The organism is Pseudomonas songnenensis (genome assembly GCF_003696315.1).
GTDB lineage: Bacteria > Pseudomonadota > Gammaproteobacteria > Pseudomonadales > Pseudomonadaceae > Stutzerimonas > Stutzerimonas songnenensis.
Genome location: NZ_RFFN01000008.1, coordinates 114,953 through 172,269 on the forward strand (window position 1 = coordinate 114,953; position 57,317 = coordinate 172,269).

The 57,317-nt window shown below is 61.5% G+C and carries 50 protein-coding genes and 2 pseudogenes (1 of these 52 cut by a window edge); 31 read left to right on the top strand and 21 right to left on the bottom strand.

All coding sequences use genetic code 11. The features are described 5' to 3' along the window. Positions 1 to 90 carry the final stretch of a helix-turn-helix domain-containing protein gene (locus EA798_RS18125; protein ID WP_122099843.1) on the top strand. It extends 777 nt beyond the left edge of the window, so the window shows 90 of its 867 coding nt (coding positions 778-867); its start codon lies off the left edge, out of view; its stop codon occupies positions 88 to 90. Between the two features lie 99 nt (positions 91 to 189). Here the strand turns inward: EA798_RS18125 and EA798_RS18130 are convergent, their stop codons facing one another. Next, positions 190 to 1,968 carry a PQQ-dependent methanol/ethanol family dehydrogenase gene (locus EA798_RS18130; protein ID WP_106158599.1) on the bottom strand — a complete coding sequence of 593 codons (1,779 nt, stop codon included), beginning with the start codon at positions 1,966 to 1,968 and terminating at the stop codon, positions 190 to 192. A 278-nt stretch (positions 1,969 to 2,246) separates the two neighbouring features. Here EA798_RS18130 and EA798_RS18135 point away from each other — a divergent pair, with 278 nt between their 5' ends. Next, positions 2,247 to 3,485: a substrate-binding protein gene (locus EA798_RS18135; RefSeq protein WP_106158598.1), complete on the top strand. Its 1,239-nt coding sequence runs from the start codon at positions 2,247 to 2,249 to the stop codon at positions 3,483 to 3,485. Positions 3,486 to 3,490: 5 nt separating this feature from the next. Here the strand turns inward: EA798_RS18135 and EA798_RS18140 are convergent, their stop codons facing one another. From EA798_RS18140 to pedF, 4 genes are read right to left on the bottom strand one after another with little or no spacing between them, the layout of a single operon-like run. Further along, complete coding sequence (locus EA798_RS18140; RefSeq protein ID WP_106158597.1) at positions 3,491 to 4,420, bottom strand: quinoprotein relay system zinc metallohydrolase 1; 930 nt, start codon at positions 4,418 to 4,420, stop codon at positions 3,491 to 3,493. A 47-nt stretch (positions 4,421 to 4,467) separates the two neighbouring features. Beyond that, positions 4,468 to 5,214: a quinoprotein dehydrogenase-associated SoxYZ-like carrier gene (locus EA798_RS18145; RefSeq protein ID WP_122099844.1), complete on the bottom strand. Its 747-nt coding sequence runs from the start codon at positions 5,212 to 5,214 to the stop codon at positions 4,468 to 4,470. Positions 5,215 to 5,264: 50 nt separating this feature from the next. After that, entirely contained in the window at positions 5,265 to 6,179 is a 915-nt protein-coding gene (locus EA798_RS18150) for a substrate-binding periplasmic protein (RefSeq protein ID WP_122099845.1), read from the bottom strand. Next, positions 6,179 to 6,616: a cytochrome c-550 PedF gene (gene pedF, locus EA798_RS18155; RefSeq protein ID WP_015276878.1), complete on the bottom strand. Its 438-nt coding sequence runs from the start codon at positions 6,614 to 6,616 to the stop codon at positions 6,179 to 6,181. Before pedF ends, EA798_RS18150 begins: the two co-directional genes overlap by 1 nt. A 308-nt stretch (positions 6,617 to 6,924) precedes the next feature. Here pedF and exaA point away from each other — a divergent pair, with 308 nt between their 5' ends. From exaA to EA798_RS18175, 5 genes and pseudogenes are all read left to right on the top strand, one after another. Beyond that, positions 6,925 to 8,796 (top strand): quinoprotein ethanol dehydrogenase, encoded by a 1,872-nt coding sequence (gene exaA, locus EA798_RS18160; protein WP_122099846.1) that lies wholly within the window; start codon positions 6,925 to 6,927, stop codon positions 8,794 to 8,796. Between the two features lie 159 nt (positions 8,797 to 8,955). Then, entirely contained in the window at positions 8,956 to 9,609 is a 654-nt protein-coding gene (locus EA798_RS18165; RefSeq protein WP_122099847.1) for a pentapeptide repeat-containing protein, read from the top strand. 223 nt (positions 9,610 to 9,832) lie between these two features. Beyond that, positions 9,833 to 10,510: pseudogene (locus EA798_RS21025) on the top strand (PAS domain-containing protein); the annotation flags it as partial. A gap of 105 nt (positions 10,511 to 10,615) precedes the next feature. Further along, positions 10,616 to 11,056: pseudogene (locus EA798_RS21030) on the top strand (methyl-accepting chemotaxis protein); the annotation flags it as partial. Between the two features lie 115 nt (positions 11,057 to 11,171). After that, complete coding sequence (locus tag EA798_RS18175) at positions 11,172 to 12,326, top strand: DUF2703 domain-containing protein (protein ID WP_122099849.1); 1,155 nt, start codon at positions 11,172 to 11,174, stop codon at positions 12,324 to 12,326. A gap of 14 nt (positions 12,327 to 12,340) precedes the next feature. Here the strand turns inward: EA798_RS18175 and EA798_RS18180 are convergent, their stop codons facing one another. From EA798_RS18180 to EA798_RS18195, 4 genes are all read right to left on the bottom strand, one after another. Then, entirely contained in the window at positions 12,341 to 13,504 is a 1,164-nt protein-coding gene (locus EA798_RS18180) for an MFS transporter (protein WP_122099850.1), read from the bottom strand. 430 nt (positions 13,505 to 13,934) lie between these two features. Continuing rightward, positions 13,935 to 14,594 (bottom strand): response regulator transcription factor, encoded by a 660-nt coding sequence (locus EA798_RS18185; protein ID WP_122099851.1) that lies wholly within the window; start codon positions 14,592 to 14,594, stop codon positions 13,935 to 13,937. After that, positions 14,591 to 15,850, bottom strand: a complete 1,260-nt coding sequence (locus tag EA798_RS18190; RefSeq protein ID WP_122099852.1) for a HAMP domain-containing sensor histidine kinase — start codon at positions 15,848 to 15,850, stop codon at positions 14,591 to 14,593. Before EA798_RS18190 ends, EA798_RS18185 begins: the two co-directional genes overlap by 4 nt. A gap of 44 nt (positions 15,851 to 15,894) precedes the next feature. After that, entirely contained in the window at positions 15,895 to 16,332 is a 438-nt protein-coding gene (locus EA798_RS18195) for a cupredoxin domain-containing protein (protein ID WP_122099853.1), read from the bottom strand. A 392-nt stretch (positions 16,333 to 16,724) separates the two neighbouring features. Between EA798_RS18195 and EA798_RS18200 the strand changes: the two genes are divergently transcribed. The 8 genes from EA798_RS18200 to EA798_RS18235 all read left to right on the top strand — a co-directional run bounded on the left by EA798_RS18200 (position 16,725) and on the right by EA798_RS18235 (position 24,743). Beyond that, the gene (locus tag EA798_RS18200; protein ID WP_122099854.1) at positions 16,725 to 18,896 is read left to right on the top strand and encodes a methyl-accepting chemotaxis protein; all 2,172 of its coding nucleotides are present in this window, start codon (positions 16,725 to 16,727) and stop codon (positions 18,894 to 18,896) included. 138 nt (positions 18,897 to 19,034) lie between these two features. Then, the gene (locus tag EA798_RS18205; protein ID WP_122099855.1) at positions 19,035 to 20,222 is read left to right on the top strand and encodes an ABC transporter substrate-binding protein; all 1,188 of its coding nucleotides are present in this window, start codon (positions 19,035 to 19,037) and stop codon (positions 20,220 to 20,222) included. Beyond that, complete coding sequence (locus tag EA798_RS18210) at positions 20,219 to 20,716, top strand: tetratricopeptide repeat protein (protein ID WP_122099856.1); 498 nt, start codon at positions 20,219 to 20,221, stop codon at positions 20,714 to 20,716. Before EA798_RS18205 ends, EA798_RS18210 begins: the two co-directional genes overlap by 4 nt. Before the next feature lie 17 nt (positions 20,717 to 20,733). Continuing rightward, positions 20,734 to 21,705, top strand: coding sequence for a YVTN family beta-propeller repeat protein (locus EA798_RS18215; protein WP_106158583.1), 972 nt, complete (start codon positions 20,734 to 20,736; stop codon positions 21,703 to 21,705). Continuing rightward, entirely contained in the window at positions 21,702 to 22,571 is an 870-nt protein-coding gene (locus EA798_RS18220) for an ABC transporter ATP-binding protein (RefSeq protein ID WP_122099857.1), read from the top strand. The genes EA798_RS18215 and EA798_RS18220 overlap by 4 nt, the downstream gene beginning before the upstream one ends. Next, positions 22,568 to 23,359 carry an ABC transporter permease gene (locus tag EA798_RS18225; RefSeq protein ID WP_122099858.1) on the top strand — a complete coding sequence of 264 codons (792 nt, stop codon included), beginning with the start codon at positions 22,568 to 22,570 and terminating at the stop codon, positions 23,357 to 23,359. Before EA798_RS18220 ends, EA798_RS18225 begins: the two co-directional genes overlap by 4 nt. Before the next feature lie 102 nt (positions 23,360 to 23,461). Continuing rightward, complete coding sequence (locus EA798_RS18230) at positions 23,462 to 24,025, top strand: PQQ-dependent catabolism-associated CXXCW motif protein (RefSeq protein ID WP_122099859.1); 564 nt, start codon at positions 23,462 to 23,464, stop codon at positions 24,023 to 24,025. A gap of 52 nt (positions 24,026 to 24,077) precedes the next feature. Beyond that, positions 24,078 to 24,743 carry a response regulator transcription factor gene (locus EA798_RS18235; protein ID WP_015276861.1) on the top strand — a complete coding sequence of 222 codons (666 nt, stop codon included), beginning with the start codon at positions 24,078 to 24,080 and terminating at the stop codon, positions 24,741 to 24,743. A gap of 28 nt (positions 24,744 to 24,771) precedes the next feature. On the opposite strand, the gene cysG is transcribed toward EA798_RS18235, so the two are convergent. From cysG to ftsK, 6 genes are all read right to left on the bottom strand, one after another. Continuing rightward, complete coding sequence (gene cysG, locus EA798_RS18240; protein WP_122099860.1) at positions 24,772 to 26,166, bottom strand: siroheme synthase CysG; 1,395 nt, start codon at positions 26,164 to 26,166, stop codon at positions 24,772 to 24,774. A gap of 120 nt (positions 26,167 to 26,286) precedes the next feature. Beyond that, positions 26,287 to 27,567, bottom strand: coding sequence for a serine--tRNA ligase (gene serS, locus EA798_RS18245; protein WP_106158578.1), 1,281 nt, complete (start codon positions 27,565 to 27,567; stop codon positions 26,287 to 26,289). Between the two features lie 72 nt (positions 27,568 to 27,639). Further along, positions 27,640 to 28,014, bottom strand: a complete 375-nt coding sequence (crcB, locus tag EA798_RS18250; RefSeq protein ID WP_106158577.1) for a fluoride efflux transporter CrcB — start codon at positions 28,012 to 28,014, stop codon at positions 27,640 to 27,642. Beyond that, on the bottom strand, positions 28,011 to 29,336 hold the full coding sequence (locus tag EA798_RS18255; RefSeq protein ID WP_122099861.1) for a replication-associated recombination protein A: 1,326 nt from the start codon (positions 29,334 to 29,336) through the stop codon (positions 28,011 to 28,013). The genes crcB and EA798_RS18255 overlap by 4 nt, the downstream gene beginning before the upstream one ends. A 71-nt stretch (positions 29,337 to 29,407) precedes the next feature. Further along, entirely contained in the window at positions 29,408 to 30,034 is a 627-nt protein-coding gene (gene lolA / locus EA798_RS18260; RefSeq protein WP_122099862.1) for an outer membrane lipoprotein periplasmic chaperone LolA, read from the bottom strand. 17 nt (positions 30,035 to 30,051) lie between these two features. Continuing rightward, a complete protein-coding gene (ftsK, locus tag EA798_RS18265; RefSeq protein ID WP_162557744.1) occupies positions 30,052 to 32,457 on the bottom strand; it encodes a DNA translocase FtsK in 2,406 nt (801 codons plus the stop codon). Positions 32,458 to 32,666: 209 nt separating this feature from the next. Here ftsK and trxB point away from each other — a divergent pair, with 209 nt between their 5' ends. From trxB to infA, 4 genes are all read left to right on the top strand, one after another. After that, positions 32,667 to 33,614, top strand: coding sequence for a thioredoxin-disulfide reductase (trxB, locus tag EA798_RS18270; protein WP_122099863.1), 948 nt, complete (start codon positions 32,667 to 32,669; stop codon positions 33,612 to 33,614). Between the two features lie 51 nt (positions 33,615 to 33,665). Then, the gene (gene aat / locus EA798_RS18275; protein WP_122099864.1) at positions 33,666 to 34,346 is read left to right on the top strand and encodes a leucyl/phenylalanyl-tRNA--protein transferase; all 681 of its coding nucleotides are present in this window, start codon (positions 33,666 to 33,668) and stop codon (positions 34,344 to 34,346) included. Between the two features lie 52 nt (positions 34,347 to 34,398). Next, positions 34,399 to 35,106 (top strand): arginyltransferase, encoded by a 708-nt coding sequence (locus EA798_RS18280; RefSeq protein ID WP_122099865.1) that lies wholly within the window; start codon positions 34,399 to 34,401, stop codon positions 35,104 to 35,106. A gap of 100 nt (positions 35,107 to 35,206) precedes the next feature. Next, positions 35,207 to 35,425: a translation initiation factor IF-1 gene (infA, locus tag EA798_RS18285; RefSeq protein WP_002553999.1), complete on the top strand. Its 219-nt coding sequence runs from the start codon at positions 35,207 to 35,209 to the stop codon at positions 35,423 to 35,425. A 125-nt stretch (positions 35,426 to 35,550) separates the two neighbouring features. On the opposite strand, the gene clpA is transcribed toward infA, so the two are convergent. After that, positions 35,551 to 37,821, bottom strand: coding sequence for an ATP-dependent Clp protease ATP-binding subunit ClpA (clpA, locus tag EA798_RS18290; RefSeq protein WP_106158570.1), 2,271 nt, complete (start codon positions 37,819 to 37,821; stop codon positions 35,551 to 35,553). Positions 37,822 to 37,850: 29 nt separating this feature from the next. After that, positions 37,851 to 38,213 carry an ATP-dependent Clp protease adapter ClpS gene (gene clpS, locus EA798_RS18295; RefSeq protein WP_038665664.1) on the bottom strand — a complete coding sequence of 121 codons (363 nt, stop codon included), beginning with the start codon at positions 38,211 to 38,213 and terminating at the stop codon, positions 37,851 to 37,853. 218 nt (positions 38,214 to 38,431) lie between these two features. Here clpS and cspD point away from each other — a divergent pair, with 218 nt between their 5' ends. After that, on the top strand, positions 38,432 to 38,692 hold the full coding sequence (gene cspD / locus EA798_RS18300; protein ID WP_106158569.1) for a cold shock domain-containing protein CspD: 261 nt from the start codon (positions 38,432 to 38,434) through the stop codon (positions 38,690 to 38,692). A 59-nt stretch (positions 38,693 to 38,751) separates the two neighbouring features. Here the strand turns inward: cspD and icd are convergent, their stop codons facing one another. After that, the gene (gene icd, locus EA798_RS18305) at positions 38,752 to 40,008 is read right to left on the bottom strand and encodes an NADP-dependent isocitrate dehydrogenase (RefSeq protein ID WP_106158568.1); all 1,257 of its coding nucleotides are present in this window, start codon (positions 40,006 to 40,008) and stop codon (positions 38,752 to 38,754) included. 360 nt (positions 40,009 to 40,368) lie between these two features. Here icd and EA798_RS18310 point away from each other — a divergent pair, with 360 nt between their 5' ends. The 11 genes from EA798_RS18310 to EA798_RS18360 all read left to right on the top strand — a co-directional run bounded on the left by EA798_RS18310 (position 40,369) and on the right by EA798_RS18360 (position 53,796). Continuing rightward, entirely contained in the window at positions 40,369 to 42,597 is a 2,229-nt protein-coding gene (locus EA798_RS18310) for an NADP-dependent isocitrate dehydrogenase (RefSeq protein WP_106158567.1), read from the top strand. 102 nt (positions 42,598 to 42,699) lie between these two features. Next, the gene (locus EA798_RS18315) at positions 42,700 to 43,140 is read left to right on the top strand and encodes an NUDIX hydrolase (RefSeq protein ID WP_106158566.1); all 441 of its coding nucleotides are present in this window, start codon (positions 42,700 to 42,702) and stop codon (positions 43,138 to 43,140) included. A gap of 68 nt (positions 43,141 to 43,208) precedes the next feature. Next, on the top strand, positions 43,209 to 44,336 hold the full coding sequence (gene mnmA, locus EA798_RS18320; RefSeq protein WP_122099866.1) for a tRNA 2-thiouridine(34) synthase MnmA: 1,128 nt from the start codon (positions 43,209 to 43,211) through the stop codon (positions 44,334 to 44,336). After that, positions 44,333 to 44,971: a high frequency lysogenization protein HflD gene (gene hflD / locus EA798_RS18325; RefSeq protein ID WP_122099867.1), complete on the top strand. Its 639-nt coding sequence runs from the start codon at positions 44,333 to 44,335 to the stop codon at positions 44,969 to 44,971. Before mnmA ends, hflD begins: the two co-directional genes overlap by 4 nt. Before the next feature lie 87 nt (positions 44,972 to 45,058). Next, positions 45,059 to 46,429, top strand: a complete 1,371-nt coding sequence (purB, locus tag EA798_RS18330; RefSeq protein ID WP_122099868.1) for an adenylosuccinate lyase — start codon at positions 45,059 to 45,061, stop codon at positions 46,427 to 46,429. A 76-nt stretch (positions 46,430 to 46,505) separates the two neighbouring features. After that, on the top strand, positions 46,506 to 47,672 hold the full coding sequence (locus EA798_RS18335) for a ribosomal protein uL16 3-hydroxylase (protein ID WP_122099869.1): 1,167 nt from the start codon (positions 46,506 to 46,508) through the stop codon (positions 47,670 to 47,672). Beyond that, positions 47,665 to 48,090: a GNAT family N-acetyltransferase gene (locus EA798_RS18340; RefSeq protein WP_106158561.1), complete on the top strand. Its 426-nt coding sequence runs from the start codon at positions 47,665 to 47,667 to the stop codon at positions 48,088 to 48,090. Before EA798_RS18335 ends, EA798_RS18340 begins: the two co-directional genes overlap by 8 nt. A 6-nt stretch (positions 48,091 to 48,096) precedes the next feature. Then, positions 48,097 to 48,726 (top strand): DUF7931 domain-containing protein, encoded by a 630-nt coding sequence (locus tag EA798_RS18345; protein ID WP_122099870.1) that lies wholly within the window; start codon positions 48,097 to 48,099, stop codon positions 48,724 to 48,726. After that, entirely contained in the window at positions 48,723 to 49,532 is an 810-nt protein-coding gene (locus EA798_RS18350) for a secretin N-terminal domain-containing protein (RefSeq protein ID WP_122099871.1), read from the top strand. The genes EA798_RS18345 and EA798_RS18350 overlap by 4 nt, the downstream gene beginning before the upstream one ends. Positions 49,533 to 50,015: 483 nt before the next feature. Then, on the top strand, positions 50,016 to 51,611 hold the full coding sequence (locus EA798_RS18355) for an isocitrate lyase (RefSeq protein WP_122099872.1): 1,596 nt from the start codon (positions 50,016 to 50,018) through the stop codon (positions 51,609 to 51,611). Between the two features lie 190 nt (positions 51,612 to 51,801). Next, positions 51,802 to 53,796 carry a PhoX family protein gene (locus EA798_RS18360; RefSeq protein WP_122099873.1) on the top strand — a complete coding sequence of 665 codons (1,995 nt, stop codon included), beginning with the start codon at positions 51,802 to 51,804 and terminating at the stop codon, positions 53,794 to 53,796. Positions 53,797 to 53,812: 16 nt separating this feature from the next. On the opposite strand, the gene EA798_RS18365 is transcribed toward EA798_RS18360, so the two are convergent. The 3 genes from EA798_RS18365 to queD all read right to left on the bottom strand — a co-directional run bounded on the left by EA798_RS18365 (position 53,813) and on the right by queD (position 56,896). Next, a complete protein-coding gene (locus EA798_RS18365; protein ID WP_106158556.1) occupies positions 53,813 to 54,907 on the bottom strand; it encodes an AI-2E family transporter in 1,095 nt (364 codons plus the stop codon). 112 nt (positions 54,908 to 55,019) lie between these two features. Beyond that, the gene (locus tag EA798_RS18370) at positions 55,020 to 56,336 is read right to left on the bottom strand and encodes a Na+/H+ antiporter family protein (RefSeq protein WP_106158555.1); all 1,317 of its coding nucleotides are present in this window, start codon (positions 56,334 to 56,336) and stop codon (positions 55,020 to 55,022) included. A gap of 203 nt (positions 56,337 to 56,539) precedes the next feature. After that, positions 56,540 to 56,896, bottom strand: coding sequence for a 6-carboxytetrahydropterin synthase QueD (gene queD, locus EA798_RS18375; protein ID WP_106158852.1), 357 nt, complete (start codon positions 56,894 to 56,896; stop codon positions 56,540 to 56,542). Between the last annotated feature and the right edge of the window lie 421 nt (positions 56,897 to 57,317).

The window sequence follows — 57,317 nt, forward strand, 5'->3', positions numbered from 1 at the left end:
CTGGAGGTGGGCTACTCGAGCCCGAGTCATTTTTCCCAGGTGTTTCGCCGCGAAGTCGGCGTCACGCCGAGCGCCTATCGCCAGGCCTGAAAGGCACGCCTGCTGCGAAACGAAAAAACCCCGGCCACGACGACCGGGGTTCTTCGTTTGTGGAGCCCGGCGGTTGCCGGGCTCCGTGACACAGGCCGATCAGCGCTTGGCGATCTGATCCTTAGGCAGCTTGAAGGTCCAGACCATACCGCCCTGGTTGAACTCCTTCACCCGCTTGGCAACCTCGCCGCCCCACAGTGGAACCGCGCCACCCCAGCCGGAGAGAACGGAGACGTACTGCTCGCCGTCCATTTCCCAGGTAACCGGAGAGCCGATCACGCCCGAGCCGGTGTTGAACTCGTAGAGCTTCTTGCCGGTCTTGGCATCGAAGGCCATCAGGTAGCCTTCCGGGTTGCCGGTGAACACCAGGTTGCCCTTGGTCGCCAGCACACCGCCCCACAGCGGCGCGTAGTTCTTGTAGCGCCAGACTTCCTTGCCGGTCTTCGGATCGATGGCGCGCAGCACGCCGATGTAATCGTCGTTGAGCGGATGGATGGTGAAACCGGCACCCAGGTAGGCCGCGCCCTTCTTGTAGGCGGTGCCTTCGTTCCAGATGTCCATGCTCCACTCGTTGGACGGCACATAGAACAGTCCGGTGTCCTGGCTGTAGGCCATCGGCATCCAGTTCTTGCCACCGAGGAACGACGGCGCCACCGTGACGGTCTTGCCCTGCGCGCCAGCGTCGTTGGGCGAGCCCGGACGATTGGCGTCGTCGTAGATTGGCCGGCCGTTCTTGTCCAGGCCTTTGGCCCAGGTGATCTTGTCGACGAACGGGAAGCCACGGATGAACTTGCCGTTGGTGCGATCGAGTACGTAGAAGAAGCCGTTGCGGTCGGCGGTACCGGCAGCCTTGATGGTCTTGCCGCCTTCCTGATAGTCGAAGGACACCAGTTCGTTCACACCGTCGAAGTCCCAGCCGTCATGCGGTGTGGTCTGGAAATGCCACTTGATCGAGCCGTCGTTCGGGTCCAGCGCCAGACGCGAGGAGGAATACAGGTTGTCGCCAGGGCGCAGGTGCGAGTTCCACGGTGCCGGGTTGCCGGTACCGAACAGCAGCGAATCGGTGTCCGGATCGTAGTAGCCGCCCAGCCACGGAGCCGCACCGCCGGTCTTCCACAGGTCGCCCGGCCAGGTCTTGCCCGCTTCGCCGCCGGAGATGCCACTTTCGACCTTCTTGCCGTCCTTCCACACGTAGCCCATGTGGCCTTCGACCGTCGGACGGGTCCACAGCAGTTCGCCGTTCTTCGGGTTGTACGCTTCGATCTTGCCGACCACGCCGAATTCGCCACCGGACACACCGGTAATCAGCTTGCCCTTGACCACCAGCGGGGCTGCGGTCAGCGAATAACCGGCCTTGTAATCGGCGACGGTTTTCTTCCAGACGACCTTGCCGGTGTCCTTGTTCAGCGCAACCAGCTTGGCGTCCAGCGTGCCGAAGATCACCAGATCGTCATACAGCGCCACGCCACGGTTGATCACGTCACAGCACGGCATGATGCCGTCGGGAAGGCGCGCATCGTACTGCCACAGTTCCTTGCCGGTACGGGCATCGACCGCGTACACGCGGGAGTAGGAACCGGTGATGTACATCACACCGTCCTTGATCAGCGGCTGCGCTTCCTGGCCGCGCTGCTTTTCACCACCCAGAGAGAAGCCCCAAACCGGTCGCAACTGATTGATGTTATTGGTGTTCAACGCGTCCAGGGTGCTGTAGCGCTGGCCCTGCAAGCCCATACCGTTGGTCACGATCTGGTCGGTGGACTTGGCGTCGTTGAGGATTTCCTGGTCGGTTACGGCCCAGGCGTGCAGGCTGGACATCGCCACCGCGGCGCATAGCGCCGTCAAGGCGAAGGGCTTGCGAAGACCGGTGTGCTTCATTGCGGCTACCTCTGCGGGTTCATTGTTATGCCGGGAAATTTTCCCGGTCTGGGGTTGATTCTTGGTTTGCCCCGCTTCGGCAACAATTGCCCGCAGTACCGATTTTCCTACTCCCTTGGTAGCAATACGCCGCCGTGGACGGCGCAACCCGCGGTTTTTCAGGGCCGTACGGGTCACGAGCGGCACCGAAGTCGCAACGATCCGGCCGGAAAAGACTATTTCGCTGTGCTGGCCCAGCCCCTAAAACGAACGTCCCCTCGCTCAGAAGGATACGAGCCATGCTTCGCCATTCCCTGGCTATCGCCCTTGCCTTGCTTACTGCCCTGACCGCACATGCAGCCGAACCAATCCGCATCGGGCTCAACTACCCGAGTACCGGCAACTACAAATCCGAAGGCCTGGAACTGAGCCGCGGTGCGCTGCTGGCGGTCGATGAAATCAATGGTCGTGGTGGTTTGCTTGGCCGGCAGCTGCAGCTGGTCAGCCTGAATTCCGCCGCCCGCCCCGAAAAAGCCCAAGCCAATATCGAACGCTTCGCCATCCAGGGCGCGGCGATGGTGTTCGGCGGCGCCAATAGCGAGGAAGCCCTTGCCGCTGGCCAGCGAGCACGCGAGCTCGGGCTGCTCTATTTCCCCACGCTCGGCTACGCCAACGAAATCACCGGGCGCGACGGACATCGCCATCTGTTTCGAGAATCCAACAGCGCCTGGATGAGCGCCCGCGTGCTCGGCGAATACCTCAGCTGGCACATGCCCAACCGCCGTTATCACTACGTCAGCCTGGACGACGCATGGGGCCGCAGCATGGAGCAGGCGTTACGCGAAGCGACCAAGAGCCGCGACCGCGCGCGCCATGGCTACTCGAAGATCGCCGAGCGCGGTGCAAGGCGCGGCGACTACCTGGCCGCTCTGCAGAAAGCCGCCGCCAGTAACGCCGATGTACTGGTGATCGTCCTGCTTGGGGAGGATCTGGTGCAGACCATGCGTCTGGCGCACACCCTGGAGCTCGGCAAACGCATGCAGATCATCGTGCCCAACCTGACCCAAAGCATCGTCGAGCAGGCCGGACCGCTGGTGATGGAGCACGTCATCGGCACTGAAGCCTGGACCTGGCGGGTGCCCAAGCTGGTCGGCAGCACGGAAGGTCAGGCGTTTGCCGATCGATTCATCGCCCAGCATCAGGCGTATCCGGGCAGCACCGCAGCCTCAGCCTATGGCATCGTCCGACAGTGGGCGGACGCTGCCCAACGCACCGGCAGTATCAATGCCGAAGCGGTGATCGCGGCCCTGGAAAACCACCGCTACCAGCTACTCAAGGACGAGCAGTACTGGCGCGACTTCGACCACCAGAACGTGCAGAGCATCTATGCGGTGCGGGTCAGGAATCGCAGTGAAATCATGCAGGACCGCTTCAAGCAGGACTACTTCACCATCATTCATCGCATGGACGGCGAAGCGGCTGCCCCGAGCCTGGATGACTGGCAGCAGGAGCGTGGAGATCAGCTGGAGCTGCAGTAACGCCGTTACTGGTCGACGCGCTGCAGCGCGTCGACCTCGTAGCGCGGATACAGGTGGCTGACGCTACGGATCAACTCGTAACGGGTCAGGCTGATGCCGGCGAAACGCTCGGGGATCGGGCTCTGGATCACCTCGTTCATGTCCGCCCCGCTACGCGCAGCATCGCGCAGCAGGCCGTCCAGCCAACCGAGGTAATCACGCATCTGCCGGAACGGCTCGGCATCGTCGGCAACCGGGCCGTGACCGGCTACCAGCCGTTTCCACGGCAACGCCTCGAGTGTCGTCAGATCGTCCAGCCAGACATCCAGGCCCGGGCTGTTCGGCGTCGTCAGGGCGCGCTGGAAGAAGAGAATGTCGCCGGCGAAGAGCACGCCACTGCGCTCGTCGAGAATGGCCAGATCGGCGCCGGTATGCCCGCGCAGTGCCAGCAAGCGCAGGGATCGCCCGGCCACCTCCAGGGTACCGGGCGCAACGGTTTGGTTCGGCAGTACCACTTCGGTGCCGCGCATCCAGTCGCCAACCAGACGATACATGTTCTCGGCCATGGCATTGCCCTGCTCGCGCAGCAGCTCGGTGGTGCCGGCCAGCGCCGCGATCGGCACATCAGCAAAAGCCTGGTTGCCCAGTACGTGATCGGGATGATGGTGAGTGAGCAGAACCTTGGTCACCGGAAGATCGGTGACGCGGGAGATGGCCGCGCGCATCGCCTCGCCATAGAGTCTGGATGGGCCACTGTCGATAACGATGACACCTGCATCGCCGACAATGAAACCTGTGTTGACGATATTGCCGCCATTGCGCTTGTCGAAATTGTCGGTCGAGCCTTCCAGCAGCCAGACCCCATCGGCGATCTGCCGTGGCTGCAGCGTGTAGCTCAGCTCAGCCTGCACGGGTAGCGTCATACAGAAGGCGAAGATCAGCATGAACAGGCGCATGACGCCTCCTTGGCTTGGTTTGCTTACTCGCAGAGTGCGCGGTGCAATCAGAATGCGGCTTCGAACTCGTTGCCGTTGTTGTCGCGCAGCCACAAACGGGTTTCCTGACCGCCCTTCACTTCCAGACTCAGGTTCGGGTTCTCGGCAACGGCGGGATAGAGCTCCAGCTCCGCCATCACCTTGCCGTCTGCATCGCGCAGTTCGGCCTGGTTGAGGAAGAACTCCGGAATACCGCCGACCAGACCGTTATCCATGGGGTGGGATACCTGCAGGCGCAACCGGCTGAACTCGCCGCGGGGGAAGCGCGCTCCAACCACCTCGCCCAGGCGGTCTTCCCAACCCGCTTGCGCGCGCACGACGCTTGGCGCTGTGCAGCCGCCACCGGCCGCATCGACCCGCGCCGAGCCGATGTGCCAGACGCCATCGCGGGTCAGCACAGCGGCACGGATTGGCGTCGCCTGTTGCACCCGAATGCGAATGGCCACCAGCGGCACGACCTGCTCGCCTGGAGTAAAGGTGAAGATGCGTGGGATGGGGTTGAGGTCGGCGAAGGCCTCGATACGCACCACCTCGTCGCCCAGGGCGCGGGCGTCGATATGCACCGGCACCTGGCGGGAATCCTCGGCGAACGGCGGTACCTGCACCTGTACGCGCTCGTCGAACACGTAGGGCTCGCTGTTGAGCAAGCCCTTGTGGTGGTACTCCCACATCACCGATTGCAGCGGGTCGGCCTCGGCCGCCACTGCACTCGATGCATGGAAGGCAAACAGCAGCAGCAAGATTCGGGCGCTCATGTCGACTCCTCGAACGGCGATCCGCAGCGGGATCGGCATGGCGCAGCCGGTCAACGCCCGGCCACGTCGCTCTCCACATCCTGGTACAACCCGGGCAACTCGTAGGTCAAACCATGGCGGGCGTAGAGCTTCGCCAGCTCGCCTTCGAGAATCAGCGGCTCCAGCACCTCTTCCAGCGCGTACGCCAGTTGTCGGTTGGATTCGTGTACCGCCATACCCAGATCCCAGACCTGCTTGCCCATGTTCGGATAGGCGTTCTCGGCAAGTTTCAGATGCTCGTCACTCGCCTGGGCGAGCAGCCATTCGACTTCCCCGCGCATGGCCATGGTGGCATCCACCTCGCCCTGCTGCATGGCGGCGAACGCCTGCGACACGCTCGGATAGTGGAGAGTGTTCTTCGCCAGCCGGCCTTCGAATACCGAGGAGAGGTAGAACGAGGGCACACTGTCGACCTCGACGCCGATCGGGTGGTACTGGAAGATCGCGACGCTTGGCACTTCATCGATGCGCCGGTCATCGTAGGCCGCCTGCCAGCGCTCGCGCTGGTACGGGCCGAACATCACCACCAGCTCGTTGATCACCTCACCCAGCTCGTTGCGCTTGTAGGCGAACTCGCGGTCGTAGGGCACCCTCAGCATCACATCGGCCAGCACATCCGGCCGCAGGTAGTGGCCTTTCCAGATGAAATTGCGCAGGTCGTCGTCAAGGGTTTCGTCGGGCGTCACCCACAGAACCTGCAGCTTCAAATCCAGGCCTTCGGCGAGCTTGCGCGCCAGCTCCACATCGACACCACGCGGCTCGCCGTCATGCTGGTAACTATACGGAGGAAAGTTCTCGTACATCGCCACCTTGAGCACGCCGGACTCGATGATGTCATCGAACGCACGCACCTTGACGATCTCCGCCTGCGCCAACGCGCCGCAAAGGCTCAACCACAGCGCGAGGACCAGCCGCGCAGCGTTCATCACTGCTTGGCCGCTTCGCTTTCAATATAGGTACGAATCGCCCACAGCGCTTCCTGGCTGAGGGTATCGGCCATTCGCGGCATGTACACGGCGCCATCGCGCACCGCGCCGTTGATCACGCGCTCCTTGTACCACTCGTCACCGTCGTAGCTGGCTTCGAGCTCGCGCAGGTCGGGTGCGATACCGCCGGAGATCGCTTCCAGACCATGGCAGCGGGCACAGTTCTGGTTGTAGGCAGAGGAGCCGATCTGCACCGCCAGATCGTGATGTTCGCTGGGCGCACGGTAGGGGTTTTCTTCCAGCCATTCTTCACCGAGCGCCGGCAGGCCCTTGGTGTTGACGGCCTGGGGCGTCACGTCGCCATGCGCCATTACCAGGCCGGACATACCGAGGACACCCGCTGCCAGCAGTGAGCGCAAAAAGATCTTGTTATTCATGACTACCACCCTCTATTCGAGAACCTGTGCAACAGCCCCATCGGAGCGCATGGTGGTCATGTTGGCCGTGCGGGCGGGTCGGCAGAATCCTGCTTTGGATGCCTGCATCTCCTCCCTTGGTACTGGGTTTTACCACCACCTTTGGCACCGCACTGGTAGCAAGGCTAAATCACCCGGGGTTCGGGAAGGATTCCCGGCATCGGCGGGAGCTTTTCCGTGTCGGCTTCCACTGCGCGCTCCCAATAATCGAATCGCCAGGCCGCCGGCATGCGGCGGCCTTGTCCGAATCGACCAAGGGAATCGCAACCATGACAACAAGATCGAACCCCGGCAGCAAACGCCCACTCGCCCTCGCCGTGCACTGCCTTGCACTGGCGGGCAGCCTGGCGCTGGCCGGCGCCGCGCATGCCAAACCGGTCAGCTGGGAAGACATCGCCAACGACCATCTTTCCACCACCAACGTGCTGCAGTACGGCATGGGAACCAATGCACAGCGCTGGAGCCCGCTGGCGCAGGTCAACGAAAGCAATGTGTTCAAGCTGACGCCCGCCTGGTCATTCTCCTTCGGCGACGAAAAGCAGCGCGGCCAGGAATCCCAGGCCATCGTTCACGACGGCGTGATCTACGTGACCGGCTCCTATTCGCGGGTGTTCGCCCTGGATGCGAAGACCGGAAAGCGCCTGTGGAGCTATGCCCATCGCCTGCCCGACGACATCCGCCCCTGCTGCGACGTGGTCAACCGCGGCGCCGCCATCTATGGCGACAAGATCTACTTCGGCACCCTCGATGCCCGCGTCGTGGCGCTGAACAAGGACACCGGCAAGGTCGTGTGGAACAAGAAGTTCGGCGACCACGCCGCCGGCTACACCATGACCGGCGCGCCGACGCTGGTCAAAGACGGCAAGACCGGCAAGGTACTGCTGGTGCACGGCAGCTCGGGCGACGAGTTCGGCATCGTCGGTAAGCTGTTCGCCCGCGACCCGGACACCGGCGAGGAAGTCTGGATGCGCCCCTTCGTCGAAGGGCATATGGGCCGTCTCAACGGCAAGGACAGCACACCGACCGGCGACATCAAGGCGCCGTCCTGGCCGGACGATCCCAATCACCCGACCGGCAAGAAGGAAGCCTGGAGCCAGGGCGGCGGCGCCCCGTGGCAAAGTGCGAGCTTCGATCCCGAAACCAACACCATCATCGTCGGCGCGGGCAACCCGGCCCCCTGGAACGGCTGGGAGCGCACCAGTGATGGCGGCGACCCGAAGGACTACGACAGCCTCTACACCTCGGGCCAGGTCGGCGTCGATCCGAGCACCGGCGAGGTGAAGTGGTTCTACCAGCACACCCCGAACGATGCCTGGGACTTCTCCGGCAACAACGAGCTGGTGCTGTTCGACTACAAGGACAAGGCCGGCAAGACCGTCAAGGCCACCGCCCACGCCGACCGCAACGGCTTCTTCTATGTGGTGGACCGCAAGGACGGCAAGCTGCAGAACGCCTTCCCCTTCGTCGACGGCATCACCTGGGCCAGCCATATCGACCTGAAAACCGGGCGACCGGTCGAGAACGAGGGCCAGCGACCACCCAAACCGGAGCCGGGCGAGAAGCACGGCAAGTCGGTCGAAGTCTCCCCGCCCTTCCTCGGCGGCAAGAACTGGAATCCCATGGCCTACAGCCAGGACACCGGCCTGTTCTATGTGCCGGCCAACCACTGGAAGGAGGACTACTGGACCGAGGAAGTCAGCTACAAGAAGGGCTCGGCCTATCTCGGCCAGGGCTTCCGCATCAAGCGCATGTACGACGATCACGTCGGCATCCTGCGCGCCATGCACCCGACCACCGGCAAGGTGGCCTGGGAACACAAGGAAAAACTCCCGCTGTGGGCCGGCGTGCTGGCGACCAAGGGTAATCTCGTCTTCACCGGCACCAGCGACGGCTACTTCAAGGCCTTCAACGCGAAAACCGGTGACGAGCTGTGGAAATTCCAGACCGGCAGCGGCGTGATCTCCCCGCCTGTGACCTGGGAACAGGACGGCGAGCAGTACATCGGCGTAACGGTCGGTTACGGCGGTGCCGTACCGCTGTGGGGCGGCGACATGGCCGTGCTGACCAAGCCGGTCGCGCAAGGCGGTTCGTTCTGGGTATTCAAGCTGCCGGATTGGGAGAAAAAGACCGCCAAACGATGAGTCGAGCCGTGCCCGCCATCGCGCGGGCACGGCCTCATGCCCTCAAGGTACAGCGGTTCGCGCGGCATGCCTGGCCTCGCCGGCTCCGGGTTGGCGCTCTCGTCGACAGGCCAGAAACGCCACGCGACCGCTTTTCATTTCCTGCCTCAGGTGACGCCCATGAACACCCCTTGCCGTTTGCTTTTGCCACTGGCCCTGCTCAGCAGCGCCGCGGTCTTCGCCGCGGATGACGGTCCCTTGACCGTCAACGGCTGCGTGCTACAGCCCGACAGCCAATGCGCCAACGCCGACCTGCGCGGCGCCGACCTCAGCAATCAGGACCTGCGTCGGATCAACCTCGCTGGTGCCAACCTCTCCGGCGCCAACCTGCGCCACGCCAACCTCGACCTGGCCAATCTGGAAAAGGCCGACTTCACCGACGCCACGCTGAACCGGGCAAGCCTGCAGCAGGCCAACCTGCGCCTGGCCAACTTCACCAATGCCCGACTGATCGCCGTGCAGGGCTGGGGGTTGTTCGCGCAAGCGGCGCAGTTCAAGGGCGCCGATCTCACGGGTGCCTATCTGGAATTCGCACGCATGAGCGGCGCGAAGCTGCACGGCAGCACGCTGCACGCCGCCGATCTGGAGATGACCTGGCTGAGCAAGGCAGACCTCAAGGGCGCCGATCTGACCGACGCCAATCTGCAGGAAGCCAAACTCAACGAAGCCAACCTGGCCGATGCCATACTGACCGGCGCTCGGCGGCATTACGCAACGTTCCAAGGCACCAACATGGAGGGCTGCAAGGACTGTCCGCATGACTGGGAAAAGTGATCCGTCCGGGCAGCTGCAGCAGCGACCATGCAGTGCCTCAATCAACGCGATAGAAAGCGTGCACTAACGAAAACTCATACGGCGCCGATGAAGTGACTGGGCAGTCTGCCCTTCACTGGATGCCAATAAGATGTTCAATAACCACCTCAAACGAGAACTGGCCGAGCTACGCGAGGAAGTCGCGACCGACCGCCAGATCAGGGACTCGTTGTACAGGGAAATGATGGTCCTGGAACTGGACCGGCAAGGACGCATCCAGTACGCCAACGAACTGTTCCTGAACGAAATGGGCTATCGCCGTGACGACATCGTCGGCCGTGCGGTGGATGACTTCTTCACTGCACAGTTTCGCGCCGAGCCGAACTACGCCCGCCTCAAGACGGCCATGCAGCGCGCCGAACACGTCAGTGGTGCGTACCGATTGCTGCGTGCCGATGGCCAGGAAGCCTGGCTGCGTTCGATCTGGCAACCAATCAAGGGCTCGGACGGCACGCTGCACCACTTCACCCTGTGCGCCACCAACCTGACCCGCACCATCGAGGCTTCCCGCGAGCATGAGAGCGTGATCAACGCCCTGCTGCGCTCGACTGCGGTGATCGAATTCGACCTGAGCGGACATGTCATCACGGCCAATCAACGGTTTCTCGACGGCATGGGCTACCGCCTGGAGCAGATCAAGGGCAAGCACCACCGCATGTTCTGCGAGCGTGAAGAGGCCGACTCCCCGGCCTACCGCGAGTTCTGGGCCAGCCTGAACCGCGGCGAGTACATTGCCGAGCGCTTCAAGCGTATCGACGCGCACGGCCAGGCGGTCTGGCTCGAGGCCACGTACAACCCGGTCCACGATGCCTACGGCAAGCTGTACAAGATCATCAAGTTCGCCACGGTGATCACCGATCAGGTCAATCGTGAACTGGCGGTCGCCGAGGCCGCGACCATTGCCTACGACACCTCGCAGCACACCGACCTCAGCGCGCAGCGTGGCGCGCAGGTGGTTCAGCAGACTGTGGATGTGATGCATCGCATCGCACAGCAGATGCAGGACGCCTCCGATGGCATCGAAGCGCTGGACAAGCAGTCGCAGCTGATCAGCGCCATTCTCAAGACCATCAGCGGCATCGCCGATCAGACCAACCTGCTGGCGCTCAACGCCGCCATCGAAGCCGCCCGCGCCGGCGACCAGGGCCGCGGCTTCGCCGTGGTAGCCGACGAGGTGCGCCAGCTGGCTGCGCGTACCAGCACCGCCGCCAAGGAAATTGTCGGCGTGGTACAGAAGAACCAGGACCTGGCCCAGGCCGCCGTGCACAGCATGTCCAGCAGCCGTGACCAGGCCGAACAGGGCCTGGAATTCGCCAACCAGGCCGGCGCGGTCATTGTCGAGATCCAGGACGGTGCACAGCGGGTAGTCAGTGCTGTCGGCCAGTTCGCCAGCCAACTGAAGAGCTGACGGTATGCTTGCCGGAGGGCGCGTGCCGGGCATTCGCGCCCGATCCGGCGATGCGATCTAGACTGTGCAGGCATGCTCCAAGCGCCCACCCGGCTGATTCTTCGAGGACCGACGATTGAGCCAGAAGCCCTTAATTCACATCGTCCAGCCGGCGGATACCGAGGGGCTGCCGGCATTCGCCGGTATGCCGCTCGAGCGCATCAGCATGCCCGCGACAGCTGTCGAGTTTGCGCTGGCGGCGACTGAGATCCTGCAGGCGTCTTGCATTGGTTTCGATACCGAATCCAAGCCCACCTTCAAGGTCGGTGAGCTTTCCAGCGGCCCGCACCTGATCCAGTTCGCCACGCTGGAAAAGGTCTATCTGCTGCGGGTCGGCATGCCTGGTTGTACGGAGGCGGTTCGTGCCGTGCTGCAAGCACCGGGGATAGTGAAGATCGGTTTCGGCCTGAAATCCGATCACTCCCGGCTGCGCAGCAAGCTGAACATTCAGCCGGCCAGCCTGCTCGACCTGGGTTCGGTATTGCGCTACCAGGGCAAGAAAGGCCAGGTCGGTTTGCGCGGTGCAGTGGCTGCGATACTCGGTACACGGATCGAGAAATCACGCAGAGTGGCCACCTCGAACTGGGCCAATGCGCGGTTGACCGAAGCCCAGCAGGCGTATGCAGCGAACGACGCCTATGCTGCGCTCAGGGTGTTTCTCGGCCTGGCATTGGAGCAGCAAAGCATGCTGCTCCGATATGTGGCCGCCAGCGATGCACGAGGATCAACCCCGGCGAATCGGACGCCACGCCCTCCCCGATCCGATAGGAATGCCGCCATGAAGAAAACCCTGACGATCCGTTGGCAACGACTGGTGAACGAACATGGCCAGACATGCCCTCGCTGCGGCGCTACCGAGCAGGCCGTTCGGCAAGCGACTGCAGATCTGCGCCAAGCACTGCGCATCCTTGGAATTGATGTGCGCCTCGAAACATCGCAACTGAGCCCCGCGGATTTCGCCCAGGCGCCGCTTGAATCGAATCGTCTGTGGATTGCCGACGTGCCGCTCGAACAGTGGCTCGGTGCGGCTGCGGGCGAAAGCCGCTGCTGCTCGGCGTGCGGCGATGCCAACTGCCGGACGCTGGAAGTGGCCGATGCGACCCACGAGGCTGTCCCGGCAGAGCTGATCATCAAGGCCGGGCTGCTGGCAGCCGCGCAACTTCCGGACGATGCCAGCGGGTGCTGCCCAACGGCTCAAGCCACGTCGGGCCATGGCGGTTGCTGCTCCTGAGCCGACTTCTGCGATCAGGCGAGTCCCCGTGCGGTCCGTTGCAGTAGTGACAATGCCACGTACGCGAGTACGCCCAGCGCCGCCGAAAGCCAGAGCGCACCCGTACCGAAATCATCGATCAGCAAAGCGAAGACGAACGGGGCGAATGCCTGAGCGAAGCGTGCCGGCACCATCAGCAAGCCCTGGCGCAAGCCATACCCGTGCGGACCGAATAACGCCAGCGGCAAGGTGCCTTTGGCGATGGTGAGAATGCCATTGCCGCCGCCGTGCAGAAGCACGAAGGCCGTGGTAGCCGGCGCACCGGCAAAGAGCACGCCCGCCGCCCCTACCGGATGAGCGATGGCGGCGAGGCGTGCCGAGATCAACGGATGAAAGCGCTGCAGCAAGACAAACTCCAGACAGCGAGCGCCAACCTGCGCCGGACCGACCAGTGCTGCAACACCGATCGCCGCCGCGGCAGAAAGCCCCGACTCCTGCAGCAGACGCGGCAGATGCGCCGCCATCGCCGTGCTGGTGAACCAGGTAGCGGCAAACACGAAAGCCAACAACGCCATGGTCAGGCCCGAGCCAGGACGGCCGTTGGCCTGTGATCGCTCGGCCGGGGACATCGCCCGCTGGACGCCGACTGGAATCAGCAGGCGATTGAGCGGCAACCCGAGCAACAGGTGCACGCCTGCCCATGTCAGGCAGGTCGCGCGCCAGCCGTACTCGGCGTTCAGCCAGCCACTGATGGGCCAGCAGATGGTGCTGGCGAAACCGGCGAGCAGCGTTATGCCGGTGATCGCTCCACGCGCATCGCGCCCGAAGATTCCGGTAAGCGTGGAAAAGGCAGACTCATAAAGCCCCAGCGCCATGCCGATACCGATCACCAGCCAGCCGAGCCAAAGCGTCAGCGGTCCGTTGGCCACGCCGAGTACGGCCAGCCCAACGGCGAAAATGATGCTGGAAAGCGCCAGCACATCGCGCCCGCCGTGATGATCGATACGCTTGCCCGACAACGGCCCGAGTACAGCGGTGACGATCAGTGCCAGGGAGAACGCGGCGAAGACGTTGCCGGTGGAGATGCCCAGTTCGCTCGCCATCGGTTCGGCGAGAATGGCAGGCAGGTAGTAGGTCGAGCCCCAGGCCAGGGTCTGTGCACTGCCGAGTGCAAGCACGATGCGCAGGCGTGAAGGCATGCTCAGCGGCACCGGTCAGCGGTATGTTGCGAGACGAAGGTGTGGTGATGGACGCGGTTCATCCGTGCTCCTGTGCTGCCGTCGACCAACCGGCCAAGCTCGCCAGGATACGCAATCGGCCATGACGATTTCGCGTCAGATACCTTGAACCGGACAGGCCGAACAGCGCAGCCAGGCCTGACGCAAACAGGCCGAGCGCTAAGGCCCGGAATATTCGCGTTGGTGCTGCGACTGATCGGTTATAGCGCATCCCGGCGCTATCGCACGTCCACCCACTCCGCCCGCGGAGCGCCTGGGACCATGAACTGCGCGTGGCGCCGTTCGTCCAGGCCTGCCTCGATGGCATGGCTGTGCCTGGGAGAACGCCCTGCCAACGTACCAGCGGTGGCGTAACGCTTGTCGAAGAGCTTGTCGGCTCGACCGAACAGTGTCAGGCCTCGCACACCATGCGGTCACCGACGCGAAGCAAGCCCAGGTCGATGGCCCGGTGCACCAGCTCGGCCTGGGAGCTGACCTCCAGTTTGCTTTTCAGCAGCGCCATATGGTTCGACACGGTCTTGCTGCTGATGCACAGACGCTCGGCGATCTCGCGATTGCCGATGCCACGGGCGAGCATGATGAAGATCTCCATCTCCCGCGGCGTCATCTCCGCCAGCCCTCCCTTGGCCGGTGAATGCGACGGCCGCTGGCACGCAAGGTCCGTAGCCAGTGGCTGCTCGATGAAGGTCTGCCCGGCGAGTACTTTGCGCACTGCCTCGACCAGCACATCGGGGGCACAGCGCTTGGTCAGATAGCCGGAGGCGCCGGCATCCAGTGCCTGCCGAACCAGCGCGAGTTCGTCGTGCATGCTGAAGATCAGCACCGGCATCAGCGGCAATCGCTGACGCAAGCGCCGGCAGGTTTCCAGCCCACTGATGCCCGGCAGGCCGAGGTCGAGCACGACCAGGCTGGGAATCGACTCCTGGACCTGATCCAGCGCTTGCTCGCCGCTGGCGGCTTCGCTGACTGTCACCTCGGGAAACAGCGCCTTGAGCAGGCTCGCGTAGCCCTGACGCACCACCGCGTGGTCATCCACCAGCAGAATCTTCATGACGTGGCTCCTTGCAAAGGCAACTTGAGATAGAGCGCCCAGCCCTTGCCGGCGCGGTGGCGCACACGCAAGCGGGCACCGAGGCAACGCGCATGTTCAAGCATCGAACGCAGACCGACACCCGGGCGCTCCGCCGGCTGCCCATGGCCGTCATCACGGATCAGCAAGCGCAAGCCGAGAGGGTCACCACGCAGATCGAGACACACGCGGGTGGCGTGCGCGTGCCGCGCCACGTTGGTCAGCGCCTCCTGCACCATGCGATAGAGATGCACCTTGGCGTCCATCGACAGCGTTGGAATCGGTCCTCGCAGGCGGACTTCACACTCGATGCCCTGGGTGCTTTGCCACTGCTCGGCCAGTTGCCCTATGGCGTCCTCCAGGCGCAGGTGATCGAGCATCACCGGGTACAGATCGCGCACCAGCGCGCGAAAGCCGTTCTGCAGATCGAGGCTGTGTTGTTCGAGATGGGCTGCCGTTTCACGAATGGCCGCCGGCTGATCGGCCTGAACACGCAGCAGGCAGACCCGAGCACGAATGCCGGCCAGATACTGGCCGAGGTCGTCATGCAGCGCCTGCGCCAGCCGGGTGCGCTCACGCTCCTGCAGCGCCAGCAGCGCCTGGGTCAGCCGCTCGTTGTCGAGCCGGGCGTCCTCAAGGGCAGCAGCCATGTGATTGAAGTGCTCGGCGAGTTCACGCGCCTCGGCGAAGCGATGCGGCGGCAGCCGCGTATCGAGCCGGCCATCGGCGATGCGCACCAGCGCTCCGAACAACTCGGCCAGTACGCGCATCCCGGGCCGCAGCGCCCAGCGAATCGCCAGCAGGCAAAGCAGCAGCGCCAGGCTGAAGAGCACCAGCAGCTGCAGCAACGAGTCCCTGACCTCCTCGACTTCGTCGCTTGGATCGACGCTGATATGCAGGCGGCGGCCATCTGCCAGTTGCAGCACCGCGGGCGCGGACAGCTCGGCCGGATACAACCACGCGCCGAGCCAGTCGCTCAGCACCGGATCGGGGCCGGTAACGACATCTGCTTCGAGCCAGCGGACGCGGACGTGGCGCAGGCTGTCGGTGAGCCCGGGTTTCAAGGAATCCGGGTCACGCTCAGCCATTTCGCCAAGGTAGCGAACCACCCCGGACGCGGCGTCCAGCTCGCGCTGCACGTCATGGCTGGCCTGACGCAGCAGGACGGCCAGGCAGACCAGCGTGACCAGCGTGAAGAACAGACTGACCAGCAAATTGATTCGCCAGAGTGCGGACATGTCGACCGTTTTCCCGAGTCAGCTGTGCCGAGCGCCAGGCCGCTTCACTTGACCACGAACCGGCCTTCCATCCCCTTGTTCTGCAGCCCCTTGCAGTAGAACGGAAAGCTGCCCGGCTTGACGGGCAGAAAGAAGATTTCCGCCTCACCGGCGTCCTCGAACTCCAGCTCCACCAGCGTGACCGCCTTGATCTCCACACCGCCGGCCTCGATTTTGCGCAGGAATATCGACTGCGCGAACTCGGGGGCCTGAAACGCACACTCTTTCTGGCCATCGGAGCTGATCTTGAGCTGATAGGCGACACCTGTTTCCAGCTGGTACTCCTTCTGCGAGACGGCGTAGTCGCTTTCTTCGGACCCGAACTTAAGGTCGGGCAAAGCCTGCGTCCGGCGAGTCAGGTCGCCAGCGGCATGGCTCTGATCGAAGCCGATCAGGCTGCCGACCAGCAGGAAATTGAGCAGCAGCGCTTTGTAGGTGGGCATGCGGATAGCCTCGTTATTGTTTTCGGTAGTGCCATCCTAAGGCGGCCCGCCCCGCCCAGCTTCCTACCTTGGTAGCGCTCGGGCGCTGATGAACCGGACGCGCCGACCACATTCAAGGCAGTTGCCGCTATTCCATTCCTGCCGGATACCGCCACCTCAGTCTGTTGCCCGCAGCCTGACGGCACGCCTCGCGAAATGCAGGACCAAGCCGAATCGGCACCTTGGTCGCAGTACCAAGGTACCGATCAACTTCCTGCCTGCGCGGCCGCAATATCCAGATATACATGATGTCGTTTGGGCATCACCCGATCTCTGGCCGCCCTGCGCGATCCGTCGTCGCCCCCGGGCTGGCCACCGCTGGTTCTTTTGCGTTACCAGGAGTAGGAAGCGTGATGTCTCTCAAATCCATACAGCAGCGAATAGCGATCACCGGCGGCTTATGCCTGCTCGCAACCGCGGGCATCTTGATCGGTTACAGCGTCTACCTTGCCAGCTCAACCCAACTGCTGGTGTCCGAAAGAGTGAGTCGGCAGGCGCAGGAGGATGCCTTGCAAACCCTGCAACACCTCGGAGGAAAGTATGCCGGCGAGATCCGCTCCGAGTTCACCGAGGCGCTGGAGGCGGCCCGCAGCATGGCTACCACGTTCGCGGTCGGCAAAACCAGTTCAGCGAACTCCAGCGGTCTGCAGATCGGTCGTGACCAGGTCAACGCCATCCTGCTGAACGTGCTAAAGAGCCAGCCAGAATTCAACGGCACGTACTCATGCTGGGAACCGGACGCCATTGATGGCCAGGACTTCCTGTTCACAGATGGGCAGAACGGAAACAACGAGCAGACCGGCCGTTTCACGCCGTACTGGACGCGTGGCGCAGACGGCAAGATCGCCGTTCAGCCGCTGGTGGAGTACGACACCATGGACAAGCACCCCAACGGCGTACTCAAGGGTGGCTGGTATATCGGTCCGCGGGAAACGCTCAAGGAAAGCGTACTCGGCCCATTGCCCTACATCGTTCAGGGCAAGCAGGTGTGGCTGGCAACGCTTTCGGTGCCGATCATCGTCGACGGCCGCTTTATGGGCGTGGCAGGTACCGACTACAACCTGGACTTCGTGCAGCAGATCAGCCAGGAAGTGTCAGCCAAGCTGTTCAACGGACAGGGTGAAGTCGCGATCATCAGTGATCAGGGCCTGATCGTAGCGGAAAGCCGCTATCCGAATCTGATCGGCCAGCATTTCCAGCAGATACTGCCGGACAGTTGGCAGACGGCGCTCAGCTCCATTCAGAAAGGCGAAGAACTTGCGCGCCTGGATGACAATGGCATGGTCCTGGTGTTTGCACCCATTGAACTCGGCCGCACCGGAAAACCCTGGTCGATGATGTTGAAGATCGACAAGGAGATCGTGCTGGCCAAGGCGGCCGAGCTGAAGGCAGAAATGGACGCGCAAAGCAGCCGGAGCATGCTGCAGCAGATTGTTGCCGGCGTGCTCATCTCCTTGCTCGCGGTCATTGCACTGTGGATCTCTTCGCGGGCACTGGCGCTGCCCATTCGCAAGGCGGCGCAATTGGCCGGAGCGATTCAGAAAGGCGATTTCTCGCAGCGCCTCGGGCACCAGTCTGCGGACGAAGTTGGCCAGCTTTCCGCCAGCCTCGACCGGATGGCCGACAGTCTTCAAGAGCAGGTACACGTCGCCGAGCGCATATCCCAGGGCGACCTGGCGGTGGAAGTACGGCTGGCATCCGAGCAGGATCAGCTCGGCCTCGCGCTGCGGCGAATGGTGGACAACCTGAACGGGCTGGTATCTCAGGTACAGCAGAGTTCCGAGCTGATCAACGACAAAGCAGGCCAGGTCACCACGCTTAGCCAGGATCTTTCCAACGGCGCGACGGAATCCGCCTCGGCCGTTACCGAGATCAGCGCGACCGTGACCCAGATGGCTGCGCAGATCCGCCAGACCTCCGAGTACGCCAGCGAAGCCAATGCGCTCTCGCGCAACTCAGAACACTCGGCGCGCAGCGGCAATGAGCTGATGGTCACGCTCAAGGCCGCCATGCAGGAGATCAACCAGTCGGGCCTCGATATCACCAACATCATCCGGGCAATCGAAGAGATCGCCACGCAAACCAATCTGCTCGCGCTGAATGCGGCCATCGAGGCGGCCCGAGCGGGCGAGCATGGCCGAGGGTTTGCGGTAGTCGCGGACGAGGTCCGCCAACTGGCGGCGCGCAGCGCCGAAGCGGCACAGCGCTCCACCCGGTTGATCCAGGAATCTAATGCGCGGACGATCAAGGGCATGGAGATAACCGACGACACGGCCCGCGCCCTCGAGGCGATCGTTCAGGGAGCGGCGCAGGTATCGCAGCTGGTGGACGAAATAGCATCCGCTTCAAGCCAGCAGGCATCCGGCATCGAGCAGGTCAGCCTGGCCATCGGCCAGATCGACGAAGTCGTTCACCACAACAGCACCAACTCTGAGCAGTCGACGCAAGCCGCTCAGGAACTTACGCAGCAGGCCCAACAGATGATCGTCCAGGTCGGACGATTCAAGGTCAGACGACTACGCTGACGGCTCCGAGGCGGCGCAGCTGTTGCGCCGCCTCGGCGCACTTTTCTACGACCTTGGTACACAGCGACTGGTACTTTCTGCATATTCCCCCGCTCTGCCATGGTTCCTATGCTGCCTGCAACGTCACAGGAGCTGCCCATGCGCCATGTATTACGACGAGCCGGTTTCCTGGTCGCCCTCTCCTGCTGCGCCCCCTGGGCAATAGCCGCACCCGCCGAAGAGCTGTCGATCCGCATCGGTTATCTCGGCTATCGCCCCGACATCGGCCCGGTGCTCTCCAACGTCATTCCCGAGCCTGACGACGCTGGCCTGCGCGGCGCCGAGCTGGCGATTGCCGACAGCAACAGCACCGGCCGTTTCCTCAAGCACAGCTACGCGCTTGAGTCGGTCACCAGCGAGACTGCCGAGGACCTTCTCGAACAGGCCGCCAAGCAATACGCCGATGGCTTGCGCCTGTTCGTGGTCAACGCCCCGACTGCAACCCTGCGCCAACTGTCCGATACCATGCCAGAGGCGCTGCTGATCAACGCCGGCTCGGCCGACGACAGGCTGCGCAGCCAGAATTGCCTGGCCAATGTCCTGCACACCTTGCCCAGCCGCAGCATGCTCGCCGATGCACTCGGCCAGTTCCTGGCCGCGCGCCGCTGGAATCGCTGGCTGCTGATCGTCGGCACCACCGCGGATGATCAGGCTTACGCCGATGCGCTGCGCCGTGCGGCCAAGCGTTTCGGTCATCAAATCGTCGCGGAAAAGCCCTGGAGCTTCGACAACGACCAGCGCCGCAGCGCCCAGGCCGAAATGCCGCTGTTCACCCAGGCCACCGAGTACGACGTGGTGCTTGTGGCCGACGAGCGCGGCGACTTCGGCGAGTACGTGCCCTACCAGACCTGGCTGCCACGCCCGGTTGCCGGCACTCAGGGTCTGACCGCCACAGGCTGGCACAAGACCGTGGAAACCTACGGTGCCGCGCAGCTGCAGAAGCGTTTCGAGGCACATGCCAACCGCTGGATGAACGACCGCGACTTCGCCGCCTGGATGGCGGTGCGCAGCCTCGCGGCGGCAGTCACCCGCCTGCGCAGCACCGACGCCGGGGCAATCCGTCAGTTGTCGCTCAGCGGCGAACTGCCACTCGATGGCTTCAAGGGACGCAAGCTGAGCTACCGCTCCTGGAACGGCCAGCTGCGCCAGCCGATCCCGCTCGTGCACCCGCGGGCACTGGTTTCCAATTCCCCGCAGGAGGGCTTCCTGCATCCCACCAGCGAGCTGGACACACTGGGCTTCGATGCGCCGGAAAGCACCTGTCGTCTTAGCGAGGTTCGTCCATGAAGCGATCAATGATTGGCGGTTTGCTGGGCCTGGCGATGCTGTCCAGTAGCGCGGTCCAGGCCGATGAGATGGGCTACGAAGCCTATGTGGACAGCCCCAAGCGCATCAAATGCCTCTACGGCTACGTGACTGCGAAGACCGGCAACTTCGACGCCGCCCGAGCTATCTTCGAAGACTGCGTGGCGCGCTGGAACGACGTCTACTCACTGATCTCGCTCGCGCAGATGTACGAGAGCGGCAACGGTGTGGAGAAAGACCTGAGCAGATCCGCCGCCCTGCTCAAGCAGGGCGCCGAGCAGGCGGACAATGTCAGCTATGTCAGCCTGGCGCGCTATCACTGGGGCGTCGCGCTGGCCGAGGGACGCGGCGTCGAGGCTGACCCCGATGCCGCACGCAGCTGGTTGCAGCGCGCCGCTGCCGATGGCCAGCCGGAAGCGGATGAATACCTGCTGCGGCTGGAGCAAACTCGCGTGCCAGCACCAATCACACAATAACGACAAGAGAACCGGCCATGCCAAGAACTGCCCTTGCCACTGCTATCGCCCTCGCCTTCAGCCTTGCTGCGGGCTCGGCGGCGGCCGCCACTGCCTACGTTTCCAACGAGAAGGACGACAGCATCAGCGTAATCGACCTGGACAAGATGGAAACCGTCGAAACCTTGCAGGTCGGCATGCGCCCACGGGGCCTTACCCTTTCCCACGACAACAAACTGCTCTACATCTGCGCCAGCGACTCGGACACCGTTCAGGTGATGGACCTGGCCACGCGGCAGATCATCAAGCAGCTGCCATCCGGTGCGGATCCGGAACAGTTCGCCCTGCATCCCAACAACAAGTGGCTGTACATCTCCAACGAAGACGATGCCCTGGTGACAGTGGTCGACGTCGACAAGGAGGAAGTGCTGGCGCAGATCGATGTCGGTGTCGAGCCGGAAGGCATGGCGGTCAGCCCGGACGGCAAGTGGGCAGTCAACACCAGCGAAACCACCAACATGCTGCACTGGATCGACACCAGTACCAATGAACTGGTGGACAACACCCTGGTCGATCAACGTCCGCGCCACGTCGAGTTCACCAAGGACAGCAAGCTGCTCTGGGCCTCGGCAGAAATTGGTGGCACGGTCAGCGTGGTGGATGTCGACAAGCGCGAGATCCTCAAGACGCTGACCTTCAAGATCAAGGGTGTGCACCCGGACAAGGTGCAGCCGGTGGGCATCAAGCTCTCCTCCGATGGCAAATACGCCTTCGTCGCGCTAGGCCCGGCGAACCATATTGCAGTGATCGACGCGAAAACCTACGAGGTGCTCGACTATCTGCTGGTCGGTCGACGTGTCTGGCACATGGCGTTCAACCCCGACGAGAGCCTGCTGTTGACCACCAACGGTGTCAGCGGCGATGTTTCGGTGATCGACGTGGCGAAACTGAAGGTCACCAAATCGATCAAGGTCGGCCGGTATCCGTGGGGCGTGGTGGTCACGCCATGAACGCGCTGGAGGTCAGCGATCTCGGCTTCGCCTACGGCACCCGCCGGGCGCTCGACGGAGTGAGTTTCACCGCGGCACAAGGCCGTTTCACCGCATTACTGGGTCCGAACGGGGCTGGAAAGTCGACGCTGATCGCATTGCTGACACGCCTGTATGACCTGCAACAGGGGCAGATCCAGATTGCCGGCTTCGGCCTGCGCGAAACGCCGCGCAAGGCCCTGGCCCGACTCGGCGTGGTGTTTCAGCAGAGCACGCTGGATCTGGATCTGACGGTGGAGCAGAACCTGCGCTACCACGCTGCGCTGCACGGGATGCCCCGGGCGCTGGCGACCGAACGAATCGAACTTGAACTGCAGCGCCAGCAGCTCGGCGAGCGCCGCCGTAGCAAGGTACGCGAACTCAACGGCGGACACCGCCGGCGCGTGGAAATCGCCCGCGCGCTCCTGCACCGGCCCGATCTGCTGTTGCTCGACGAGGCCAGCGCCGGCCTCGACCCCGCCAGCCGTCAGGCGCTCAACCAGCATGTGCGCATGCTCTGCCAGGAGCAGGGCATGAGCGTGCTGTGGACCACGCACCTGCTCGATGAAGTCCATGCGGACGACGACCTGCTGGTGCTCAATCGCGGCCGGCTGGTCGCTCAGGGTAGCGTGGCTAGCGTGGCACTGGACGGCGAGGATCTGGCCGCGAGCTTCGCACGGCTGACCGGCGATGCTACGCAGTCCGCGCCAGCGCCTGCGCTACAACGTGGGAATCCGGCTGCGCCAGTCCCAATCCTTACGGCGCCTGCCGGTGCACCGGCAAAAGCGACCCCTGCGGCTGCCCACCACACAAACGCACCCCACGACTCAGGGCGGGAGACCTCATGACGATCTACTGGGAGTGCCTGCGCGGCATCGTCCTGCGCGAGTGGCTGCGTTTCGTCCAGCAGCGCTCGCGTTTCTTCAGCGCCCTGGTGCGTCCGCTGCTGTGGCTCGTGGTATTTGCCGCCGGCTTTCGCGCGGCGCTGGGTATCGCCATCATCGAGCCGTATGACACCTACATCACCTATGAAACCTATATCGTGCCGGGGCTGGCCTGCATGATCCTGCTGTTCAACGGCATGCAAGGTTCGCTGTCGATGGTCTACGACCGCGAGATGGGCAGCATGCGTGTCTTGCTGACCAGCCCGCTGCCGCGCAGCTTTCTGCTCACCAGCAAACTGCTGGCCACGGCGCTGATCTCTCTGCTGCAGGTCTATGCCTTCCTCGCCATCGCCTGGTTCTATGGCGTCCAGCCTCCGCCGCTTGGACTGATCGTCGCCCTGCCCGCCCTGCTGCTGGTGGCGCTGATGCTGAGCGCGCTGGGGCTGCTGCTGTCCAACGGCATTCGCCAGCTGGAGAACTTCGCCGGGGTGATGAATTTCGTGATTTTCCCGATGTTCTTCCTGTCCTCGGCGCTGTATCCGCTGTGGAAGATGCGTGAAGCCAGCGAATGGCTGTACTGGATCTGCGCCATCAACCCGTTCACCCATGCCGTGGAGCTGGTACGAAACGCGCTCTATCTGCGCCTGGCTCCCACAGCACTGGTGGTGTGCCTCGGCCTCACACTGCTGTTCAGCCTGCTCGCGGTGATCAGCTTCAATCCGCAACATGCCGCACTGCGCCGCGCGGCATAGGCGAATTACTACTTTGGTACCGGTTTTCCACTCCATCGTAGGATTTAAAAGGTGCGCCCATTGTTCTGTAATCGGCCTACCGAAACGCCAAGGACTACACCCATGCTCAGGTCGCTGCTGCCCTTGCTCTTTGCCGCACTGCCTGGCCTCGGCTCGCCTCTGATCGCCTCGGCCGAAGAACAGCTCGCCCTGTTCTCGGCCGACGGTTACCGCCAGACGCAATACCGCAGCCCGACGCCACCATCCATCGAAGGTGCGCAGACTTTGGATACCGCGGCATTACAGGCATTGCTCGAAGCACAGCCCGACGTGGTGCTGGTGGACGTATATCGCAGCCAATGGCTAGCCGGTCGGTTCATCGACAGTGAACCGCATGCCAACCTTCCAGGCAGCCTCTGGCTGGCCAATACTGGCGACGGGGACCTGCAACCCGAATGGGCACGTTATTTCAGCGATAATCTCGCGCACGCCAGCCAAGGCAACCTGGAGCGGCCAATCGTGTTCTACTGCCGCTCCGACTGCTGGCTAGGCTGGAACGCCACCAGGCGCGCCCACGCGCTGGGCTATAAGACACTGTACTGGTATCGCGACGGGGTGGACGGCTGGGAACAAGCGGGCCTGCCCTTGTACCCCGCTACGCCGAAGCCCCTGCCTGGCAGCGACTAGCTTCGCGAAACCAGCATGCCCCACCATAATCACAACAAAGAGGTGACCGGCCTTGTACAAGATTCTGATCGCGGACGACCATCCGCTGTTTCGTGAAGCCATCCATAACGTCATCCGCGACGGCTTTCCGGATAGCGAGATACTCGAGACCGCCGACCTGGACAGCGCACTGGCGCTGACCCTGGAACACGACGATCTCGATCTGGTGCTGCTGGACCTGAACATGCCCGGCATGCACGGGCTGAACGGTCTGATCAACCTGCGCAACGAGGCGCCGACCATTCCGGTGGTCATCGTCTCCGCCGAGCAGGACAAGCAGATCGTATTGCAGGCGATCACCTATGGTGCCGTCGGTTTCATCACCAAGTCTTCGCCACGGGCGCAAATGACCGACGCCATCGAACAGATTCTCAACGGTAACGTCTACCTGCCGTCAGACATCATCCGCAGCCAGAAGCCCACCAGCCGCCATTCCCATCACAATGAACAGTCGATTCCACCGGAACTGCTGCAAGCCCTGACCCGCAAGCAACTGCTGGTGCTGGAGCGCATGACCAAGGGGGAGTCGAACAAGCAGATCGCCTATAACCTCGATATCGCCGAAACCACCGTGAAGGCGCACGTCTCGGCCATCCTGCGCAAGCTCAACGTGCACAACCGGGTCCAGGCGATTCTCTCGGCTGGCGATATCGACTTCACCGCCTACCTGCGCCGCTGAAGCGCGGCGCCTCAGCGCTGGGCTGAAATTAGGCGCTCGCCTGGGCGCCTTCGAACCAGGCAAGTTTCTCGCGTAGCTGAACCACTTCGCCGACGATCAACAGGGTTGGTGCCTGCACCTGCTCCTGCGCGATCAGCTCCGCGAGCGTATCCAGCGTGCCGGTGAAGACTCGCTGATTACTCGTGGTGCCCTGCTGCACCAGGGCCGCCGGCGTACTCGCCGCACGGCCGTGGGCGATCAGTTGCTGGCAGATCACCGGCAAGCCCACCAGGCCCATGTAGAACACCAGCGTCTGCGCCGGGGCGGCGAGTTCCGCCCAGGGCAGATCGCAACTGCCGTCCTTGAGATGACCGGTGACGAAGCGAACAGATTGCGCATGGTCGCGATGGGTTAGCGGAATACCGGCGTATGCCGCGCAGCCGCTGGCCGCGGTAATACCGGGCACCACCTGGAACGGCACACCATGGGCCGCCAGCTCCTCGATCTCCTCGCCGCCGCGACCGAAGATGAACGGATCACCGCCCTTCAGTCGCAGCACGCGCTTGCCTTCCTTGGCCAGGGTCACCAGCTTCTGGTTGATCTGCTCCTGCGGTACCGCATGTTCCGAGCGTTGCTTGCCAACGTAGATGCGATCGGCATCGCGCCGGCACAGATCGATGATCGCCGGTGCAACCAGCCGGTCGTAGAGCACCACATCGGCCTGCTGCATCAGACGCAAGGCACGGAAGGTCAGCAGATCAGGATCGCCTGGGCCGGCACCGACCAGATAGACCTCCCCCAGTGCACGCGGCGCAGCACCGGCGAGCTTTTCAGCGAGCAGGCGCTCGGCTTCGGCGCTGCGACCGGCCAGCGCCTGCTCGGCGATCGGCCCCTGAAACGTCTCCTCCCAGAACACCCGCCGCTGCTGCACATTGGCAAACTTCGCCTTGACCTGAGCACGAAACTGCTTCGCCAGGCCGGCCAACTGTCCGTACGCTGCCGGAATCCAGGTCTCGATACGCGCCCGGATAAGCCGTGCCAGCACCGGTGCATCGCCGCCGCTGGACACCGCAATCACCAGCGGCGAGCGGTCGACGATGGCAGGAAAGATCACACTGCACAGCTCTGGGGAGTCGACCACGTTGACCGGCATACCCACCGCGTTGGCGTGCTGCGATACCGATGCGTTCAGCGGCTCGTCATCCGTTGCCGCGATGGTCAGCACGCAGCCCTGCAGGTCCTGTGGCTCATAGCCGCGATCCAGGCACTCGCCGCCGCCCGCCTCGACCAGCTGGACCAGTTGCGGCTCGATGCTCGGCGCCACCACCCGCAGCCGCGCTCCAGCTTCACTCAACAGTCGGGCCTTGCGCAGCGCGATCTCGCCACCACCGACAATCAGTACCGTGCGGCCTTTGAGGTTGTGGAACAGCGGAAGGTATTCCATGGGCGAATCCTGGAGGGTGATTGGAGGTACGGGCATCACAGCCATTACGGCCGTGATGCCCCTTGTCGAATATCAAGGATCCGGTCTGATGCCTGGATCGCGATGACGCAGCGTCAGATATCAGCCGATGACGTCGATGCCACCCATGTAGGGCTTCAGCACTTCCGGTACTACAACACTGCCGTCAGCCTGCTGGTAGTTCTCCAGTACGGCGACCAGCGTTCGGCCAACCGCCAGACCCGATCCGTTGAGGGTGTGTACCAGTTCGGGCTTGCCGGTTTCCGGGTTGCGATAACGCGCCTGCATGCGCCGCGCCTGGAAATCGCCACAGTTGGAGCAGGAGGAAATCTCGCGATACTTGTCCTGGCTCGGCACCCAGACTTCCAGGTCATAGGTCTTGGTCGCGCCGAAGCCCATATCGCCAGTGCACAGCGACAGCACACGGTACGGCAGCTGCAGCAATTGCAGCACCTTCTCGGCATTGCCAGTCAACTCTTCCAGCGCCTCGAAGGATTTCGACGGCTCGACGATCTGCACCATCTCGACCTTGTCGAACTGGTGCTGGCGGATCATGCCGCGGGTATCGCGCCCGGAGGCGCCAGCCTCGCTGCGAAAGCACGGCGTATGGGCGACAAACTTCAGCGGCAGTTGCTTGGCATCGAGAATCTCGCCGGCCACGATATTGGTCAGCGACACTTCCGCAGTCGGGATCAGGTAGAAGTCCGCTTCGCCCTCGCGGCTGATCTTGAACAGATCTTCCTCGAACTTCGGCAACTGACCAGTACCCTGCAGGGCAGGTGCCTGCACGAGGTACGGGGTGTAGGCTTCTTCATAGCCATGCTCACCGGTATGCAGATTGATCATGAATTGCGCCAGGGCACGATGCAGCCGGGCAATCGGCCCGCGCATCAGGGCGAAGCGGGCGCCGGACAGCTTGGCGGCGGTTTCGAAGTCCAGCCAGCCATGCTGCTCGCCCAGGGCGACGTGATCCTGCACCGGGAAGTCGAAGCTCTTCGGCGTGCCCCAGCGGCGCACCTCGACGTTCTCATCCTCGTCCGCACCTACCGGCACCGACTCGTGCGGCAGGTTGGGAATGCTCAGCATCAGCTGATCCAGCTCGCTCTGGATGCGGTCCAGCTCCTGCTTGCCGGATTCGAGTTCGCTGCCCATGCGATCCACATCGGCGAGCAACGGGGCGATGTCCTCACCGCGCTGCTTGGCCTGGCCGATTGACTTGGAACGCGCGTTGCGCTCGGCCTGGAGTTGTTCGGTGCGGGTCTGCACGGTCTTGCGCTGAGCTTCCAGCGCTTCGATGCGCGCCACGTCCAGCTGGTAGCCACGGGTGGCCAGGCGGGCCGCCACGTCCTGTAGCTGAGTGCGTACCAGTTTCGAATCAAGCATGGTGGGTCTCGTCTGTGAAAGCTTGGATGAAGGGCGAAGAGGGAGCGAAGTTTACTGTGAACGGTCGTCGGTTCATAACCTTGCGAGCATGAGGCCCGCCCAGGCTGCCAGCAAGCCACCGAGTACGCTGCCTCCGACGTAGGCGAAGGCGGTAGCCAGTTGACCACTTTCCAGAAGCCGCAAGGCGTCCAGCGAGAAGCTGGAGAAGGTCGTCAGCGCGCCGAGAAAACCGATGATCAGCGCGCCACGCAGCTCAGGCGAAATGTCCGGTCGCGCGAGAAAAGTGGCGTAGAGGTAGCCGATGAGCAGGCATCCCAGCAGGTTCACCGCCAGGGTGGCCAGATAGAAATGCCGTGGCCACTGCGTGCTGACCCAGGTGGCGACGGCAAAGCGCAACAATGTTCCAACCACACCGCCGCAGGCGACGGCGATCGCCATGCGGATCATCCCTTTCTCCGTTGTATGGGGCTTTCTCGATCGAGCCGGGCCAGATGTTCGAGCTTGTCGCGAATCTTGCTCTCCAACCCGCGCGGAGCAGGATGGTAGTAGCGACGCGGCTCCATGGCCTCGGGAAAATAATCCTCGCCCGCGGCATAGGCATCCGGCTCGTCATGGGCGTAGCGGTATTCGTTACCGTAGCCGAGTTCTTTCATCAATTTGGTCGGCGCATTGCGCAGGTGCAGCGGCACTTCCTGCGAACCATTTTCGGCGGCATCGCGCATCGCTGCCTTGAACGCGGTATAGACGGCGTTGCTTTTCGGCGCGCAGGCGAGATAGACGATCGCCTGCGCCACGGCCAGCTCACCTTCCGGACTGCCCAGCCGCTCCTGCACGTCCCAGGCATTCAGGCACAGCGGCAGCGCGCGGGGGTCAGCATTGCCGATTTCTTCGCTGGCCATGCGTACGACGCGCCGGGCCAGGTACAGCGGGTCGCAGCCACCGTCGAGCATGCGCGCAAACCAGTAAAGTGCCGCGTCTGGATTGGAGCCACGTACCGATTTGTGCAGTGCGGATATCTGGTCATAGAACGCCTCGCCGCCCTTGTCGAAACGGCGCCGGCTGTCACCCAGCAAATCCTGCAGCAGATCGGTACTGATGGTGCCGCCCTGCTCCGCCAGATCGGAGGCGTTCTCCAGCAGGTTGAGCAGCCGCCGCCCATCGCCGTCGGCCGCGGCCAGCAACATCTGAAAGCTCTCTTCCGGCAATTCGAGGTGCAGGTCACCCAGCCCCTTTGGATCGCTCAGCGCACGGGAGACCAGTTTGCGCAACGCTGCCTCGTCGAGGCTTTTCAGCACGTAGACGCGGGCACGCGAGAGCAACGCATTGTTGAGTTCGAAGGATGGATTTTCGGTGGTCGCGCCGATGAAGATCAGCGTGCCGTCTTCAACGTAAGGCAGAAAGGCATCCTGCTGCGACTTGTTGAAGCGATGCACCTCATCGACAAACAGGATGGTCCGCCGGCCATATTGCGCAGCCTGCTGCTTGGCGATCTCCACTGCCTGGCGGATTTCCTTCACCCCGGCGAGCACGGCCGAAACCGTCTCGAAATGGGCGTCTGACACCTTGGCCAAGAGCCGCGCCAGGGTGGTCTTGCCGACCCCGGGCGGGCCCCAGAACACCATGGAATGCAGCGCGCCCTGCTCCAGCGCCTCGCGCAACGGCTTGCCGCGGGCAAGCAGGTGCTCCTGCCCGACGTATTCGTCGAGGCTGGCTGCGCGCAGACGCGCGGCAAGTGGCTGGGCGACGGGTTCGCGGCTGAACAGGTCCATTGCGGACGGTTACCTCAATTGCAGCGGCCTGCAATTACGCAGGCCGCTGAAAACGAAATGCCGGACGTAGGTCACTCGGAGATGACGTCGGCACCCTCGGGGATTTCGAAGGTGAACAGATCGGCCTTCAGCGGCTGGTTCATCTTCACACCCATGAACAGGATATTGGTGCGCTGACCAACGCTGTCGATCAGTTGCATGTCATTGATCACTCCGTTGCGAAATGACAGACGCAGGTTATCGAAAAGCGTGTCCTTGGCCTTGGGCTTGAGCGTGAAATCCACGACCTCACCGGCCTCCTTGTGGAAAACCTCGAAGTTCTCACTGATGGTGGAAACGTCGCCAGACAGCAGCAGCGCCGGAGTATGAGTCAGGCGCTGGTCGAGCTCCTGGATGGTGACCTGCTCGAGATCCGGGTCATACAGCCAGACTTTCTTGCCGTTAGAGACCAGCAGCTGCTCCATCGGTGCGTCGGTGTGCCAGCGGAACTGCCCAGGGCGCTTCAATGCCAGCTCGCCGGAGGTCTCCTGCAACTGGGTACCGCTGCCATCGAGCGAAAGCTGCGAGAAGCGGCCAGTCAGGGTTTCGGCCTGATTGAGCAGACCGGTCAGTCGTTTGGTGGATGCAGCCTGGTCGGCGTGAGCCGGGGCCAGGGCAACCAACAGGACAGATGCACACAGCAAACGGATCAATTGCATGTAGCCCTCGAAGCGATTCAATCGCGCATAGGCGGCGGCGCGATGACTTCGCGCGAGCCATTGGTGTTCATGGATGTCACCACGCCAGCCATTTCCATGGCTTCGATCATACGGGCGGCGCGGTTGTAGCCAATCTTGAGCTTGCGTTGCACAGCAGAAATCGAGGCACGGCGGCTTTCCGTGACGAAACGAACAGCTTCGTCGTACAGCGGATCCTCTTCGCTGCCTTCCCCGCTACCCTCGCCACTACCACCATCGAAGCCGCTGCCCGCCTCTTCGACGCCGGCCAGAATATCTTCGATGTAGTCGGGCGCGCCACGGGCCTTCCAGGCTTCGACGACCCGGTGCACTTCCTCATCGGAAACGAACGCGCCATGTACCCGGATCGGCAGACCGGTACCCGGCGGCAGATAGAGCATGTCGCCGTGCCCAAGCAGTTGCTCGGCGCCGCCCTGGTCGAGGATGGTGCGCGAGTCGATCTTGCTGGATACCTGGAACGCCATGCGGGTCGGAATGTTGGCCTTGATCAGACCGGTGATCACGTCCACCGACGGACGCTGGGTGGCCAGGATCAGATGGATGCCGGCTGCGCGAGCCTTCTGTGCGATGCGGGCGATCAGCTCTTCGACCTTCTTGCCGACGATCATCATCATGTCGGCAAATTCGTCGACCACCACCACGATGGTCGGCAGGCTCTTCAGATAAGGCGGCTCGTCATCCATCGACTCGCGCTTGTACAGCGGATCGTGCAGCGGCGTGCCGGCCTCTTCGGCTTCCTTGATCTTGCGGTTGAAGCCCGCCAGGTTGCGCACGCCCATCGCGGCCATCAGCTTGTAGCGCCGCTCCATCTCGGCCACGCTCCAGCGCAGCGCATTGGCGGCCTCCTTCATGTCGGTGACCACCGGACAGAGCAAATGCGGGATGCCCTCGTAGATCGACAGTTCGAGCATCTTCGGGTCGATCATGATCAGCCGCGCCTCTTCCGGCGTCGACTTGAACAGGATCGACAGGATCATCGCATTGACGCCTACCGACTTACCGGAACCGGTGGTACCGGCCACCAGCAGGTGCGGCATCTTCGCCAGGTCGGCGATAACCGGCTTGCCGCCAATATCGTGGCCGAGCGCCAGGGTCACCGGGGATTTGGCGTCGTCGTACGGGGCCGACGAAAGCACTTCGGAGAACCGCACGATCTGGCGATCCTCGTTGGGAATCTCGATGCCTACGGTGGTCTTGCCCGGAATAACCTCGACCACGCGAACGCTGATTACCGCGAGCGAGCGTGCAAGGTCCTTGGCGAGGTTGGAGATACGGCTGACCTTCACACCGGCCGCAGGCTGGATTTCGAAACGAGTAATGACCGGGCCCGGATGAACCGACTCGACAATGACTTCGACACCGAACTCCTTCAGCTTGATCTCCAGCAGCCGCGACATCGCTTCCAGGGATTCGGGTGAATACTGCTTCTGCTGTTTCTCGGCAGCGTCAAGGATAGAAATCGGCGGCAGGCTGCCCTCGATCAGCGGATCGACGAACAGATTGGCCTGCTTTTCTTTCAGCACACGCTTGCTCGGCTCTGCGGCCTTGGGCGGCGCAGGCGGCGCGATCACCGGCGCCACACGCTTGTCCCGTTCGCTCATGTGCTTGGCCAGGGCTTCATCCCGCTCGATGATGCGCTCCTTGACCTTGGCCTGTTCACGGCGGTCCCGCACCATGGGCGCAGCTACCTCGCTCACCACGTCATCAGCCTCGCGCAGCTGGGCGACCATCTGCTTGCGCTCGGCCCGTGCACTCCACCAGCGACTGAAAACGCTCTGGATCAGCTCGATCAGATCAAGCGTGATCTTGCCGGTGATGTCCATCACCTTGAACCAGGACAGATCGGTGAACACCGTGAGGCCGAACAGGAAGAACGCCAACAGCGCGAGGGTGCTGCCCTGCACGTTGAGGGACAGCACGGCCAACTGGCCGAGGCTTTCGCCAAGCGCGCCGCCGGCAGATGCGGGCAAGCCAGGTGCTGCCTGGAAATGGATATAGGCCAACGCCGAACCGGACAGCACCAGAAATACCAGTCCGATCAGCCGCCAGGAGAACAGCCAGCCATTCCATACCCAGGGCTGATGTCGAGCGCGGAAGACCTGCCAGGTTTTTACGCCCAGCAACAGGGGGAACAGGTAGGCGAAATAGCCCAGCGCCATGAACAGAACATCGGCAAACCAGGCGCCAGCACGCCCCGCGGCATTGCGAACCTGATCGATGTTGCTCGTATGTGTCCAGCCAGGATCGCCCGGATCGTAGGTCAGCAGTGCCATCCACAGGTAGACGCAGAGCGCACCGAGCGCTATCAACGCGCCTTCCTTGAGGCGATAGTGCAATTGTTGTCGCCAGACGGTTGCCGGCGCGGTAGATGAGGAATTCTTCAAAACGCTTTATTTCCTGCGCCTGCGGCGCGATGAACCGTAGTCAGCCAGAACCCCGGCATTGTACGGGTTTGTCGACTCGATGGCATGCGGGTTCCGCGGCGGCTTGGGCTTTTGCCAATGCTTCGGTGTAGCATAAACGCCCGATTTCCCGGCGCGGCTCGACTGGAGCACGCTTCTCTATTTGCAACAAAGGCTTATGAGGGCTTTTTATGAGTGAAGTCAAGCATTCGCGTCTGATCATCCTCGGCTCGGGCCCGGCCGGTTATACCGCTGCGGTATACGCTGCCCGCGCCAATCTGAAGCCATTGATGATCACTGGCATCCAGCCCGGCGGCCAGCTGACCACCACCACCGAAGTCGACAACTGGCCCGGCGACGTCGAAGGCCTTACCGGTCCCGACCTGATGGTCCGCATGCAGAAACACGCCGAGCGCTTCGATACCGAGATCGTCTTCGATCACATCCATACCGCAGAGTTGCAGCAACGCCCGTTCACCCTGCGCGGCGACAGCGGCGTCTACACCTGCGACGCTTTGATCATCGCTACCGGCGCCTCAGCACAGTACCTCGGCCTGCCTTCGGAAGAAGCATTCGCCGGCCGTGGCGTATCGGCCTGCGCAACCTGTGACGGCTTTTTCTACCGCAACCAGGTCGTCGCGGTGATCGGCGGCGGCAACACCGCGGTCGAGGAAGCCCTGTACCTGTCCAACATCGCCAAGGAAGTTCACCTGATCCACCGCCGCGACAAGCTGCGCTCGGAGAAGATTCTGCAGGACAAGATCATGGACAAGGCGACCAACGGCAACATTCGCCTGCACTGGAACCACACCCTCGAGGAAGTGCTCGGCGACGCCAGTGGCGTGACTGGCGTGCGGCTGAAGAGCACGCTAACCGGCGAAGAAAACCAGCTCGATCTCGCCGGTGTGTTCATCGCCATTGGTCACAAGCCGAACACCGATCTGTTCCAGGGCCAGCTGGAAATGAAGGATGGCTACCTTAAGATCAGAGGCGGCGGCGAAGGCGATGCCACTTGCACCAGCATTCCCGGCGTCTTCGCCGCAGGCGATGTCGCGGACCACGTCTATCGCCAGGCGATCACCTCTGCCGGCGCAGGCTGCATGGCGGCCCTGGACGCCGAGAAGTACCTCGACAATTGATCACTCGGCGGGCTTCGGCCCGCCCTCCCCTATCTGCAACTGCGTGGCGAAATGCTGACCTGGCTAAAACGCGACGACCTCGAATTCCCTCCTCTCGATAAGGCTCTGCATGAACCCAACGGCCTTCTGGCGGCCGGAGGCGATCTGAGCACCGATCGGCTGCTGGCGGCCTATCGACATGGCTGCTTCCCTTGGTACCAAGACGGCCAACCTCTGTTGTGGTGGTCTCCGGACCCGCGCACAGTGCTCTATCCGAATGAGTTGCATGTCTCGCGCAGCTTGCGCAAGCGCATGCGCCAGGGCGATTTCCAGGTGACCTTCGACCACGCCTTCAGCGACGTGATTCAGGGCTGCGCAGGCCCGCGCAGCTATGCGGACGGCACCTGGATCACCACACCGATGCAGCAGGCTTACATCCACCTGCACAAAATGGGCGTGGCGCATTCGGTGGAGGTCTGGCAGGACGGGCAGCTCGTCGGAGGACTCTACGGCCTGGCTATCGGTAGGCTATTTTTCGGCGAGTCGATGTTCAGTCGCGCCACCGATGCATCCAAAGTCGGTTTTGTCACGCTGGTAGAACGGCTGCGCGCATGGGGCTTCGCCCTGATCGACTGTCAGATGCCGACGCGCCATCTGGAAAGCTTTGGTGCCCGCAGCATTTCGCGCGAGACCTTTGCCGCCGCGCTTGCCGAGCACCTGGATAGCTCCAGCGCAGCCGACTGGCGAGCCTAGTCGACTACCGCAAGCTGACCTACACTGAGCTCATGATTTCTGAGAGTTGACCATGACTTCACTGGCTCGCCTCAAGTTCTACGCCACCCAGCCCCACGCGTGCAGCTACCTGCCCGATGAACAGGCCACTACCCTGTTTCTCGATCCCAGCCAGCCGATGGATGCGCAGGTGTATGCGGAGCTTTCAGAGATGGGCTTCCGGCGCAGCGGCGACCACCTCTACCGGCCGCACTGTCAGCGCTGCTCGGCGTGCATACCGGCACGCATCCCGGTTGATGCACCGGCCCTCAGCCGGCAACAGAAGCGGATCCTCAAGCGCAACGCTGACCTGCAGGTTCGCTGTGTTCGGCCTGCATTCAGCGAGGAGCTCTATAAGCTCTATGCGAGCTATATCGAGAAACGGCACGCCGACGGCGATATGTATCCGCCCAGCCGCGAGCAGTTCAATACCTTCCTGGTACGGGATCTTCCATTCTCGCGCTTTTACGAGTTCAGGCTGGACGGGCGGCTGTTGGCCGTAGCGGTCACCGATGTGCTGCCCAATGGGCTCTCGGCGGTTTACACCTTCTACGATCCTGAAGAGGAGCGCCGCAGCCTCGGGCGCTATGCGATCCTCTGGCAGATCGGCGAAGCGGCACGCCTTGGGTTGAAAGCCGTGTATCTCGGCTACTGGATCAAGAACTGCCGAAAGATGAATTACAAGACTGAATATCGTCCAATTGAGCTGCTGGTCAATCAACGCTGGGTGACGCTCAGCTGAAGTCCTTGGCTCATCGACCCATTTCGGGCACAATGCTTGCCGCTTTTGCCCGCGCACGCATGCGCCGGGTCACTCATTTGGACACCGAGGACTTTACTGAATGTCGAAAGAAGACAGCTTCGAAATGGAAGGTACTGTCGTCGACACCCTGCCCAACACCATGTTTCGTGTGGAGTTGGAAAATGGGCACGTCGTTACTGCGCACATCTCCGGAAAGATGCGCAAGAACTACATCCGGATTCTTACCGGTGACAAGGTTCGCGTGGAACTGACCCCCTACGATCTGAGCAAGGGTCGCATCACCTACCGCGCCCGCTAAGCGAGCTGCGAGAAAAAATGCCCGGTTCTGACCGGGCTTTTTTGTTGCCTCATAAACCTGGCCTGCCGCAGCGGCGGGCAAACAAAAATGCCCGGCTAAAGCCGGGCATTTGATATCACTGCCAGTTACGCCAGTTCGGCAGAAGTCTCGAATTCGAAGAACGGCTCCCCGTCCCGAATATCGATGTGCACCACTCCGCCATGCTCGGCCAGCTCTCCGAACAGGATCTCTTCGGCCAAAGGCCGCTTGATCTTGTCCTGAATCAGCCGCGCCATTGGCCGTGCACCCATCTGCGCGTCGTAGCCATGCTCGGCCAACCAGCTGCGGGCGGCATCCGACACCTCCAGGGTCACATGCTTGTCTTCGAGCTGCGCCTGCAATTCGATGAGGAACTTGTCGACGATGCTCTTGATCACTTCATGGCTCAGGCGACCGAACTGAATGATTGTATCCAGACGGTTCCGGAACTCCGGCGTAAAGCTCTTCTTGATCACTTCCATCGCGTCCGACGCGTGGTCCTGCAGCGTAAAGCCAATCGAAGCCCGCGCCGCAGTTTCCGCACCGGCGTTAGTGGTCATGATGATGATCACATTGCGGAAGTCCGCCTTGCGTCCGTTGTTATCGGTGAGCGTGCCGTGATCCATCACCTGCAGCAGCAGGTTGAAGACCTCCGGGTGCGCCTTCTCGATCTCGTCCAGCAGCAATACGCAATGCGGCTGCTTGGTGATGGCCTCGGTTAGCAGGCCACCCTGATCGAACCCGACATAACCCGGAGGTGCGCCGATAAGCCGGGATACAGTATGGCGCTCCATGTACTCGGACATGTCGAAGCGAATCAGCTCGACGCCCAGAGCGCGTGCCAGCTGGCGCGCAGCTTCGGTCTTGCCCACCCCTGTCGGACCAGCGAAGAGGAACGAACCGACCGGCTTGTCCGGTGCCTTCAGTCCTGCACGGGAAAGCTTGATGGCTGTCGCCAGCGAATCGATCGCGTCGTCCTGACCAAACACTGTGAGCTTCAGGTCGCGCTCGAGGTTACGCAACAGCTCCTTGTCCGAGCTGCTGACGTGCTTCGGGGGGATCCGCGCAATCTTCGCAACGATGTCCTCGACCTGCTCGACGTCGATGCACTTGACGCGCTGATCTTCAGGCTGCAGCCGCTGGTACGCGCCAGCCTCATCGATCACGTCAATCGCCTTGTCAGGCATATGGCGATCGTTGATATAACGAGATGCCAGCTCTGCGGCCGCGCGAAGCGCTTCATCGCTGTACTCGATATGATGGTGCTGCTCGAAACGGCCCTTCAGGCCGCGCAGAATGCCAATGGTGTCCTCGACCGAGGGCTCGGAAACATCAACCTTCTGGAAGCGCCGTGCCAGCGCGCGATCCTTCTCGAAGATTCCGCGGAATTCCTGGAACGTCGTGGAGCCGATGCAGCGAATCTCGCCCGAAGAAAGCAGCGGCTTGAGCAGGTTGGAAGCATCCATTACCCCACCCGATGCAGCGCCTGCACCGATGATGGTATGGATCTCGTCAATGAAGAGAATCGCATGCGGACGCTTGCGCAGCTCGCCAAGGAGCGCTTTGAAGCGCTTCTCGAAATCACCCCGGTATTTCGTACCAGCTAGCAGCGCCCCAAGATCCAACGAATAGACGACGCTATCGGCCAGCAGGTCCGGAACCTGGTTGTCCACGATCCGCTTGGCCAGCCCCTCGGCAATGGCTGTCTTGCCGACGCCGGCTTCGCCGACGAGAAGCGGATTGTTCTTGCGTCGGCGCGCGAGGATTTGCGCAACGCGCTCGACCTCGTGCTCACGGCCGACCAGCGGATCGATCCGCCCCTGACGTGCAAGCTCGTTCAGATTGCTCGCATAGGCATCAAGCGGATTGCCTGAAGCCCCGGCCTCGCCGCCCTCCTCATCCTGCATTTCTGCATCGTTTTCCGGACTACCGGCATTGCCCGGAACCTTGGAAATCCCATGCGCGATATAGTTGACGACATCGATGCGCGCCACGTTCTGCTGCTTGAGCAGAAATACTGCCTGGCTCTCCTGCTCGCTGAAGATCGCTACCAGCACGTTGGCACCGGTCACCTCGCGCTTGCCGGAGCTCTGTACATGGAATACCGCCCGCTGAAGGACGCGCTGGAATCCTAGCGTGGGCTGGGTTTCACGTTCTTCGTCGTGCTGCGGGATAAGTGGTGTGGTGGAGTCAATGAATTCCTGCAAGTCATGGCGCAGCTTGTCCAGGCTTGCGCCACAGGCTCGCAACACGGTTGCAGCCGCTTCATTGTCCAGTAGGGCCAACAGGAGGTGCTCAACCGTCATGAACTCATGACGCTTGGTACGTGCCTCTTTGAAAGCCAGATTCAGAGTGACTTCGAGCTCACGGTTCAACATAGCTTTCACCTCTTCCCCAGCAATCGGAGTTAACCGTCCTTCTCGATCTCACAAAGCAGCGGGTGCTGGCATTCCCTTGCATATTGATTCACTTGCATCGCTTTGGTTTCGGCCACATCACGGGTATATAGCCCGCAGACTGCCTGCCCCTCGGTATGGACGGCCAGCATGATCTTGGTGGCCTGCTCCCTGCTGTGATTGAAAATGCCTTCCAGCACCTCGACGACGAAATCCATCGGTGTGTAGTCGTCATTAAACATGACAACTTTATACATCGGTGGTGCCTTCAACTCTGGCTTGGCCTCCTGAACAGCGAGGCCAGACGCGTCGTCTTCGTCCCCTAAGGGCCGGTCCTGATTGAATGTTAGTCGAATCTGAGCAAATGCATGCATGCGCATAACGGTTCTAGGTCGTGGCGCCGGGGCCAGATAAATATGGACAGCTTCGCAGCCAGCTGACGAGTCGCCTTGACTATCGGCAAAACGATGATACAAACAGTATGTGCCTATAAGGGCAAACGGGTTGCGCAACATGAGGCCTCGGGCTGCATAAGCGCGGAATGAAATGGATGTTACTCCAGTAATGGACTCCTTTGCAGAGGGATAACAGCATGCTAAGCGGTAAGGTCAAGTGGTTCAACAACGCCAAAGGCTATGGCTTCATCGTAGCAGACGGCGGCGATGAGGACCTGTTCGCCCACTACTCAGCCATCCAGATGGAAGGCTACCGGACTCTGAAAGCTGGGCAAGCGGTCATGTTCAATATCCTGCAGGGTCCGAAAGGCCTCCACGCAACCGACATCCGGCCGCAGCAGGCCATGTCTGAAGCGACGGCCCCTGCTGCTCAGGGTGCTTCTACCGTAGACGCCTGAATTTACGAAACAAACAAAAAGGCCGATCGTCTGATCGGCCTTTTTCGTCAGGTCTCGCGTTACATATGGCTGATCATTGCATCGCCGAATTGCGAGCACGACATCAGCTGAGCGCCTTCCATCAGCCGCTCGAAATCGTAGGTCACAGTCTTGGCTGCGATCGCGCTTTCGGTTGATTTGATGATCAGATCCGCCGCTTCTACCCAGCCCATGTGACGCAGCATCATCTCGGCAGACAGAATCAACGAGCCCGGATTGACCTTGTCCTGACCAGCGTACTTCGGCGCCGTGCCGTGGGTCGCCTCGAACATGGCCACGGTGTCGGACAGGTTCGCCCCAGGAGCAATACCAATACCGCCCACTTCAGCGGCCAGGGCATCCGACAAGTAGTCACCGTTCAGGTTGAGCGTGGCAATGACATCGTACTCGGCCGGGCGCAGCAGAATCTGTTGCAGCATGGCGTCAGCGATGGCGTCCTTCACAACGATATTCTTGCCGGTATTCGGATTCTTGAACTGCATCCAGGGCCCACCATCCAGCAGCTCAGCACCAAACTCGTCGCGAGCCACCTCATAGCCCCACTCCTTGAAGGCACCTTCGGTGAACTTCATGATGTTGCCCTTATGCACGATGGTGACCGAGCTACGGTCATTGTCGACCGCATATTGCAGGGCTTTACGAACCAACCGCTTGGTACCTTCCAGCGAAACCGGCTTGATGCCGATGCCACAGTTTTCCGTGAAGCGAATCTTCTTGACGCCCATTTCTTCGGTAAGGAACTTGATTACCTTCTCCGCTTCGGGTGAACCAGCCTTCCATTCGACGCCGGCGTAGATGTCTTCGGAGTTCTCACGAAAGATCACCATATCCACGTCCTGCGGCTTCTTGACCGGGCTCGGCACGCCGGTGAACCAGCGAACCGGACGCTGACAGACATAGAGATCAAGCTCCTGACGCAGCGCGACGTTCAATGAGCGAATGCCGCCGCCCACGGGAGTCGTCAGCGGGCCCTTGATTGACACAACGTAATCACGAACGGCTTCCAGGGTTTCCTTCGGCAACCAGGTGTCCTGATCGTAGACCTGTGTGGCCTTCTCGCCCGCATAGATCTCCATCCAGGCGATCTTGCGCTGCCCGCCATAGGCCTTCTGCACGGCCGCATCCACAACCTTGATCATCACCGGGCTGATATCGACGCCGATGCCGTCCCCTTCTATATAAGGAATGATCGGATTGTCGGGGACGTTCAGGGTGTTATCGGCATTAACGGTAATTTTGTCACCGCTGGATGGCACCTGGATCTTTTGGTATCCCATGCTGGACTCCGTCTTCGTGGTTAGACATCGATCGTCGTTTGAGGGTAACCCACTCGAATCGCCTGAAACTACATGTTCGTTCGTCGTATGCGCAATGCCGTTCTGCCAGAGGGTGGCTCAATGGTATACTTCTGGGATGACTAACAAGTCATAAGGGACGAGCCTGTCTTGTACAAGACCCGCCTCTTGAAACCTCAGAGTTGCTACCGCAGCTCCCTGGTTCAAATGCTCGACACTCTATTGGTGCATCCATCATCACCGCGGCTAATCCCCTTCTGGCTCACCAAACAAAGAGCCAGGGCGCCTACCCGGCGCACTCGGGATCCTGTGCACGCCCAGCAAGAAGAGAGTTAACGCTAAATGTCCACCCCTTCGAAGATCATCTATACCTTCACCGACGAAGCTCCAGCCCTGGCCACCTATTCGCTTCTTCCAATTGTAGAAGCCTTCGCCGCCTCCGCTGACATAGCCGTCGAAACACGCGACATCTCTCTTGCAGGGCGCATTCTTGCGAGCTTCGCCGACCAGCTGGACGCTGACAAGAAAGTCGACGACGACCTCGCCAAGCTTGCCGAACTGACCAACCAGCCCGATGCCAACATCATCAAGCTGCCGAACATCAGCGCCTCCGTGCCGCAGCTCAAAGCAGCCATTGCCGAGCTGCAAGCACTCGGTTACAACATTCCCAACTTCCCGGAAGATCCGCAGACTGACGCTGAAAAAGATGCGCGCGCGCGTTATAGCAAGGTGCTGGGAAGTGCAGTGAACCCGGTTCTGCGCGAAGGCAACTCCGACCGCCGCGCCCCCGCCGCCGTCAAGGCCTACGCTCGCAAGCATCCGCACTCCATGGGCAAGTGGAGCAAGGCATCGCAGTCCCACGCTGACTACATGCGCGGCGGCGATTTCTTTTCCAGCGAACAATCGATCACCATGGATAAAGCTGGTGACGTGCGCATCGAGTTCGTCGGCAAAGACGGCAAGGTAGAAGTCAAGAAGCAGCTCGCCCTGCAGGAAGGCGAAGTGCTCGACGGCATGTTCATGAGCTGCAACAAGCTGCGTGCGTTCTTCGAGGAAACCCTGCAGGACTGCAAGGAAACCGGCGTCATGTGGTCCCTGCACGTCAAGGCGACCATGATGAAGATCTCGCACCCGATCGTATTCGGCCATGCGGTCAGCGTTTACTACAAGGACGTGTTCGACAAGTACGGCGATCTGTTCAAGGAACTGGGCGTCAACCCGAACAACGGCATCAGTAGCGTCTACGACAAGATCAAGTCCCTGCCCGTCTCGCAGCAGGAAGAAATTCTGCACGACATCCACGAGGTCTACGCCCATCGTCCGGAAATGGCGATGGTCGACTCGGTCAAGGGCATCACCAACCTGCACATCCCGAGCGACGTCATCGTCGACGCCTCGATGCCGGCGATGATCCGCAACTCCGGTCAGATGTGGGGCAAGGACGGCAAGCAGAAGGACACCAAAGCGGTAATGCCGGAGAGTACCTATGCCCGCATCTACCAGGAAATGATCAATTTCTGCAAAACCAACGGCGCCTTCGACCCAGTCACCATGGGCAGCGTGCCGAACGTTGGCCTGATGGCGCAGAAGGCCGAGGAATACGGTTCGCACGACAAAACCTTCGAGATGCAGGCCGACGGCACCATGCGCGTCGTTCTGGCCGACGGCACCGTGCTGATGCAGCACGAAGTCGAGAAAGGCGACATCTGGCGTGCATGCCAGACCAAGGACGCCCCGATCCGCGACTGGGTCAAGCTGGCCGTCACCCGCGCCCGCCAGTCCAACACCCCAGCCGTGTTCTGGCTGGATCCGGAGCGCGCCCATGACATGCAGCTGCAGAAGAAGGTCGAAGCCTATCTGCAGGAGCACGACCTGAGCGGCCTGGACATTCGCATCATGGGCTACAACGAAGCCATCCGCCTGAGCATGGAGCGCATGATCCGCGGCAAGGATACCATTTCCGTCACCGGCAACGTGCTGCGTGACTATCTGACCGACCTGTTCCCGATCATGGAACTGGGCACCTCGGCGAAGATGCTTTCCATCGTCCCGCTGATGGCTGGTGGCGGCATGTACGAAACAGGTGCCGGTGGTTCGGCGCCGAAGCACGTGCAGCAACTGGTGGAAGAAAACTACCTGCGCTGGGATTCCCTGGGCGAGTTCCTCGCACTGGCGGTGTCTCTGGAAGAAACCGGAATCAAGACCGGCAACACCAAGGCCAAGATCCTGGGCAAGACCCTCGACCAGGCCACCGGCAAGCTGCTGGACAACAACAAGTCCCCGGCACGCAAAGTCGGCCAGATCGACAACCGCGGTAGCCACTTCTACCTGGCACTGTACTGGGCGCAGGCCTTGGCAGCCCAGGACGAAGACGCCGAGCTGAAGGCCCACTTCACCCCGCTGGCCAAGACCCTGACCGAGCAGGAAGCGGCCATCGTCGCTGAGCTGGCGGCTGTGCAGGGCAAGCCGGTCGACATCGGCGGCTACTACCGCTCCAACCCGGAACTGACCAGCAAGGTGATGCGCCCCAGCGCAACCTTCAACGCCGCCCTGGCGGCGCTGAACGCCTGAGTCCAGACCTGAGCGTCACCATGAACCCCGGCCCAGTGCCGGGGTTCGTGCTTTCTGAGGTCGGGCTCCTTATCATTCGAATATTTGTACGAGGCAGCTCCTATGGATTGGCAACCACACATCACCGTCGCAACCGTGGTCGAGAACCAGGGCCGCTTCCTGCTGGTGGAAGAACTCAAGGCTGGTCGTCTCGTTCTCAATCAGCCTGCAGGGCATCTGGAAGCCAACGAGAATCTGCGCGAGGCTGCCGTGCGGGAAACCCTGGAAGAAACCGGCTGGGATGTCGAGCTCACCGGCGTTATCGGCATTTACCTGTACACCGCTCCCAGCAATGGCGTGACCTATCAGCGTGTGTGTTTCGCGGCCAAAGCGCTGCAGCATGATCCACAGCGCACGCTCGATGAGGGTATCGTTGCCGCCCGCTGGTTGAGTCGCAAAGAGCTGGCCGAGCAGCCGGAACGCTGGCGCAGCGAGCTGGTCCCGCGGTGCATCGATGATTACCTGACCGGCCCCCTGCATTCGCTTGACGTGATTCGCAACTGAACACGGCTTCGTCAGCCAGCGGCAGCCTGTTAGAATTCCGCCCCCTTGCAAAACCTCAGCGTATTCCTATGCCTGTAACGACCCTTACCGCCCCGGAACAAACTCGCGTAATCGTTGGCATGTCCGGCGGAGTGGACTCTTCCGTTTCGGCCCTCCTGCTGCTCGAGCAGGGCTACCAGGTCGAAGGCCTGTTCATGAAGAACTGGGAAGAAGACGATGGCACGGAATACTGCACTGCCAGGGAGGATCTGGCCGATGCCCAGGCCGTCTGCGATCGGATCGGCATCAAGCTGCACACGGCCAACTTCGCTGCCGAGTACTGGGACAACGTCTTCGAGCACTTCCTTGCTGAGTACAAGGCCGGGCGCACACCGAACCCGGATATCCTCTGCAATCGCGAAATCAAGTTCAAGGCGTTCCTCGATTATGCCCTGATGCTCGGCGCGGACCTTATCGCCACAGGCCATTACGTCCGTCGTCGTGACCGTGACGGCCGCAGCGAATTGCTCAAGGGGCTGGACCCGAACAAGGACCAGAGCTACTTCCTCCACGCGGTCGGCGGCGAGCAGTTGGCCAAGACGCTGTTCCCCGTTGGCGAGCTGGAAAAGCCCGCAGTCCGCGTGATCGCGGAAAAGCACAGCCTCGCTACGGCAAAAAAGAAGGATTCCACCGGCATCTGCTTTATCGGTGAGCGGCGTTTCAGCGACTTCCTCAAACAGTACCTTCCAGCGCAACCGGGCAATATCGAAACAGTCGATGGCGACGTAATCGGCCGCCACCATGGTCTGATGTACCACACCATTGGTCAGCGCCAGGGACTGGGCATAGGCGGTTTGAAAGATGCCTCTGACGAGCCTTGGTACGTCCTTAGCAAAGACCTGCAGCGCAATGTGCTGGTGGTCGGCCAGGGCAACGATCATCCATGGCTGTTTTCCCGCGCCTTGCTGGCATCTGAAATCTACTGGGTGAACCCCATCGACCTCAGCACCCCACTGAAGCTGACCGCCAAGGTTCGTTATCGCCAGAGCGATCAGGCCTGCATGCTGGAAAAGACGGCCGAGGGTTACCGGGCCGTGTTCGAAGCACCACAACGGGCGGTAACACCGGGCCAGTCTGTCGTGTTCTACGACGGCGAGGTCTGCCTGGGGGGTGGCGTGATCGAACAGGCCGAGCCTTGGTTCGAGGGCCGCCCATGAAGGCCCTGGACGAGCAGCTGATCGCACTGGGTGCGGTGTTCGAAGCCGCAACACTGGTAGATCGCATTGCACGCACCGGCCAGGTGCCGAACGCCTCGCTCGGCTGCTTGCTCGGCAGCCTGCTGGCACGCAATCCGCAAACCACGCTGGAAATCTATGGCGGTGACGACCTCAACTTGCGTGACGGCTACCGCGCGCTGGTCGGCGCACTGGAGCGCGACAGCAGCACGTTGCAGCGAGAACCGCTGCGTTACGCACTGGCAATGATTGGCCTGGAGCGCCAGCTGGACAAACGCGATGACCTGCTTCAGGTCATCGGCAGCCGCCTGGACCAGATCCAGCAGCAGGTCGAGCACTTCGGCATCACCCACGAGAACGTCGTCGCCTCGTTCGGCGGGCTATACCAGGACACTTTGAGTACCTTTCGCCAACGCATCCAGGTTCAGGGCGATATGCGCCACCTGCAGCAGACGGACAATGCGGCCAAGATTCGCGCCCTGCTGCTTTCCGGCATCCGCTCGGCGCGCCTCTGGCGGCAGCTCGGCGGGCATCGCTGGCAGCTTATCTTCAGCCGTCGCAAGCTGCTCGATGCGCTCTATCCAAGGCTTCGCTCAACTCAGGGCGAGGACCATTAACCGCAGCGAATGTGCCGGGCTCAGCCGGTGCATTCGTGTATAATCTGCGCCCTCTTTTCGTTGCCTGACTGTCCGAGAATGCCCTCTATGCAGCTTTCCTCGCTCACGGCGGTTTCCCCCGTCGACGGCCGCTACGCCGGCAAAACCAGCGCCCTGCGCCCGATCTTCAGCGAATTCGGCCTGATCCGCTGCCGTGTTCAGGTCGAAGTCCGCTGGCTCCAGCGCCTCGCTGCTCATCCAGGCGTCCCGGAAGTTGCGCCCTTCTCCAGCGAAGCCAATGCCGTGCTGAATCAGTTGGCCGAGAACTTCCAGCTGGAGCATGCCGAGCGCGTCAAGGAGTTCGAGCGCACCACCAACCATGACGTCAAAGCGGTTGAGTATCTGCTCAAGGAGCAGGCCAAGCAGCTGCCGGAACTGGCCAAGGTCAACGAATTCATCCACTTCGCCTGTACCAGCGAAGACATCAACAACCTCTCCCATGCACTGATGCTGCGCGAAGGGCGCGACAGCGTTCTGCTGCCGCTGATGCGCCAGGTCGCCGAGTCGATTCGCAACCTGGCCGTGCAGTTCGCTGACGTGCCTATGCTGTCGCGCACCCATGGCCAACCCGCGTCGCCGACCACACTCGGCAAAGAGCTGGCGAACGTCGTTTACCGCCTGGAGCGTCAGATCGCCCAGGTTGCGGCCGTTCCGTTGCTGGGCAAGATCAACGGCGCCGTAGGTAACTACAACGCCCATCTGAGCGCTTATCCGGATATCGACTGGGAAGCCAACGCGCGCGAGTTCATCGAAGGTGACCTCGGCCTGACCTGGAACCCCTACACGACGCAGATCGAGCCGCACGACTACATCGCCGAGCTGTTCGACGCGATTGCGCGCTTCAACACCATTCTCATCGACTTCGACCGCGACGTGTGGGGCTACATCTCCCTCGGCTACTTCAAGCAGAAGACCGTTGCGGGGGAGATTGGCTCGTCCACCATGCCGCACAAGGTCAACCCGATCGACTTCGAGAACTCCGAAGGCAATCTCGGCATCGCCAACGCACTGTTCCAGCATCTGGCGAGCAAGCTGCCGATCTCCCGTTGGCAGCGTGACCTGACTGACTCCACCGTACTGCGCAACCTCGGCGTCGGCTTCGCCCACAGCGTCATCGCCTACGAGGCCAGCCTCAAGGGTATCGGCAAGCTGGAGCTCAACGCCGCCCGCATTGCCGAAGACCTCGACGCCTGCTGGGAGGTGCTGGCCGAGCCAGTCCAGACCGTCATGCGCCGCTACGCCGTGGAAAACGCCTACGAGAAGCTCAAGGACCTGACCCGCGGCAAAGGCATCACGCCAGAGGCCCTGCAGACGTTCATCGACGGCCTCGACATTCCCGCCGATGCCAAGGCCGAGCTGCGCAAGCTGACCCCGGCCAACTACATCGGCAACGCGGCTGCCCAGGCCAAGCGCATCTGAGCGAACCCATGCATGCACGCCCGGCTGTGCCGGGCGTTTTTATTTTCAGCTCTGTATATAGAGCAAGGTGTTACGCATGACTTCTGATATTCCACTTCAAATCTTGGGCGGCATCAGCGCCCGGGAATTTCTGCGCGACTACTGGCAGAAGAAACCACTTCTCATCCGCCAGGCCATTCCGGACTTCCAAAGCCCCATCTCCCCAGACGAGCTGGCCGGCCTTTCACTGGAAGAGGAAGTCGAATCCCGCCTCGTCATCGAACACGGCGACAGCCCTTGGGAACTTCGACGTGGCCCATTTGCCGAGGACACCTATCAACAGCTTCCCGAGCGCGACTGGACCTTACTGGTACAGGCCGTGGATCAGCTGGTACCGGATGTTGCCGACCTGATCGAGCACTTCCGCTTCCTGCCCAACTGGCGCATCGACGACGTGATGGTCAGCTACGCCGCGCCGGGTGGCGGCGTCGGTCCGCATTTCGACAATTACGACGTATTCCTGCTCCAGGCGCATGGACAGCGCCGCTGGCGTGTCGGACAGATGTGCGACAGCGACAGTCCGATGCTCGCCCATGGCGATCTGCGGATTCTCGCCGACTTCCAGGGCACCGATGAATGGGTACTGGAGCCTGGCGATATGCTCTACCTCCCCCCCCGCCTCGCCCATTTCGGCACCGCCGAAGATGCCTGCATGACCTATTCGGTCGGCTTTCGCGCACCGAGCGCGGCAGAAGTTCTGACCCACTTCACCGATTTTCTTGCGCAGTTTCTGCCGGACGAAGACCGCTACAGCGACGCTGATCTGCAGCCGACCGAGGATCCGTTCCAGATTCAAAGCGATGCACTGGATCGTCTGAAAGCACTGCTCGCAGAACACATGAGCGACGAACGCCTGTTGCTGACCTGGTTTGGCCAGTTCATGACCGAACCTCGCTATCCCGAGCGGGTGGAAGGCCCTGGCATCGACGAAGCCGAATTGCTTTCCGCTCTGGAAGATGGCGCCCTTCTGGTTCGCAACCCCGCTGCTCGCCTGGCCTGGAGCGAAGTGGATATCGGACTGCTATTGTTTGCCAGCGGACAAAGTCGGTTGCTACCTGCCAGCCTGCGTGAATTGCTCAAGCTGATTTGCTCGGCAGATGCGCTGCATGCCGAGAACGTGGGCGCCTGGCTGAGCGACGATGATGGGCGTAGCCTTTTGTGCGAACTGGTGAAACAGGGAAGTCTGGAGTTTGCTGATGAATAGCGTTCAGGTACGCATAGCCGACTGGCAGCAGGATAACGCTGAGCTACGGCGTATCCGCGAGGCGGTTTTCATTGCCGAGCAGGCTGTTCCGCCCGAGCAGGAGTGGGATGCTGATGATGCAGAAGCGGTTCATTTCCTGGCGCTTGAAGGTGATTACCCGATTGGTACCGCCCGGTTGCTGGCCGATGGGCAGATCGGACGGGTAGCAGTACTGCGCGACTGGCGCGGCATGAATGTCGGTGATGCGCTGATGCGAGCGGTCATCGCCGAAGCCGAACGCCGCGGTCTCGCGGAGCAGAAACTGACCGCCCAGGTTCATGCCACCGCGTTCTATGAGCGCCTGGGTTTCGAGGTCGTCAGCGACGAGTTCCTCGAAGCCGGCATTCCCCATGTCGATATGCTCCGCCGCAGCCACTGAGCCCTCATGAGCGATAACGTCCCGGACGAACATGAAGATCAGGTCGAACTTCCGGCGATTGACTTCCATTCCCCGGGGCGTTTTACAGTGCACAATCCTCAGGCTGATATCCCTGAGCCCAGGACCTGGGAAGCCGCGTCCTTTCACTTAGGCCAAAGCACCCCACTGCAGCTTTTCAGCAAACCCATCGAGGTTCGCCAGCATGCATTGGCCATGCTGCAGCAGACAAAGCGTTGCGTCTGCATTTTCACCACGGATCTCGAACCTTGGCTGTATCACCACAGCAGCGTCCAACAGGCGTGTACCCGCCTGCTGCTGTCTCATCCGCGCAACCAGCTGCGCATTCTGGTCGCCGATCCAACACGGGCAATCAAGGAAGGCCACCGCCTCCTGCAGCTAGCCCGTCGGCTGACCAGCAACGTGCATATCCGCAAGCTGAATCCGGACCACCCCACGACCAGCGGCGCGTACCTCATCGCCGACGACTGCGGTCTACTGGAAAGACCCGAGGCTGACCAGTACGCCGGATATGCACTGTATCGTGACCTCGGTCGGGTGCGCGTGCGCCAGGCAGAGTTCGACAAGGCGTGGGATCATGGGCTATCGGATGCGAACCTACGGAGCTTTCTGCTATGACCCTTCGTACCCTGCTGTTGACCGCCTCGCTCAGTCTTTGCCTGCCACTGCATGCGGCAACCGAAGTCATCCAGCTCAACAACCGCATGGCCGAGGATGTGATCCCCGTGGCCGAGTCCGTACTGGGCAATCAGGGCCGGGTCACAGCCTACGGCAATCAGCTGATCGTCAATGCACCTGACTCCATGATCAGCGAACTGCGGCGGGTAATCGACCAGCTGGACGTCGCGCCGAAGCGCCTGCTCATCAGCGTCGACACGCAGGACTCGGCAAGCAGCAGTGCGGGCGGTTATCAGGTCGATGGAAGCGTGCGTTCCGGTGACGTGGAGTTCGAAACCGGGCGTGGCGAGGTCGGTGGTCGCGACCGGGTACGTATCATCCGTCGCAGTACCAACAGCCGAGATGGCGGCATTCAACAGGTGCAGGCCAGCGAGGGCTACCCGGCTCTGATTCAGGTTGGCCAAAGTGTGCCACTGACAACCCAGGGCACCGACGGTTACGGCCAGATTTACCAGCAGACGCAATATCGCGACGTTCTTCGGGGCTTCTACGCAACGGCTACCGTCCACGGCGATCGGGTGCAGATCAGCATTAGCAGCACCCGTGATCGGCTCGCACAGGGCCGTAGTGGCGTGGTCGAGGTGCAAAACGCCGATACCCGGGTCAGCGGTCGCGTCGGCGAGTGGATCACCATCGGCGGCATCGACGAAAGCGCGAACTCTGAGCAGCGCGGCACGCTACGCCGCTACTCAACACAGGGCAGTCAGAATCTGTCGATGCGCCTGAAGGTCGATGTCCTGGACTGATAGCACCCCTTCTGCGCGACCCCAGCGCGAGAATGTAGTGCCACAAAAAAAACACTACAAAACGATTGACGATGCCTTTTCAGCGGAGCATTATTGCCCCGCTCCCGCTAACCAGGGGCCCTGGCAAGGGTCTCCGGGGCGTGCTCAAGCCAACCAGCCGAGCCGTTCCGTGACTGTACTGCCCACAAGGCGGACTGACGAGGTTGCGACTGGAACGAGTCGTCCTGAGGGACGGGGTAGCGATTGACGCATCAGCCAGACTGACCGCTTCTCGTTGTTGTAGCGCACACGGCAGCCACGCCGGCTGTGGGCGCAATGACCGGAACCAGCCCGGCGATCGTATCCCCCCTTCCCTTGGTTCAATCCTCGTCCCAGTCGATATTTCGACGCTCTGCCGCGTGTTGCCCGCAATGATCAGCGATAGCACGTAGGTTTCGGTGGGAAAAGTCGGTGCTCAACCACACTTATTTTGAAGGATTGAACATGTCCGCATATCAAGACGACATCAAGGCAGTTGCCGCCCTGAAAGAGCAATACGGCAGCAGCTGGGCCGCCATCAACCCTGAGTCCGTCGCTCGCATGCGCGCCCAGAACCGCTTCAAGACCGGTCTGGAAATTGCTCAGTACACCGCCGACATCATGCGCAAGGACATGGCCGAGTACGACGCCGACTCGTCCGTCTACACGCAGTCCCTCGGCTGCTGGCACGGCTTCATTGGTCAGCAGAAGCTGATCTCCATCAAGAAGCACCTGAAGACCACCAACAAGCGCTACCTCTACCTGTCCGGCTGGATGGTCGCTGCTCTGCGTTCCGAGTTCGGCCCGCTGCCGGACCAGTCCATGCACGAGAAGACCGCCGTTTCCGACCTGATCGAGGAGCTGTATACCTTCCTGCGTCAGGCTGACAGCCGCGAGCTGGACCTGCTGTTCACCGCCCTGGACGCTGCTCGTGAAGCTGGCGACAACGCCAAGGCTGCCGAGATCCAGAACCAGATCGACAACTACGAAACCCACATCGTCCCGATCATCGCCGACATCGACGCTGGCTTCGGTAACCCGGAAGCCACCTACCTGCTGGCCAAGCGCATGATCGAAGCGGGTGCTTGCTGCATCCAGATCGAGAACCAGGTATCCGACGAGAAGCAGTGCGGCCACCAGGACGGTAAAGTGACCGTTCCGCATGCCGACTTCCTCGCCAAGATCGCTGCCGTTCGCTACGCCTTCCTCGAGCTGGGCATCGACAACGGCGTGATCGTTGCTCGTACCGACTCCCTGGGTGCCGGCCTGACCAAGCAGATCGCCGTGACCAAAGAGCCGGGCGACCTGGGCGACCTGTACAACTCCTTCCTGGATTGCGAAGAAGTCTCCGAAGCCGCACTGGGCAACGGCGACGTCGTCATCAAGCGCGAAGGCAAGCTGCTGCGTCCGAAGCGTCTGCCGTCCAACCTGTTCCAGTTCCGTGCTGGCACTGGTGAAGCGCGCTGCGTACTGGACTGCATCACTTCGCTGCAGAACGGTGCCGACCTGCTGTGGATCGAGACCGAGAAGCCGCACGTTGGCCAGATCGCTGCCATGGTCAACGAAATCCGCAAGACCATCCCGGACGCCAAGCTGGTCTACAACAACAGCCCGTCCTTCAACTGGACCCTGAACTTCCGCCAGCAGGTGTTCGACGCCATGGTTGCCGAAGGCAAGGACGTCTCTGCCTACGACCGCGCCAAGCTGATGAGCGTCGAGTACGACGAGACCGAACTGGCCCAGATCGCCGACGAGAAGATCCGCACCTTCCAGCGCGACGGTTCGGCCCACGCCGGCATCTTCCACCACCTGATCACCCTGCCGACCTACCACACTGCCGCGCTGTCCACCGACAACCTGGCCAAGGGGTACTTCGCCGACCAGGGTATGCTGGCCTACGTTAAGGGCGTTCAGCGTCAGGAACTGCGTCAAGGCATCGCCTGCGTCAAGCACCAGAACATGGCTGGCTCCGACATCGGCGACAACCACAAGGAGTACTTCGCTGGCGAAGCTGCTCTGAAGGCAAGCGGTAAAGACAACACCATGAACCAGTTCCACTAAGAACAGGTTCGCAGCCTTCAAAGCTGCGGTGTGATGAAAAAGCCCCGGCACATGTGCCGGGGCTTTTTTTTTACAGGCGAAACGTTACATGCGCCTGCTCTTCGTCGGTCGAGCACACAACTGTCATTCTCTTGTCGCATATGCAAATTAGCGTCATGGCTCCGACAACAAATCGTTATGGAGCTGCGCCGTGATTACTGAGAACAACGATATTCTGTTCGGCAACGGGGACGAGTTGCCCAGTAACCATTCAACGAATCCGCATATTCAGGATGTGATCTCCATTGGCCGCCGCAAAGTACTCGTTGGCGGCGCAGCAATGGGCGCCCTGGCATTTCTTGGCGCGTCGCTTCCGGGACTCGTACAAGCAGCCGAACCGACGGCCCGCGGACCAAAAGACATCCCGTTCAAGCGTCGTACCCGCCTGCCTTTCACCCCGGTTTCGGTTACACGAGCAGATACCATCACAGTACCCGCCGGCTATTCCGCCACAACCTTCATTCCGTGGGGCACCCCTATCACGGGTCGCTATCCGGCCTGGCTGGAAGATGGCAGCAATAGCGCAGAAGATCAGGCTCAGCAGGTGGGCATGCATCACGATGGGATGCACTTCTTCCCAATGAACGCAAAACACGGCGGGCGCCAGAGCGACCACGGCTTGCTGGTCCTCAATCACGAATACATCGACGCGCCCCTGCTCCACCCCAACGGTCCAACGGTGGTAGACGGCAAGCGCACCAATGTGGACGAAGTGCGTAAAGAGATAAACGCACATGGCGTGTCCGTCGTGGAGATCCGTCGTGGTCCACGTGGCGAATGGTCAGTGCTGCCAACGGCCCGGAATCGCCGCATCACCGGCGCCACCCCGATGCGCATCGAAGGCCCAGCGAGCGGTCATGCCCTGATGCGCACGCGTTACAGCCCGAGTGGGACGTCGACCCGAGGCACCCTCAACAACTGCGCCAACGGCCACACACCGTGGGGCACTTACCTGACTTGCGAGGAGAACTGGGCTGGTTACTTCGCCACCACCGACAGCGAAATCCCACGCGAACTCAGCCGTTATGGCATACGCGGCGGCGGCCGCTACGGCTGGGAGACAGTCGCGGGCGATGAGTTCGAGCGGTTCAACGCTACACGAATGGCCGCCACTGCGCAGGCGGACTATCGCAACGAACCGAACACCTTCGGCTGGGTGGTTGAGATAGATCCGTTTGATCCCAATGCGACCCCCGTGAAGCACACGGCGCTGGGTCGTTTCGCCCACGAAGGGCTGGTGTTCGCCCCGGTCAAGCCGGGTCGTCCCGTCGTCTGCTACTCGGGAGATGACTCGCAGAACGAGTACATTTACAAGTACGTCAGTCGCGACAAATATCGACCGCAGCGCAGCGATGGGCGCCTGTTGGACGACGGTGTCCTTTATGTGGCGCGTTTCAACGCCGACGGCAGTGGTGATTGGCTGGCTCTGGATCATGCCAATCCGACGTTCAAGCGCGCCTGTGAAGCAGCCGGCGTCCAATTCGCTGACCAAGGTGAAGTCCTGATCAATACCCGCCTGGCAGCAGACATCGTCGGCGCAACCAAGATGGACCGACCGGAATGGGGTGCGGTGAACCCTGATACCGGCGAAGTCTACTTCACCCTCACCAACAACAGCGGCCGTCGGGAAGCCGATGCGTCCAACCCGCGGGCACCGAACCCATTCGGTCATATCATCCGCTGGCGCGAGGAGAGCCGCGACTTTGCCGGCACGCGATTCAGCTGGGACCTCTACCTTCTCGCCGGGCCTCAGGAAAACAGCCGTAGTCCGAAAGGCAAACCGCTCGACGACAGCAGCATCATGGCCAGCCCGGACGGGCTGTGGTTCGATGACGAAGGCCGCCTATGGATTCAGACCGACATGAGCGGCAGCCAGCTGAGCGCGGGGCCATTCGGAAACAACCAGATGCTGGTATCCGACCCCCGAACCGGTGAAACCAAGCGATTCCTGGTCGGCCCCAAAGGCGCCGAAGTGACGGGTATCACAGCGACGCCGGATTTTCGAACCCTGTTCGTCAATATTCAACATCCCGGCGAAGGCTCGACGCCAACGAACTACACGAGCACCTGGCCGGACGGCCCGGGCCGCAGGCCGCGCTCCGCGACTGTCGTCATCACGCGCGAAGATGGCAAGCGCCTGATGTGATTGCCTAGGGGCTGGCTCACGCCGGCCCCTTCTCTCTGGCGGCCCTGTCCAGCTGCGCCATGTCAGACTCTTCCGGCGAAGTGAAAAGCCCCCAGGTAGAGATGAACAGTGCGGCCACCAATGGGCCGATGACAAACCCGTTCAATCCGAACAACGCCAGCCCCCCCAACGTTGAAATGAGCACGACGTAGTCCGGCATTTTGGTGTCCTTGCCAACCAGAATGGGTCTGAGGATATTGTCTACCAGACCAATCACCAGTATCCCGTACAGCGTCAGCACAACACCTTGCCAGATCGCACCGGTCATCAGGAAGTAGATGGCTACGGGCGTCCAGATCAAGCCTGCCCCAACCGCCGGCAGCAACGACAGAAACGCCATCAGCACGCCCCAGAGCAAGGCGCCGGATATCCCGAGCACGGCGAAGATGATTCCGCCCAACGCCCCTTGGGTAAGGGCTACGACAATATTGCCCTTGACCGTTGCTCGCACCACACGCGTGAACTTGTTGAACAACCGCCGCTTCTGCGCATCGCTGAGCGGAATGGCTTTTCTGATTCGTGCAACCAGGTCACGGCCATCCCGGATGAAGAAGAACAGCAGGTAAAGCATCACGAAGAAACTGATCAGAAACTGAAACGTACCCTGACCAAAGCTGAATGCCTTCGTCGCAAGAAACTGGCTTCCCTCGAGGGCTCCGGAAGCAAGCCGCTCACGCATCGATTCAAGATCCCCGAAACCGAAACGCTGCAACTGCAGCTGCACCGATTGAGGCAGCAGATCCCGAAAGCGCGCTACCCAGCTGCCGATATCCAGCTCCCCGCTTTCGATCTGCTTGTAGAGAGTCGCGCCTTCCTGAACCAGCATCCCGGTAGTCAGGATGACAGGAAGAACGGCCACCAGCAGACAGACCAGCAACGTGAAGAACGCAGCAAGGTTCCGTCGCTGATTGAAGCGCCGGTGTAGATATCGCTGCAGCGGAGCGAAAATGATCGCGAGGATGACAGCCCAGAAAACCGCGCCGTAGAACGGCAGTAGAATCCAGCCAAACGCGAGAGAAACCACCACGAGCAGTGCAAGAAAGACTTTTTGCTCGAGCGTCGAATTGACCATTGTTGACCCTGCCGCCGCGTTCAGTTCTGTTTAGTCAACGGGCGGCGGTATGAGTGCGGGTCAGGCTATAAATAGGCGTAGGGCCGTCGCTGAACGGACAGCCCACACGGCGCTACAGGGTCATCGCGGCGAGCCAGCCAAACGCCAGCAGCGGCAAGTTGTAGTGCAGGAACGTCGGCACGACTGTGTCCCAGATGTGATTATGCTGGCCGTCTGCGTTCAAGCCCGCGGTCGGGCCCAGCGTGGAGTCGGAGGCCGGCGAGCCTCCGTCTCCCAGAGCGCCTGCGGTTCCGACCAGACTGACGATTGCCAAGGGGCTGAACCCGAGTTCCACCCCAAGCGGTACAAAGATCGCGGCGATGATCGGCACGGTAGAGAACGACGAGCCGATACCGATGGTGACCAGCAGGCCGACCAGGAGCATTAGCAATGCGCCAACAGCTTTGCTGTTTCCGATCCATTGAGTCGATGCGTCTACCAGCAACTTCACCTCGCCGGTTTCACGCATCACTTCGGCAAACCCTGCGGCCGCAATCATGATGAAACCGATCATGGCCATCATCTTCATGCCATCCGTGAAAAGATCATCCGCTTCTCGCCAGCGCACTACGCCCGACACGGAGAAAATGACAAACCCCACAAGCGCGCCGAGTATCATCGAGTCCAGCCACAGCTGGATAACAAATGCCGCAGCGACGGCTATAGCCGCTACCAGCAGCGTCAGAGGGCTATAGCTGACAGTGCTGCTTTCAACCTGCTCAATCCGCGCAAGATCATATTCGCGAGGTTTGCGGTAACTGTAGAAAGCAACCAGTAGACCCGCGACCATCCCCATCGCGGGAATGAACATCGCCTGCGTTACTTTGATACCACTGACATCCACTCCACTCTTCGCGACGTTAGCCAACAAAATCTCGTTCAGGAAGATATTGCCGAACCCCACAGGCAGAAACATATAGGGGGTGATGAGGCCAAATGCGAGAACACAGGCAATCAAACGCCTGTCAATCTTCATCTTTGACAGCACGAAAAGGAGCGGCGGGACCAGAAGCGGAATAAACGCGATATGGATAGGTAGAATATTCTGGGAAGACACGGCTACCGCCAGCAGCAATCCAATCATCAGCCACTTGACGGCACCGGCACCTTGGGTGCCCTGCTTGCCAACCAAGTTCAGCGCCTTGTCCGCCAGGGCGTGCGCAAGACCACTTTTTCCAATGGCCACGGCGAAAGCGCCGAGCAAAGCGTAAGACAATGCAACCGTTGCCCCGCCGCCGAGGCCCTTATTGAATGCGGCAAGACTGCCCTCGATTCCCAACCCACCGATCAGCCCGCCGGCCAGCGCTCCTGCAATAAGCGCAACCACCACATGCACGCGGCATAGACTCAGGATCAGCATGATGCCGACTGCCGCAACAACTGCGTTCATTCGAATTCTCCATAGAAACGACCTAGGTCGCGTGAAAAGCGCCGTACTCTGCTACAACGAAGCGAAAGTGTCAAAACAGGAGGTTCGAGCGCTGCTAATGCTGGGCGGGCTCTATTGCATAGGTCGACTCTGGATTGTGCTAGCTGCTATCGACTCAATGAGGTGTTAACGCGCTTACGACGGACGTACCCAACTAAAGACCACTAATCGCCCCGGTACTCGCAGCCACTGGTGCAGGTCTCATGAATACGAATACACGAAAGCTCTGGAAGTAATGGCTTAAGTTCGTGCCATATCCATTTCGCCAGATTTTCACTGGTGGGGTTTTCCAAACCTGGAATGTCATTCAGGTAATTGTGATCAAGCAGGTCGTACAACGGCTTGAATATCGTTTTGATTTCGCCGAAGTCTCGAATCCAACCCGTGTGCGGGTCAACCGGACCGCTGATATACAGAGCAACTCGAAAAGAATGGCCGTGTAAACGTCCACATTTGTGCCCCTGCGGTACGTGAGGCAGGCGGTGCGCTGATTCGAACGTAAATTCTTTGAATATTTCCACGATATCCACTCGCAATCTGACCACTGAATCGAGGCGCGATTCTACGCGCTTTGACGAGCAGATACATGCATCGCCTGCCGTGAGGCAGTTGAGCCGTTTCGGGCTAGCAACGGCAGTTAAGTGGTTCTACGGCCTCTGGTGGCGCGAGGTGGAACACCTAACCACAGTCGCAGTGGGCCGCCTGCCTATAAACGGCCGGCCAACCCAGATGCTGGCTGCCTACCGCTATGGCTACAGTTCAAGCAATGAGGGCACACCCCGCAATACATGAATGCCGCCTGTGAAAATCGGATACGAAAACCAAAGAGAGTCTGACGTGATAGTCGACGCAGGCCTCGCTTCGCGTGCAGCTAAGAGGCAGTGGACACCTTGCTCTATCGTCCCCGGCCGTTCGACAGCAAGCGCCACATGCCCGATGCGT

What these genes read in the sequence shown, in the direction of transcription:
- EA798_RS18130 (WP_106158599.1), bottom strand. Translation starts at nt 1,968, where the DNA reads ATGAAGCACACCGGTCTTCGCAAGCCCTTCGCCTTGACGGCGCTATGC.
- EA798_RS18135 (WP_106158598.1), top strand. Translation starts at nt 2,247, where the DNA reads ATGCTTCGCCATTCCCTGGCTATCGCCCTTGCCTTGCTTACTGCCCTG.
- EA798_RS18140 (WP_106158597.1), bottom strand. Translation starts at nt 4,420, where the DNA reads ATGCGCCTGTTCATGCTGATCTTCGCCTTCTGTATGACGCTACCCGTG.
- EA798_RS18145 (WP_122099844.1), bottom strand. Translation starts at nt 5,214, where the DNA reads ATGAGCGCCCGAATCTTGCTGCTGCTGTTTGCCTTCCATGCATCGAGT.
- EA798_RS18150 (WP_122099845.1), bottom strand. Translation starts at nt 6,179, where the DNA reads ATGAACGCTGCGCGGCTGGTCCTCGCGCTGTGGTTGAGCCTTTGCGGC.
- pedF (WP_015276878.1), bottom strand. Translation starts at nt 6,616, where the DNA reads ATGAATAACAAGATCTTTTTGCGCTCACTGCTGGCAGCGGGTGTCCTC.
- exaA (WP_122099846.1), top strand. Translation starts at nt 6,925, where the DNA reads ATGACAACAAGATCGAACCCCGGCAGCAAACGCCCACTCGCCCTCGCC.
- EA798_RS18165 (WP_122099847.1), top strand. Translation starts at nt 8,956, where the DNA reads ATGAACACCCCTTGCCGTTTGCTTTTGCCACTGGCCCTGCTCAGCAGC.
- EA798_RS18180 (WP_122099850.1), bottom strand. Translation starts at nt 13,504, where the DNA reads ATGCCTTCACGCCTGCGCATCGTGCTTGCACTCGGCAGTGCACAGACC.
- EA798_RS18185 (WP_122099851.1), bottom strand. Translation starts at nt 14,594, where the DNA reads ATGAAGATTCTGCTGGTGGATGACCACGCGGTGGTGCGTCAGGGCTAC.
- EA798_RS18190 (WP_122099852.1), bottom strand. Translation starts at nt 15,850, where the DNA reads ATGTCCGCACTCTGGCGAATCAATTTGCTGGTCAGTCTGTTCTTCACG.
- EA798_RS18195 (WP_122099853.1), bottom strand. Translation starts at nt 16,332, where the DNA reads ATGCCCACCTACAAAGCGCTGCTGCTCAATTTCCTGCTGGTCGGCAGC.
- EA798_RS18200 (WP_122099854.1), top strand. Translation starts at nt 16,725, where the DNA reads ATGTCTCTCAAATCCATACAGCAGCGAATAGCGATCACCGGCGGCTTA.
- EA798_RS18205 (WP_122099855.1), top strand. Translation starts at nt 19,035, where the DNA reads ATGCGCCATGTATTACGACGAGCCGGTTTCCTGGTCGCCCTCTCCTGC.
- EA798_RS18210 (WP_122099856.1), top strand. Translation starts at nt 20,219, where the DNA reads ATGAAGCGATCAATGATTGGCGGTTTGCTGGGCCTGGCGATGCTGTCC.
- EA798_RS18215 (WP_106158583.1), top strand. Translation starts at nt 20,734, where the DNA reads ATGCCAAGAACTGCCCTTGCCACTGCTATCGCCCTCGCCTTCAGCCTT.
- EA798_RS18220 (WP_122099857.1), top strand. Translation starts at nt 21,702, where the DNA reads ATGAACGCGCTGGAGGTCAGCGATCTCGGCTTCGCCTACGGCACCCGC.
- EA798_RS18225 (WP_122099858.1), top strand. Translation starts at nt 22,568, where the DNA reads ATGACGATCTACTGGGAGTGCCTGCGCGGCATCGTCCTGCGCGAGTGG.
- EA798_RS18230 (WP_122099859.1), top strand. Translation starts at nt 23,462, where the DNA reads ATGCTCAGGTCGCTGCTGCCCTTGCTCTTTGCCGCACTGCCTGGCCTC.
- cysG (WP_122099860.1), bottom strand. Translation starts at nt 26,166, where the DNA reads ATGGAATACCTTCCGCTGTTCCACAACCTCAAAGGCCGCACGGTACTG.
- serS (WP_106158578.1), bottom strand. Translation starts at nt 27,567, where the DNA reads ATGCTTGATTCGAAACTGGTACGCACTCAGCTACAGGACGTGGCGGCC.
- crcB (WP_106158577.1), bottom strand. Translation starts at nt 28,014, where the DNA reads ATGATCCGCATGGCGATCGCCGTCGCCTGCGGCGGTGTGGTTGGAACA.
- EA798_RS18255 (WP_122099861.1), bottom strand. Translation starts at nt 29,336, where the DNA reads ATGGACCTGTTCAGCCGCGAACCCGTCGCCCAGCCACTTGCCGCGCGT.
- lolA (WP_122099862.1), bottom strand. Translation starts at nt 30,034, where the DNA reads ATGCAATTGATCCGTTTGCTGTGTGCATCTGTCCTGTTGGTTGCCCTG.
- trxB (WP_122099863.1), top strand. Translation starts at nt 32,667, where the DNA reads ATGAGTGAAGTCAAGCATTCGCGTCTGATCATCCTCGGCTCGGGCCCG.
- aat (WP_122099864.1), top strand. Translation starts at nt 33,666, where the DNA reads ATGCTGACCTGGCTAAAACGCGACGACCTCGAATTCCCTCCTCTCGAT.
- EA798_RS18280 (WP_122099865.1), top strand. Translation starts at nt 34,399, where the DNA reads ATGACTTCACTGGCTCGCCTCAAGTTCTACGCCACCCAGCCCCACGCG.
- infA (WP_002553999.1), top strand. Translation starts at nt 35,207, where the DNA reads ATGTCGAAAGAAGACAGCTTCGAAATGGAAGGTACTGTCGTCGACACC.
- clpA (WP_106158570.1), bottom strand. Translation starts at nt 37,821, where the DNA reads ATGTTGAACCGTGAGCTCGAAGTCACTCTGAATCTGGCTTTCAAAGAG.
- clpS (WP_038665664.1), bottom strand. Translation starts at nt 38,213, where the DNA reads ATGCATGCATTTGCTCAGATTCGACTAACATTCAATCAGGACCGGCCC.
- cspD (WP_106158569.1), top strand. Translation starts at nt 38,432, where the DNA reads ATGCTAAGCGGTAAGGTCAAGTGGTTCAACAACGCCAAAGGCTATGGC.
- icd (WP_106158568.1), bottom strand. Translation starts at nt 40,008, where the DNA reads ATGGGATACCAAAAGATCCAGGTGCCATCCAGCGGTGACAAAATTACC.
- EA798_RS18310 (WP_106158567.1), top strand. Translation starts at nt 40,369, where the DNA reads ATGTCCACCCCTTCGAAGATCATCTATACCTTCACCGACGAAGCTCCA.
- EA798_RS18315 (WP_106158566.1), top strand. Translation starts at nt 42,700, where the DNA reads ATGGATTGGCAACCACACATCACCGTCGCAACCGTGGTCGAGAACCAG.
- mnmA (WP_122099866.1), top strand. Translation starts at nt 43,209, where the DNA reads ATGCCTGTAACGACCCTTACCGCCCCGGAACAAACTCGCGTAATCGTT.
- hflD (WP_122099867.1), top strand. Translation starts at nt 44,333, where the DNA reads ATGAAGGCCCTGGACGAGCAGCTGATCGCACTGGGTGCGGTGTTCGAA.
- purB (WP_122099868.1), top strand. Translation starts at nt 45,059, where the DNA reads ATGCAGCTTTCCTCGCTCACGGCGGTTTCCCCCGTCGACGGCCGCTAC.
- EA798_RS18335 (WP_122099869.1), top strand. Translation starts at nt 46,506, where the DNA reads ATGACTTCTGATATTCCACTTCAAATCTTGGGCGGCATCAGCGCCCGG.
- EA798_RS18340 (WP_106158561.1), top strand. Translation starts at nt 47,665, where the DNA reads ATGAATAGCGTTCAGGTACGCATAGCCGACTGGCAGCAGGATAACGCT.
- EA798_RS18345 (WP_122099870.1), top strand. Translation starts at nt 48,097, where the DNA reads ATGAGCGATAACGTCCCGGACGAACATGAAGATCAGGTCGAACTTCCG.
- EA798_RS18350 (WP_122099871.1), top strand. Translation starts at nt 48,723, where the DNA reads ATGACCCTTCGTACCCTGCTGTTGACCGCCTCGCTCAGTCTTTGCCTG.
- EA798_RS18355 (WP_122099872.1), top strand. Translation starts at nt 50,016, where the DNA reads ATGTCCGCATATCAAGACGACATCAAGGCAGTTGCCGCCCTGAAAGAG.
- EA798_RS18365 (WP_106158556.1), bottom strand. Translation starts at nt 54,907, where the DNA reads ATGGTCAATTCGACGCTCGAGCAAAAAGTCTTTCTTGCACTGCTCGTG.
- EA798_RS18370 (WP_106158555.1), bottom strand. Translation starts at nt 56,336, where the DNA reads ATGAACGCAGTTGTTGCGGCAGTCGGCATCATGCTGATCCTGAGTCTA.